Origin of the sequence: Desulfobulbus sp., assembly GCF_030824455.1 — a bacterium.
GTDB lineage: Bacteria > Desulfobacterota > Desulfobulbia > Desulfobulbales > Desulfobulbaceae > Desulfobulbus.
Genome location: NZ_JAVBXR010000027.1, coordinates 1 through 54,362, shown reverse-complemented (window position 1 = coordinate 54,362; position 54,362 = coordinate 1). Strand labels below are relative to the sequence as shown.

Annotated in this window: 47 protein-coding genes and 1 tRNA gene; 27 read left to right on the top strand and 21 right to left on the bottom strand. The window is 53.8% G+C overall.

Annotated elements, in window-relative coordinates:
- The 5 genes from RCH93_RS04670 to RCH93_RS04650 all read left to right on the top strand — a co-directional run.
- On the top strand, positions 1-772 hold a 772-nt coding region (locus RCH93_RS04670; protein WP_306547158.1), incomplete at its 5' end, for a type VI secretion system domain-containing protein.
- Between the two features lie 183 nt (positions 773-955).
- Entirely contained in the window at positions 956-1,582 is a 627-nt protein-coding gene (locus tag RCH93_RS04665; RefSeq protein WP_306547157.1) for an SGNH/GDSL hydrolase family protein, read from the top strand.
- A gap of 57 nt (positions 1,583-1,639) precedes the next feature.
- Positions 1,640-2,851, top strand: a complete 1,212-nt coding sequence (locus RCH93_RS04660; protein WP_306547156.1) for a Xaa-Pro peptidase family protein — start codon at positions 1,640-1,642, stop codon at positions 2,849-2,851.
- A gap of 212 nt (positions 2,852-3,063) precedes the next feature.
- Positions 3,064-3,138, top strand: a tRNA-Val gene (locus RCH93_RS04655).
- 44 nt (positions 3,139-3,182) lie between these two features.
- Positions 3,183-3,737, top strand: coding sequence for an SRPBCC family protein (locus RCH93_RS04650; protein ID WP_306547155.1), 555 nt, complete (start codon positions 3,183-3,185; stop codon positions 3,735-3,737).
- Positions 3,738-3,792: 55 nt separating this feature from the next.
- On the opposite strand, the gene RCH93_RS04645 is transcribed toward RCH93_RS04650, so the two are convergent.
- Positions 3,793-4,638 carry a (Fe-S)-binding protein gene (locus RCH93_RS04645; RefSeq protein ID WP_306547154.1) on the bottom strand — a complete coding sequence of 282 codons (846 nt, stop codon included), beginning with the start codon at positions 4,636-4,638 and terminating at the stop codon, positions 3,793-3,795.
- A gap of 43 nt (positions 4,639-4,681) precedes the next feature.
- Positions 4,682-4,993: an antibiotic biosynthesis monooxygenase gene (locus RCH93_RS04640; RefSeq protein ID WP_306547153.1), complete on the bottom strand. Its 312-nt coding sequence runs from the start codon at positions 4,991-4,993 to the stop codon at positions 4,682-4,684.
- Positions 4,994-6,268: 1,275 nt separating this feature from the next.
- Between RCH93_RS04640 and RCH93_RS04635 the strand changes: the two genes are divergently transcribed.
- From RCH93_RS04635 to RCH93_RS04625, 3 genes are all read left to right on the top strand, one after another.
- Positions 6,269-6,898, top strand: coding sequence for a DUF2272 domain-containing protein (locus tag RCH93_RS04635; RefSeq protein ID WP_306547152.1), 630 nt, complete (start codon positions 6,269-6,271; stop codon positions 6,896-6,898).
- A gap of 124 nt (positions 6,899-7,022) precedes the next feature.
- Positions 7,023-7,862 carry a hypothetical protein gene (locus tag RCH93_RS04630; RefSeq protein WP_306547151.1) on the top strand — a complete coding sequence of 280 codons (840 nt, stop codon included), beginning with the start codon at positions 7,023-7,025 and terminating at the stop codon, positions 7,860-7,862.
- A 192-nt stretch (positions 7,863-8,054) separates the two neighbouring features.
- Entirely contained in the window at positions 8,055-10,037 is a 1,983-nt protein-coding gene (locus tag RCH93_RS04625) for a tyrosine-protein phosphatase (protein WP_306547150.1), read from the top strand.
- On the opposite strand, the gene RCH93_RS04620 is transcribed toward RCH93_RS04625, so the two are convergent.
- Positions 10,034-10,174, bottom strand: coding sequence for a hypothetical protein (locus RCH93_RS04620; protein ID WP_306547149.1), 141 nt, complete (start codon positions 10,172-10,174; stop codon positions 10,034-10,036). The genes RCH93_RS04625 and RCH93_RS04620 overlap by 4 nt on opposite strands.
- Before the next feature lie 58 nt (positions 10,175-10,232).
- Positions 10,233-10,475 carry a hypothetical protein gene (locus RCH93_RS04615; protein WP_306547148.1) on the bottom strand — a complete coding sequence of 81 codons (243 nt, stop codon included), beginning with the start codon at positions 10,473-10,475 and terminating at the stop codon, positions 10,233-10,235.
- Between the two features lie 309 nt (positions 10,476-10,784).
- Between RCH93_RS04615 and RCH93_RS04610 the strand changes: the two genes are divergently transcribed.
- The 8 genes from RCH93_RS04610 (at position 10,785) to RCH93_RS04575 (ending at position 21,200) form a co-directional block, all read left to right on the top strand.
- Positions 10,785-12,617, top strand: a complete 1,833-nt coding sequence (locus RCH93_RS04610; RefSeq protein ID WP_306547147.1) for a tetratricopeptide repeat-containing glycosyltransferase family protein — start codon at positions 10,785-10,787, stop codon at positions 12,615-12,617.
- Between the two features lie 100 nt (positions 12,618-12,717).
- Positions 12,718-16,005 (top strand): PAS domain S-box protein, encoded by a 3,288-nt coding sequence (locus RCH93_RS04605; RefSeq protein WP_306547146.1) that lies wholly within the window; start codon positions 12,718-12,720, stop codon positions 16,003-16,005.
- A 268-nt stretch (positions 16,006-16,273) separates the two neighbouring features.
- Entirely contained in the window at positions 16,274-16,861 is a 588-nt protein-coding gene (locus RCH93_RS04600; RefSeq protein ID WP_306547145.1) for a hypothetical protein, read from the top strand.
- Positions 16,862-16,988: 127 nt separating this feature from the next.
- Complete coding sequence (locus RCH93_RS04595; protein WP_306547144.1) at positions 16,989-17,360, top strand: hypothetical protein; 372 nt, start codon at positions 16,989-16,991, stop codon at positions 17,358-17,360.
- 44 nt (positions 17,361-17,404) lie between these two features.
- Positions 17,405-18,790: a TolC family protein gene (locus tag RCH93_RS04590; protein WP_373693255.1), complete on the top strand. Its 1,386-nt coding sequence runs from the start codon at positions 17,405-17,407 to the stop codon at positions 18,788-18,790.
- Positions 18,791-18,814: 24 nt separating this feature from the next.
- Entirely contained in the window at positions 18,815-20,227 is a 1,413-nt protein-coding gene (locus RCH93_RS04585) for a multicopper oxidase family protein (RefSeq protein WP_306547142.1), read from the top strand.
- Between the two features lie 91 nt (positions 20,228-20,318).
- On the top strand, positions 20,319-20,684 hold the full coding sequence (locus tag RCH93_RS04580; protein WP_306547141.1) for a copper-binding protein: 366 nt from the start codon (positions 20,319-20,321) through the stop codon (positions 20,682-20,684).
- A gap of 333 nt (positions 20,685-21,017) precedes the next feature.
- The gene (locus RCH93_RS04575) at positions 21,018-21,200 is read left to right on the top strand and encodes an ATP-binding protein (RefSeq protein WP_306547140.1); all 183 of its coding nucleotides are present in this window, start codon (positions 21,018-21,020) and stop codon (positions 21,198-21,200) included.
- Positions 21,201-21,343: 143 nt separating this feature from the next.
- Here the strand turns inward: RCH93_RS04575 and RCH93_RS04570 are convergent, their stop codons facing one another.
- The 11 genes from RCH93_RS04570 to RCH93_RS04520 all read right to left on the bottom strand — a co-directional run bounded on the left by RCH93_RS04570 (position 21,344) and on the right by RCH93_RS04520 (position 32,519).
- Positions 21,344-21,619, bottom strand: a complete 276-nt coding sequence (locus RCH93_RS04570) for a hypothetical protein (RefSeq protein WP_306547139.1) — start codon at positions 21,617-21,619, stop codon at positions 21,344-21,346.
- A 432-nt stretch (positions 21,620-22,051) separates the two neighbouring features.
- On the bottom strand, positions 22,052-22,387 hold the full coding sequence (locus RCH93_RS04565) for a carboxymuconolactone decarboxylase family protein (protein WP_306547138.1): 336 nt from the start codon (positions 22,385-22,387) through the stop codon (positions 22,052-22,054).
- A 188-nt stretch (positions 22,388-22,575) separates the two neighbouring features.
- A complete protein-coding gene (locus tag RCH93_RS04560) occupies positions 22,576-23,613 on the bottom strand; it encodes an FAD:protein FMN transferase (protein ID WP_306547137.1) in 1,038 nt (345 codons plus the stop codon).
- Between the two features lie 24 nt (positions 23,614-23,637).
- A complete protein-coding gene (gene rnfB / locus RCH93_RS04555; protein WP_306547136.1) occupies positions 23,638-24,513 on the bottom strand; it encodes an RnfABCDGE type electron transport complex subunit B in 876 nt (291 codons plus the stop codon).
- A 47-nt stretch (positions 24,514-24,560) separates the two neighbouring features.
- Entirely contained in the window at positions 24,561-25,499 is a 939-nt protein-coding gene (locus RCH93_RS04550) for an electron transport complex protein RnfA (protein ID WP_306547135.1), read from the bottom strand.
- On the bottom strand, positions 25,496-26,125 hold the full coding sequence (rsxE, locus tag RCH93_RS04545; RefSeq protein ID WP_306547134.1) for an electron transport complex subunit RsxE: 630 nt from the start codon (positions 26,123-26,125) through the stop codon (positions 25,496-25,498). Before rsxE ends, RCH93_RS04550 begins: the two co-directional genes overlap by 4 nt.
- 20 nt (positions 26,126-26,145) lie before the next feature.
- The gene (locus RCH93_RS04540) at positions 26,146-27,042 is read right to left on the bottom strand and encodes an FMN-binding protein (RefSeq protein WP_306547133.1); all 897 of its coding nucleotides are present in this window, start codon (positions 27,040-27,042) and stop codon (positions 26,146-26,148) included.
- On the bottom strand, positions 27,039-28,061 hold the full coding sequence (locus tag RCH93_RS04535; RefSeq protein ID WP_306547132.1) for an RnfABCDGE type electron transport complex subunit D: 1,023 nt from the start codon (positions 28,059-28,061) through the stop codon (positions 27,039-27,041). Before RCH93_RS04535 ends, RCH93_RS04540 begins: the two co-directional genes overlap by 4 nt.
- 178 nt (positions 28,062-28,239) lie before the next feature.
- On the bottom strand, positions 28,240-29,559 hold the full coding sequence (rsxC, locus tag RCH93_RS04530; protein ID WP_306547131.1) for an electron transport complex subunit RsxC: 1,320 nt from the start codon (positions 29,557-29,559) through the stop codon (positions 28,240-28,242).
- 531 nt (positions 29,560-30,090) lie between these two features.
- Complete coding sequence (locus RCH93_RS04525) at positions 30,091-30,810, bottom strand: cytochrome c3 family protein (protein WP_306547130.1); 720 nt, start codon at positions 30,808-30,810, stop codon at positions 30,091-30,093.
- A 125-nt stretch (positions 30,811-30,935) separates the two neighbouring features.
- Positions 30,936-32,519, bottom strand: a complete 1,584-nt coding sequence (locus RCH93_RS04520) for a flavocytochrome c (protein ID WP_306547129.1) — start codon at positions 32,517-32,519, stop codon at positions 30,936-30,938.
- A gap of 358 nt (positions 32,520-32,877) precedes the next feature.
- On the opposite strand from RCH93_RS04520, the gene RCH93_RS04515 reads away from it, so the two are divergent.
- The 3 genes from RCH93_RS04515 to RCH93_RS04505 all read left to right on the top strand — a co-directional run bounded on the left by RCH93_RS04515 (position 32,878) and on the right by RCH93_RS04505 (position 35,035).
- Positions 32,878-33,510 carry an IS1634 family transposase gene (locus tag RCH93_RS04515; protein WP_306547128.1) on the top strand — a complete coding sequence of 211 codons (633 nt, stop codon included), beginning with the start codon at positions 32,878-32,880 and terminating at the stop codon, positions 33,508-33,510.
- Between the two features lie 84 nt (positions 33,511-33,594).
- Positions 33,595-33,882, top strand: a complete 288-nt coding sequence (locus RCH93_RS04510) for a hypothetical protein (RefSeq protein ID WP_306547127.1) — start codon at positions 33,595-33,597, stop codon at positions 33,880-33,882.
- A gap of 784 nt (positions 33,883-34,666) precedes the next feature.
- Positions 34,667-35,035 carry a putative quinol monooxygenase gene (locus tag RCH93_RS04505; RefSeq protein WP_306547126.1) on the top strand — a complete coding sequence of 123 codons (369 nt, stop codon included), beginning with the start codon at positions 34,667-34,669 and terminating at the stop codon, positions 35,033-35,035.
- A gap of 348 nt (positions 35,036-35,383) precedes the next feature.
- On the opposite strand, the gene RCH93_RS04500 is transcribed toward RCH93_RS04505, so the two are convergent.
- Both RCH93_RS04500 and RCH93_RS04495 read right to left on the bottom strand, forming a co-directional pair.
- The gene (locus RCH93_RS04500; protein ID WP_373693254.1) at positions 35,384-35,785 is read right to left on the bottom strand and encodes a cache domain-containing protein; all 402 of its coding nucleotides are present in this window, start codon (positions 35,783-35,785) and stop codon (positions 35,384-35,386) included.
- A 174-nt stretch (positions 35,786-35,959) separates the two neighbouring features.
- A complete protein-coding gene (locus RCH93_RS04495) occupies positions 35,960-37,468 on the bottom strand; it encodes a sigma 54-interacting transcriptional regulator (RefSeq protein ID WP_306547124.1) in 1,509 nt (502 codons plus the stop codon).
- Positions 37,469-38,753: 1,285 nt separating this feature from the next.
- On the opposite strand from RCH93_RS04495, the gene RCH93_RS04490 reads away from it, so the two are divergent.
- From RCH93_RS04490 to treY, 5 genes are all read left to right on the top strand, one after another.
- Positions 38,754-39,164, top strand: a complete 411-nt coding sequence (locus RCH93_RS04490) for a hypothetical protein (RefSeq protein WP_306547123.1) — start codon at positions 38,754-38,756, stop codon at positions 39,162-39,164.
- 111 nt (positions 39,165-39,275) lie between these two features.
- Positions 39,276-40,097: a hypothetical protein gene (locus tag RCH93_RS04485; RefSeq protein WP_306547122.1), complete on the top strand. Its 822-nt coding sequence runs from the start codon at positions 39,276-39,278 to the stop codon at positions 40,095-40,097.
- Between the two features lie 159 nt (positions 40,098-40,256).
- Positions 40,257-40,448, top strand: a complete 192-nt coding sequence (locus tag RCH93_RS04480) for a Thivi_2564 family membrane protein (protein WP_306547121.1) — start codon at positions 40,257-40,259, stop codon at positions 40,446-40,448.
- 270 nt (positions 40,449-40,718) lie between these two features.
- The gene (locus RCH93_RS04475; RefSeq protein ID WP_306547120.1) at positions 40,719-43,160 is read left to right on the top strand and encodes a DUF3536 domain-containing protein; all 2,442 of its coding nucleotides are present in this window, start codon (positions 40,719-40,721) and stop codon (positions 43,158-43,160) included.
- Positions 43,094-46,006: a malto-oligosyltrehalose synthase gene (gene treY, locus RCH93_RS04470; RefSeq protein WP_306547119.1), complete on the top strand. Its 2,913-nt coding sequence runs from the start codon at positions 43,094-43,096 to the stop codon at positions 46,004-46,006. Before RCH93_RS04475 ends, treY begins: the two co-directional genes overlap by 67 nt.
- A gap of 178 nt (positions 46,007-46,184) precedes the next feature.
- On the opposite strand, the gene RCH93_RS04465 is transcribed toward treY, so the two are convergent.
- The 4 genes from RCH93_RS04465 to RCH93_RS04450 form a co-directional block, all read right to left on the bottom strand.
- Positions 46,185-48,221: an amylo-alpha-1,6-glucosidase gene (locus RCH93_RS04465; protein ID WP_306547118.1), complete on the bottom strand. Its 2,037-nt coding sequence runs from the start codon at positions 48,219-48,221 to the stop codon at positions 46,185-46,187.
- The gene (gene treZ, locus RCH93_RS04460) at positions 48,214-50,106 is read right to left on the bottom strand and encodes a malto-oligosyltrehalose trehalohydrolase (protein ID WP_306547117.1); all 1,893 of its coding nucleotides are present in this window, start codon (positions 50,104-50,106) and stop codon (positions 48,214-48,216) included. The genes RCH93_RS04465 and treZ overlap by 8 nt, the downstream gene beginning before the upstream one ends.
- An 87-nt stretch (positions 50,107-50,193) precedes the next feature.
- Positions 50,194-51,432: a glycosyltransferase gene (locus RCH93_RS04455; protein ID WP_306547116.1), complete on the bottom strand. Its 1,239-nt coding sequence runs from the start codon at positions 51,430-51,432 to the stop codon at positions 50,194-50,196.
- Entirely contained in the window at positions 51,429-52,076 is a 648-nt protein-coding gene (locus tag RCH93_RS04450) for a DUF5752 family protein (protein ID WP_306547115.1), read from the bottom strand. Before RCH93_RS04450 ends, RCH93_RS04455 begins: the two co-directional genes overlap by 4 nt.
- Positions 52,077-52,872: 796 nt before the next feature.
- On the opposite strand from RCH93_RS04450, the gene RCH93_RS04445 reads away from it, so the two are divergent.
- The 3 genes from RCH93_RS04445 to RCH93_RS04435 form a co-directional block, all read left to right on the top strand.
- A complete protein-coding gene (locus RCH93_RS04445; RefSeq protein ID WP_306547114.1) occupies positions 52,873-53,052 on the top strand; it encodes a CsbD family protein in 180 nt (59 codons plus the stop codon).
- Between the two features lie 88 nt (positions 53,053-53,140).
- Entirely contained in the window at positions 53,141-53,452 is a 312-nt protein-coding gene (locus RCH93_RS04440) for a BON domain-containing protein (protein ID WP_306547113.1), read from the top strand.
- Positions 53,453-53,913: 461 nt separating this feature from the next.
- The coding region (locus tag RCH93_RS04435) for a superoxide dismutase (RefSeq protein WP_306547112.1) at positions 53,914-54,362 on the top strand (449 nt) is incomplete at its 3' end.

The window sequence follows — 54,362 nt, the reverse complement described above, 5'->3', positions numbered from 1 at the left end:
CCCCCCCGCAACCGACAAAAAAACGCTCATCCCACCGCCGGATCGTCAGATAACCAATTCGCTTGCCGCCATGCAAGGCGCCGACAACTGGGGAGGGGTGATAAAGAGTGGTTGCTATACCATACGCCGCTACCCCTTTTGGCTCGACATGAATCGCTTTGTGGCCGAAGCGCTGGGTATGATGGGAGAAATGTTCAAAGACGGCAAGCAGGCGATAGAGGAAGAGACCGCCCGGTTTGCGCGCCGTTTTGGCGACATCGAGAACTATACCTTTAGTGACGGCACGCCTTTTGCGGATAGTCAAACCAAGAACTGGCTGCACTCTCTGGACAGGAGTGGCGGCGCGATAAATCAGCCGGCGACGCCCACCTCTGGCGATGATCTTGTGGTACACGTTGCGGAAGAATTTTCCCGCTGCCGTGAGTTAATGAACAGCGGCAAACAAGGGGAAGGGCTCTCCCAGATGCAGACATTATTGCAGACCAGCAGGTCGGGGCGTGAACGCTACCTTTGGCGGCTGTCGATGGTTCAGTTGTTGACGCTTTCCGGCATGGAGAAGCTCGCCATTCCACACATCTGCGAACTGATGAAGGATTATGACGCGTATCGCCTGGAAGAGTGGGATCCAGACATGGCGCTTCATGCCTTAAGGACAGTCTGGAGCGTTTTACGGACACAGAATGATCCAGAATCGAAACGGAAAGCGGACGATGCCCTGTCGCGCATCTCCATGCTCTCCCCTTCCGACGCCTTTAATCTTATCACACCTTAAAACGGCAGTTGAACAGCCCTGGCGGATGCAATGCTGAAGTGCAACAGCGAGCAGCGGCTTGGCGCAACCCACTGTTGTCGCGAAAAACACCCCATGCAGCGAACAATATCCCCATACTTTTGGCGCAAAAAAAAATAACGCCAGGACAACGCTGTTCTTCCGCGCAAAAAACGACGCTCAACCATGAAACGCATCCTCTGCTACGGCGACTCGAACACCTGGGGGTACGACCCTGTGCAACACGACCGTTTCGATGAAACCGCCCGCTGGCCTCGGGTGCTGGGGCAGATCCTGGCCACTGGTTACGAGGTGATCGAAGAAGGGTTGGGCGACCGCACAACCGTGTGGGACGATCCCATCGAAGGCTACCGAAACGGGCGCGAATACCTGATCCCCTGCCTCGAATCGCATCGGCCGCTGGATCTGGTGGTCCTCCTGCTGGGAACCAACGATCTCAAGAAGCGATTCAACCTTTCCGCCTCTGATATTGCCCAAGGCGCAGGCGTGCTGGTTCGCGTGATCCAGACCAGCCAGGCCGGCCGAGACGGCGCCGGGCCGCAGGTTCTGTTGCTGGCGCCGCCGCCCATCGCCGCCCTCGGCGAATATGCGGAGATGTTCGAAGACGCCGCCGGCAAATCGCAGAAGTTGTCCGGCCACTACGAACAGGTGGCCAAGGACTTGGGCTGCGCCTTTCTCGACACGTCAAAGGTGATCGTCTCCAGCCCCCTGGACGGCATCCATTTTGAAAATGACGAGCACCGCAAACTGGCTGAGGCTGTGGCGGCGAAGGTCAAGGAACTGATCGGCTGACCGATAACGCGGTTCATCGGTAGCCATACATAATAGACAAAAAAACGAGGATTTACCGTGAGCACCGAAGCCCCATTGGACTACCAGCTTGTTCCTGCCGACGAAATCAGCCAACGCGTTGCCCGGCTGCAGCGCCACATGCAGCAAGGGCCGATGGATGGCGCGCTCATCCTCGATCCCGTGAACATGTATTACTACACCGGGACCATGCAACAGGGAGCGGTTTTTGTCCCAACCGAGGGCGAGCCGGTTTTCCTGGTGCGGCGCAGTTATGAGCGGGCGCAGATGGAATCGCCGCTGCAACGAATTCTGCCCTTAAAAGGTTTGAGCCAGCTCAGGACAACCCTTGCCGATCTGGGCCTGCGCGCCAACACCCTGGGGGTGGCGGAAACCACCCTGTCTGTGGCTGTATTCAAAACCTTGACCAAGGCGTTTCCAGGGGCAACATTCACCGACGTCAGCGGCCTGCTGGCCATGGTTCGGGCGGTGAAATCGGACTACGAAGTGCAACGCCTCCGCAAAGCCGGCGCTCTGCACAAATTGGTCTACGACGCCATTCCCGCCATGATTCGCGAAGGCATGACGGAATGGGAGCTTGGCAGCGCAATCCAACAGAAAATGATGGCCCTGGGCTACACCGGCATCACTCGGTTTACCGGCTTTGGCATGGAGCTGATCATCGGGATTGTCAGTTGCGGCGAATCGGGCAATTATCCCACCGCTTCGGTTGGGCCGGGGGGCTTGACCGGGCTGTCGCCGGCCTTTCCGCTGGTTGGGGGCAACAGGAAATTGGGCCGGGGCGAGCCCATATTCATTGACACCGGGTTTGGATACGAGGGGTATTTTACCGACAAAACGAGAATCTTCTCGCTTGGCGCCCTGCCCGCCGCTGTGCTGGACGCCCACAAGGCGTGCCTGGACATTCAGGAAGCCGTGCGATGTCGCCTCAAGCCCGGCGCTGTCCCGTCGCAAATCTATACCGAGGTCTGCAACCAATTCGTGCATTCCCGTAATTTTGAGAAGCACTTCATGGGGTTTGGCAGCAATCAGGTCCCGTTCCTTGGTCACGGCATCGGCCTGGCTATTGACGAATTGCCGGTTATTGCAGGCAAAATGCACACGCCGCTTGAGGCCAACATGGTTATTGCCCTGGAGCCCAAAAAGGGACTGGAAGGCATTGGCCTGGTTGGGGTTGAGAACACCTTTCTGGTCACCGATGCAGGAGGCGAGAAGCTGACCGCCGGATCGGACGAGGTGACCATCGTCTAACAACGCCCCCTCGACGCCCCTTTGATGCGCCAACATGCACGACCAACGGGGCGCAAACCCGTTGAAAATGCGGCACTTGCGCCAGCAAAACTCCGCCCGGATCTACAGAAAGCTGATTGACGAATCCGTCCCTGCGCACTTTCGCAAGGAACCGGTCAAGAAATCGCTTGCGCTGTCTTGCCACTTACCGATATATTCCCATCTCTTCTTGAGGGCGATTAACTCAGCGGGAGAGTGCCACCTTCACACGGTGGAAGTCACAGGTTCAAATCCTGTATCGCCCACCAAATGACCGCACCAGGGTTCTTGATTATTCAAGAACCCTTTTTTTATGTCGAAAAACGGCGACGTTGCACGCCTGCCGCACCGGTTGCAAACCTTCTGTTTTTTTGAAGCCCACTCATCACAACTGTTTTCCAGGAAAATCATGCCAACCATTCCATTACAATTTTCCGACGAAATCCTTGTTTCCCATCCGCCGGCAACGGTCTGGTCCGTTCTGGCCGACATGGCCAAATATCCGGCATGGTGGCCGCAATTTTTATTTGTTCATCTTCTGCATGCCGAACCCAATCTCATCGGAACCGAATTTACGATCCGCCCCTACGGCTGGCGTTCGTTTCTTTGTCGAGTTACATCCTGCGAACAACCGGCCTGCCTCTGCCTGCAATACGACAGCAGTTACATGAGGGGAACCGCACAATGGCGTTTGGAGCCTGCACAACACGGCACAAGGGTGACCTATGCAATGGATGCAACCACGCATGACGTCATGGTCTATCTCACCAGCTTCATCATCAGTTTGCAAAGCATCCATTCTTCTTCCATGCACGCAATCTTTCGCAATCTCGCCAAGCAACTGCGCCGGATTGATCCTCCGGCTTAACGGGCGATCGCCTGAATAACCGGCCGGCGCAACAGCAAACAATTGGAGATGCGTTCTATGCAAGAATCTCCAGCAACAATTCCGGCAGACTCATCATGGTGATCTTTCCCTGACCAGCGAGCCCAATCGAAGAAGCGCAACTGTTGCAGGGACAGACAACCGTTGCCGCATCCATCTCCAAAGCCCGCCCCACAATTTCATCAGCGGAATTCTTGCAGCACCGATCCTTTTGCAAATCGATGATCGTCAGCCCGTCAACAGCCTGCAGTTGTTTGCGATATCGGCTCCAATCAAACGATCCCGCCGGATACGCGCTCCGCGCAAACGAATGGCACCCTTCAAAATAGCCGACGCGCATGGGTTTGACGGCAAGTTGCCGTTGCCCGAGTTGATCAAAAATCAGGTCGGGCAGGTACACATGGCGGTCCTGGGCGTCTGGAGCAGCGTTTCGCGCCGCGTAGGCGCAGCCCATACAGCAATAGGCCAGCTTTTTGGCGCCTTTGCGGGTTGCTTGCTCGTCGTTCTGCTTGTTGAAGGCAACGCTTTCAGCGAGTGCTGCATCGCGGTCGGCGGAGCGCGGCATCATGGCAAAGGGCATTCCGCAACATTGTTCCTGGTCCAGGTAGGTGTAATCGACCTTGAGCAGCTCCAGCACCCGGATGTAGTCGCGAACCAGATACGGGTCGGCAAATGGCCGATAACAACCAAAGACAACGCAATGTTCCGCCTGCTCCTTGGGCCTCGGCACGCCAAGCCCGGCAAGCAGGCGGGTGCGCAGAACAGGCGTAACGGCGTGATTGCCGCATTTCCTGACCGCATCGAGTTGTTCTTCCGTGCTGCGGCCGTAGGCCAAGGCGGCCGCGCCGGCCTGCCAGATTGAAAGCGAACTTGGTTTTTTCATACGTTAATCCGTGGGTTTATTGGAGCATCGGCGCGAACGACCATTACGAATCGTCACGTTCAACCTTGCAAACGCGGATTCGGGAATCTGCATACCAGTCGTCATAGGCTTGCTGCGCTTCCCTGTGCACCGGGTTTTCCTTCCAGGCCCGAATGGCCGCCAAAGACTCCCAATAGGAAACCGTAACGCCGATATCCTGCCGAGCGCCCTCGTAACCCAGAAATCCCGGCTGGCCCTGGAGTTCCTTCAAAACCCGTCTGGACATTTCCGCGTAGCCATGGTCGCCCTCCTTTCTCAACGAGGTGAAAATGACCGCGTAGTACGGCGGCCGCGGCGTCTGGACAATCTTGCTCATGCGATTTTCCTCTGTCGGCTCTCTGTTGATGGGCGTGAAACAACAGACCGATTGTTTGATTATTCACCCCGAAGCCGCCCGGTGCGCGAGAAAAGCCGACCTTTGGCGACTTCCGGCTGCGCTTGCATCCCTGGGGCTCTTTCCAACGCAAATGACGGCGCGGGTTTGGGCGCCATCTCCACGAGCACACCGAGGAGAACGCTCGCCAAAGCCCAAAATTGCACGCTTCACCGGAAACGACGCCCTGCCCCGCCCGCGCTCCCGTGCTGTGCGCAGCATGCCTCGTTTGCCTGAGAAATGGAATAAAATTTCGGAGTTCACAGTTGCCGGCCTGCGCAAAGAACGCAGCTGTGCATTCCATTGCAATGCGCCGGCCAAAGAATGGCGCATCAAAGGCGTTTGTTGTGGAGCGACAAGGCCTCCAGGGTTGCAAGTTGCCCCCGAGCGCGGCGACTGAAAATGAAAATTGCATAGAATACCAAGATGATAGAAAAAAGTATTCCCTTTGGCGTTGATTGGGTGTTAACGATAGGGGCGCAGGTTAGACGAGGGGTGACATGGAACACAGCGGTCCGTAGTGCCGAGGCGGTTAGGTCAAGATTTATTGGAACAATCTTGACTTTCACGGGTAGGGAAAATCAGGAGAGAATCTCAAATTATACCAATGCAAAACAGGTTGAGACTGGCAGCAGTACCTACTTTAACCATGCCTTGACTCTGTCTACAAAAAAAACGAGCCTACCTCTATCAGTGAGCGGGTGACCATCGTAGGCAATAGCTAGTTACTTGCTGCCTCAAGTCGGAAATTGGGGAATTTAGTGACAGCCACTTTGGGGTCAAAAAATCGATAAACCGGAAAAGTTATTTTTTTTTAAAAAAAAATTAGTTGTTTTTTTGCAAGTTGTTCTTTGTGGTAAAGTGCTGTTCCCTTCTAGCAAACAGAGAGGGATGGCCTGGCTTCAATCATCAATGTTTCACGAGGATGGAGGGGGGATGTGATAGTTTTTGTTCACGGGTGGAGTATAACAGACAGCAGTGCCTGTGGAAGATAACAATCTCGGCTGAGGCCAAGAAACGATCAACGGTTTTATTTCCACAATTTGAAGAAGCCGCTGACCCTTGATGCGCAATGAAAGCTAACAATTCCGTCGAGAGGGACCGCCAACAAGCTGCGTTTATGGGTGCCCTTCGCGGCTTCGCCGCTGCGGCGGCCCTCATGTCAAACGTTAGGCTTTTTTCACACATGTCATTTTTTACACAGAAAAGGAGGGTGCTATGCCTGCGTCAAAGAAACAGCTTGTCGATTCCGCCACCGCTGAGTGGGTTTTCTGGGGGAAATCTGTCTGGAACGTCGCCAAGAAAACTGCGACGATCGGGCATAAGGACGATGAGGAAAGTTTTGCTCAATACGTAGTAGACAATTACTGCTCTGTTGGTGGAGGAAATCCATCATTATTCGATATACAGAATGACGAATATGCTTGGTCTGCTGTAGGGATGTCCGCAATTATGAAAAATGCTGGCTTCACAGTAGCAGAATTTCCGTTTTCCCAGAGTCATTCCACTTATATCAGAGCATTCATAAAGGCCCGACTGAATGAAGATCAGTCCGCAGCATATTGGGGTTACAGACTTGGAGAGCCCGGTGGGGAGCCTGACGTTGGAGATCTTGTGGGCTATGCTCGGGGAGAGGGCTTGACTCACGAGAAAGCTCAGAAATATTTTGATAAAAAGACTTCATATAAAAGTCACATCGACATTGTTGTTGCTAGGCGTGCAACTGAAATTGATGTTATTGGGGCAAATGTTCTAGACTCAGTGACAAAGAAGACCCTCACCATAAGCACCGCCGGCCACATCAGCGACACTCAACATTTTTGGTTTGTCACACTCAAAAAGCGGTAAGCCTAACATCCAGTTCAACCCGATAGCTTTGCCTCCGTTTCACTACGGCAAAGCTGCGGGTTAACTGGGGCGTTAGAGATCACACCAGCACTTCCTTCAACCGTTCAGTAAGGAGGCAAGCAATATGGATAGCATTTTGCTCAAAGCATCAAGACTCAGTCTCATTTGTGCCCTCGCATTTCTCGCGGGCTGTGCTACTCAAGGGGTGACTGTCCCAGGCAGTTCAGTCGCAGGGAAGTCGGCCGCTACTGCGTTCAATGGATACGAGCCGATCGACCCAGTAGCGACACCTCAGGTGTTTCTCTTCGACTCACCGGACAAAGGCAGCAACAAGCTGTGGTCGGCAATGGATGCGGACACAAGGAGAAAGAATCTCCCGAACCAGACTTCCACAACAACAATTAAAAAGGTCTCGGGTGAAGGAAAGATTACCTACTTGTCGGCCACTGCCAATGCTGCCGCCGGAACGTATGAAGTCGTCATGGACTTCGCTAAGTACCGGTCTGAGCCTGTGTACGACTCCGGTAGTGGCACCGTGTCTGGAGGCACCTCAGTTCCCAATGACACCCTCCTTGGATATGGAAAGATTGGAGTGGGCGTACGAATTAAGGCGAATGTTGAGACGTTACAGTCTGGTGTCGACCTGAACGGACTATTTGCACTCGGTCTGGCCGCAAAGCAATCGCTACTACGCGGAACTATCTCTGTTGACGTCATTGGAATTGACTCAAAGGGAGTAAATGCGTTGCTGCCGGTGGGTGTCCAACTCGACGAATCTTCTATTCAGGCATCGCTTCAGTCGCTCGCGTCAATTCAGACGAAGATTTACGACGGAGACGTTACGCTCACGCCGCACTTGATAGCAATTAGGCGAGGGAAACCCATTGTTGGAGCCGTTGATGAGAAAAGTGACCCGGAAAAAGCAAGGTTTATTCAGCAGTTTCAAAGCATTCGCAAACAGTGATCTCTACCCTGCGGTCAACCGGACCTGCGCGAAAAGCCGCGCAGGCCGGTTACCTGAACGTTACGAGTTACGATATCTCTGAAATATGATGACCACCAGTTCAGGTAATTGTTCCTCTTATGGCCCCTATTAACGAACTCAATCGACAGAGTATTGGAAAGATGGTGGAATGCGCCATAAAAAGAGGCATACATGTTTGATTTTATGGTGGTCTTCACAAGAAACATTTTGCTCGGCGCCATTGCCATGGCGCCCTGTTTATCCAGCACACCTGCATCGGCGCAGGAGGCGATTTTAACGCCCATCCTGTCAACAGCTCCCAATTTCAGAGACCTTGCGGGAATATCGGCAAGCAATGGGGGCACCGGCTTCGTCAACTCGACCAGCAACGGCGGGGTGATGCGGACGGGAGTTTTTTATCGCACCAATGCACTGAATAATCTCAATAACGCGGATTGGACCACTCTTTCGGCGCTTCATATTTACCGCGACATCGACCTGCGAACGCCTGACGAAATCTATGGCCCCCCAGCGGCGCAGGATGTGACGCCGGAAGGGGCCATCTGGACCAATATCAATATTTACGGCACGCAAGGGCCGATACCCTCACCGCTTTGGGGCACTCCCGCGAATGCGGTTTCCTTCATGCAGTCAGGATACCAGGCGTTCGTCACCGATTCGGTTCAGCGGAACGGGTTTCGCACGGTATTACTGACCTTGGCCAACGACACCGGGCCTGACCTATGGCACTGTGCAGGCGGCAAAGACCGCACCGGCTGGACGGCGGCTCTCCTGCAGAGCATCGCCGGTGTGCCGGATGCGACAATCATGCAGGACTATCTGGCCACCAACAGTTATTTATCGGCCTTAATAAACACCACCAAAGAGTATATTTCGGTGGTGCATCCCACATGGGACCCCGCGACCATTGACGCCCTCCTGGGCGTTCAGTCCAGCTATCTTCAGACTGGTCTTGACCAGGTGATCGCCTCCTACGGGTCGATGTCTGCTTATTTGACGCAAGGATTGGGCCTCACACAGGCAGATACCTACGTCTTACGCGCCAAAATGGTCTTCTACTCGGAGTTGCCCGGTCAGAGTGGGCTGGTCGGCAACGCCGCCTCCGGCGCCGAGCTTTTGAACGCGTTGCAGAACTCACCCCTATCGGGCCACTATACCGACTACAATTACTATCTCCAGTCAGCGATCGACCAAGGAACGCTTGGGGGCGTCGAAACGCGGGTTGGCGGCCAAGTGCATGCCGACGCCGCCTCGTTTCTTCTGCGCCAGGCGCAGCGGCTCGATGAGGTAATCACGCCCTATACAAGCGGTTGTGAGCTGCCCCAAGGTCAGACGCGGATCTGGATGGCCGGCAATGGGGATACTTTTTCCACCTCTGGCCACGACGGCATTGACGGCAGCACGGAAAACAGTGGCGGCTCAACCATAGGCGCCACCCACCGGATAAGCAGCCAGGCTACGACCAATATGAGCCTCGGCTACGACTGGGGTTCGGTAGAAAGCGCCGATGCCACCGCCACGGTCAACACCGCTCTGGCCACCCTTGGCGGACGGTACGGGTTTTCGGCTCTTGATGTCGGGCCTTTCATCGAGGGCCGTGCTAATGCCGGCTGGGTGGACTATGAAAGCGAGCGCGGCTTGGGCGGGGGCCTGGGAACCGCAACCGGTTCCACCACCGGTGTCGTGTATAGCGGTCAGGTTCGGGTTGGCAACGCTATTCGCCTGATACCGTTGACGATTACTCCCCAGGTGGGGGCTCGGGTGACCGGGGTGTCCCTCGACGACTTCAATGAAGGCGGCAGTGACCTTGCGCTGAATGTCCATGGTGTTGACGAAACGTTTTTCAGCCTTCTGGCCGATCTGGATTTCAGCTTCACTCCAAAACCATTAGGGGAATGGACCCTAACGCCTGTCCTTACCCTCGGTTACGAGCGGATACTAGACGACCCCCAGGTTGAAGGCGTTGCGACGCTGTACGGTTTCACCGTGCGTCAACAATCAGCCTATGAGAGCCATGATCTGATGAAGGCCAGTGTGGGACTCTCGGCCAAACAGGGCGCTTTTACCGTAAATGGCAGGGTGAGCGGGGTGATTTCCGAGGAGACGAACAGTACCGGCGTGAGCGGACTTCTGTCGCTTGCCTACAGTTTCTAGTGGCTCTTCCTCGCAACGGAGAAGAAACTGTCAATGTCTTCTTCCATTTCCAAATCAAACGAAGCATGCTGCACAGCGCAAAACATCGCCGACAAAGGTCTGGCATTTTCAACGAAGTGAGAAATATCGGCCTTCATGAGGTTTTCCTTCGCGAGGTTTCTCTCGCTGTGCTCGTCGAAGACGAAGCGGCGTGCTTCACTGGTGAAATAGCAAGGGCATTACCTCTCGGCGCCGCCATGACTGCGGGCAGGCGTAAAAGCCGGATGGAAGGCATTTGACGTTGCCGGCGGCAAGGTCATCGGCCTGGACTGGAACATGGTGGTTGGCGTTGCCGAGGGCGGCGCCGGGTTCAACCAAGAGGAACACCTTGAAAACCTGAAGTACAGCCTTGATCAACGGCTGGGCGGCAACCGCGCGCCGCTGTTGATCGGCGCCCATTCGCAGTTTTACGCCGCTCAACCCGTGGGCAGGGACTTCTTATCCGCCCAATATCACCTCCCAGGCAATGAGCCTGGTTATTGCGCAGTTTCTCGCCTACGCGCTGTCACAACCCGAAGTTCGCATCGTCCCCTACCGGAATATCCTGGCCTGGCGTCAACATCCCTCGCCGCTTAACAATCCTGTGAGCGTAACGCATTCAGGCCCTCCGCAGCGCAGAAATAATTCCATTTCCAAAGCAAATGAGGCATGCTGCACGTAGCCGATTTCGTCGACGAAGGCGGGATATTTCGAACCAAGTGAGCAATCTTGCGCCATGACGAAATTTCCCCTCGCGGCGCCCGTCGGGGCAATCCACAACACGCGCCGATTTTGCAGGAGCAATGGAGCAACTACAACAATTTTGCCGTAAATGAACCTGAGAAAATGAATCAGCAGCGCAACCCATGCCAAATAATTGACATTAACGACATATTAAAAGAAGGGCTCTCTTTTCACCGCAAAGGTTTCATTGCTCGGGCAAAATCAACCTATGAAGGAATTATAAAGATTAACCCCAATCACGCCAATGCGCTCTTCCTGCTGGGAGTTATCCATGCGCAAAAAAACAACCATCAGCAAGCGGTCGATCACATCAGCAAAGCCATTGCCTGTCAGCCGAACAACGCCTATTTCCATTTTGTTCTAGGCAATTCTCTCAAAGAACTGGGACGATTCGATGAATCGATATCCAGCTACGACCAAGCCATTGCCCTGAAGCCTGACTATGCCGAGGCCTATCTTCACCGTGGGGCGGCTCTTCACGAAGTGAATCAGTTTGAACGTGAGATATGGAATTATGACCAGGCCATTGCACTGAACCTGCCTAATCTGTCTGATACGGCCAGACGCACAGAAGCGCATTTCAAACGCGGCAGCGCAATGAAAGAGCTGAAGCGTTGGCGGGAAGCTCTGGTCAGCTATGATCAGGCCATCACTCTCAACCCACATCATGCAGAAGCGTTATGCAATCGCGGCAATATTCTGAACGAGTTGAAACAACTTGAAGAAGCGGTGGCGAGCTACAACAAAACCATTGAGCTTGAGCCGAGCTACGCCGAACCCTATTACAATCGGGGAGTTGCCTTAGCTGGACTCAATCGAATGGACGAAGCGATTGCGAGTTACGATCAGGCGATTGCGCTCAAACCCGATTACATGGGGGCGCATTACAACAAATCGCTGGCGCTGCTGGTGAAAGGAGAGTTGGCGGCTGGCTGGGAGCTCTATGAATGGCGATGGAAAAACGAAAATGACGGCCCCAAGCAGCGCGACTTTAGCCAACCTTTGTGGCTTGGCAAAGAGCCGCTCCAGGGCAAAACGATCCTGCTCCATAACGACCAGGGCCTGGGAGACGCCATACATTTCTGCCGGTACACCCGCCATGTTGCCGCGCTCGGGGGGACTGTGGTTTTAGAGGTCCAGCAGCCGTTGACGTCTCTTCTCAAGCATCTGCAAGGCGTCGACACAGTTATAGCCAGGGGCCAGGCCTTGCCCGATTTTGATTGCCACTGTCCTTTGCTCAGCCTGCCGCTTGCCTTTGGCACAACCCTCGACAATATGCCCAATGAGCGGCGATACCTCTCCAGCGACCCGGAAAAGATCCGGTTGTGGGACAAGAGACTTGGCAGGAAAACGGCCAAACGGATTGGGCTGGTGTGGAGCGGCAACGAACAACATTCCAACGATCACAATCGCAGCGTAACCCTGGCTCAATTGCTGCCGTATCTCCCCTCTTCTTTCCATTACGTCAGCCTGCAAAAAGAACTCCGTGCCGTCGACCGGGCAACCCTGAACCAGCAAAGCATGGTTGAACATTACGGCGAGGAGCTGCGCGATTTTTCCGATACTGCAGCGTTATGCGAGTTGATGGACCTGGTTGTCAGCGTTGACACCAGCGTTGCCCATTTGTCTGCGGCTTTAGGCAAGCCCACCTGGATACTTCTCCCTTTTAAGCCGGATTGGCGATGGCTGCTCGACAGGCCGGAGAGTGTTTGGTATCCGACCGCACGCCTCTACAGACAAAACAAACGCGGCGAATGGGGAAATGTGTTTGAATCCATCCGCGATGATCTCTTACAATGGCACGGGCAAACGGCGTAACCTCAAGCCGGAACCCTTTCAACCTTATCCAGCGAAATCTTGCGGTTAAACAACGTTTATGCCAGCTTGCCTTATTGCCGCATTCACACGAAAACAGCGTATGATTTTACCTCTCAAGACAATGCCGACAGCCTTCCGTGTCGCCGCCTTCTGCATCCTGCTGGGCATCCTGCTGATCTTCGGCCATCTCGGCCATTTCAGCCACTTGGGCCATAGCGGCCGCGTCTCGGAGTTTCAGGCGCACGCCGCCGAACCTGACGGCAAGCCGCCCCGCACCCTGCGGGTGGTCATGGACAACAACTACCCGCCCTATGTGTTTGTTAACAGCGAAGGACAGGTTCAGGGCATCCTGGTCGACCAGTGGCGGCTGTGGCAGGAAAAGACCGGCATTCAGGTGGAAATAACCGCCACCAGCTGGACAGAGGCCCTCCGTGATATGAAGGCCGGCAAGTATGACGTGGTGGACACCGCCTTCGAAACCGAGGAGCGCAAAACCTGGCTCGATTTCGGCAAGCCCCATGCCCGCATTGAGGTGGCCGCCTATTTCGACACGGCCATCAGCGCCATCACCACCGCCGATTCCTTGCGGGGATTCGTCGTCGCGGTCAAGGAAGGCGACGCCGCTATCGACCTGCTGCGAAGCCGTGGGGTCGACAATCTCGTTTTTTTCAAAGGCTACGAGGCGATCATCCAGGCCGCCAGGGAACACAAGGTCAACGTCTTTGTCGTCGACACCCCGCCGGCACTCTATTTTCTCCATAAATACGGCTTGCAACACGATTTCAAGGCGTCGCCGCCGCTCAACGTGGGCGAATTCCACCGCGCAGTGAGCAAGGGCAACACCGCGCTGCTGCGAGAAATTGAAGCGGGCTTTGCCCTGATTACTCCCGGCGAACTGGCGAACATCGAAAAGAAATGGTACGGCGCGCCCCTTCTCAGCGGGGTTTCAGGCACGCATCTGTTGGCGGGCGGCGGCGGTTTGGGGCTGGTTGTGCTGCTGCTCTTTCTCTGGAACTATTCGCTGCGCTCGGCGGTGCGAAGACGAACCGCCGAGCTGGAAAGCAGCCGTGAGGCCCTGCGGGAAAGCGAGGCGCGATACCGTGAACTGGTCGAGCAGGCCAGCGCCATCATTTTGCGCATGGATCGCGAAGGGCGGATCTGTTTTCTCAACGACTACGCCCTGCGCTTTTTCGGCTACCAGCTCGACGAGGTCATCGGCCAAAGCCTTATCGGCGTCATTGTCCCTGAAACCGATTCCGCCGGAAAAAACCTGCGCGAGATGATCGCCGACATCGGCCGCCATCCCGAACGGTACGCAGCCAACGAAAACGAGAACATCTGCCGCGATGGTCGGCATGTCTGGATCGCCTGGGCGAACAATCCGTTGTTCGACGCCGAGGGGCAGTTCAGCGAGATTCTGTGCGTGGGCAATGAGATCACTGATCGCTGGATGGCTGAAGACGCCCTGCGACGCGAACGGCAGCGCCTGGAATTCGTGATTGACGGTTCGCGTCTCGGGGTATGGGAATGGAACATCCAGACCAATGAGCTGGTGCTCAATGAGACCTGGGCGGAGTTGATCGGCTATGCCCTCGATGAATTGCTGCCCTACAACTATGTCACCTGGGAAAGGTTGCTCCACCCCGACGACCTGGAACGGGCCAGAGATACGCTGTCCTCCTGTGTGGAGGGAAAAACTTCCCATTATGCCTGCGAAATCCGGATGCGGCACAAGGACGGCCATTGGGTCTGGATTCTCGACCGCGGCCGGGTCTTCACCCGCGACGCCGCCGGCAACCCGCTGTCGATGTTCGGCACCCATACCGACATCACCACCATCAAGCGGGCCGAGGAAGAGGTACAGGCCACCAGCGAATTGCTCTCGCAGTTCATTAAGAATTCGCCGATTTACGCCTATATCAAAGAGGTGAATCCCACCGAGAGCCGGACGCTCAAGGCCAGCGACAATTTCCAGGACGTGATCGGCATACCGTCTGCCGAAATGCTCGGCAAAACCATGGCCGAGCTGTTTCCACCCGAATTTGCAGCCCAGATCACTGCCGACGATTGGCAGGTGGTTTCCCAGGGAAAGATCCTGCAACGTGAAGAAGTTCTGGAGGGACGGGCCTACACCACCATAAAATTCCCCATTCGGTTGGGAGAAAGGAACCTTCTTGCCGGCTACACCATTGACCTCACTGATCGCGTCCGAGCCGAGGAAGAGCGAGAAAAGCTGCGGGGACAGCTGATCCAGGCACAAAAGATGGAATCCGTGGGCCGGCTGGCCGGAGGAGTCGCTCATGATTTCAACAACATGCTGGGCGTCATTATTGGCCATTGCGAACTGGCGCTCCGGGGGGTGGACGACAAACATCCACTGTATGCCGGCCTGCGGAATATTCTTAAAGCGGCCGAGCATTCCGCCGATCTGACCCGGCAGCTCCTGGCTTTCGCCCGCAAACAGATCGTGACCCCTCAAATGCTCGATATCAACACGACCGTAACAGAGATGCTGGAGATGTTGCGGCGTCTCATTGGCGAGGATATCGATCTGGTCTGGCAGCCGGGAAGCAACCTGGGCCAGGTATATATTGATCCTTCGCAACTCGACCAGATCCTGGTGAATCTGTCTGTCAACGCCCGCGACGCCATCGGCGAGACCGGCAAGGTCACCATTGAGACCGATCTGGTCACCATTGATGCACGCTATTGTGCCGATCATGTCGAGGTTGAGCCAGGCGCCTATGTGTTGTTGGCGGTGAGCGATGACGGATGCGGCATTGACGCGGCCCTCTTGCCCCTCTTGTTCGAACCTTTTTTTACCACCAAGGAGATGGGCAAGGGCACTGGTCTGGGGTTGGCGACAGTCTATGGCATTGTCAAACAGAACAAAGGGTTCATCAATGTCTACAGTGAACCAAACCAGGGGACGACCTTCAAGATTTACCTGCCTCACCATGGGACCGGTCCCGAGCCTGCGATTGAATCGGCATCGAATCAGGCGGCTACAGGCAACGAAATCGTCCTGGTGGTGGAAGATGAACCGATGATCCTTGAAGTCGTCACGACCATGCTGGAGAGTCTGGAGTACACAGTCCTGGGCGCTTCCGACCCGACCGAGGCCATGCGCCTTGCCCGAGAGCACGGCAGCACGATTCACCTACTGGTGACCGACGTGGTCATGCCCGAAATGAACGGCCGCCTCCTCGCCAACCAACTACGCGCCCTGCTTCCCGGACTGCGCTGTCTGTTCATGTCCGGCTACACCGCCAATGTCATTGCCCACCATGGCGTGCTTGACGAGGGGGTGCATTTTATCGAAAAACCGTTCACCTTGCACGCCCTTGCCGCCAAGATCAGAGAAGTTTTGGCGACGGATCGGGATTGATCTGCTCCGCAAGAGGCAACGATCGCTTATCATGAGGGATTCGGGGATGTGTATACCGAATGCAGAGTTCTCATGCTCGCCTTGATGAACCCTGTTCATGTCCGGCTACACGGCCAATGTCACTTTGGCGTTCGATGGGCCTGCCAAGTTTTATAAATTATTCAAACGGCATCCACCTTGACCTGACAATTATGGAGGTTATTTTAATTACAAATAACAACTGTAAACTTGGCGGCATGTACTCAAAACATCACATAAAGGTGAACCAATGGAAAAGTCAAAAATGTTAGCTACTGTTATTGCGTTGTTTCTGTTTGTTTTCGGCTCCAGCATCGCCCTGGGGCAAGATGACTTGCCCAAACCTGCAGAACCCCAGGCCATGGCAGCTGAGCATGCAGATCATTCAAGCCATGGGGGCGCCCAACCAACCGATCAGCCGGCTGTTCATACTGGTCACGACATGAGTCAAATGGGCGGCATGGACGACATGAAACCGCAGGAGGAAGCAATGGCTGCGAACATGAAAAACATGCAAACTCTGATGAAAAAAATTAAGGCCACTAAAAATACCGCCGAGCGTAAACAATTGATGGCGGAACATATGGCGGGGATGGCCAGCGGTATGAAAATGATGCGCGATATGGATGGAAAAATGATGATGGGGATGATGAAATCCGGGCAATGCCCCATGATGGAAATGATGTCGTCTCCCCAGGGGGGACATGCCGAGATGAAAGGAATGATGGGCGACATGTCCAAGTGTCACACGATGATGCAGAAAAAAAAGGAAATGAATCACGCGATGATGGAACAACTTGTTGAATCACAACAACAGCTTCTTAAGTTAGCTCCGTGAATGCTCTGTGAAAGAGAGGTGAGGTCGAACCAATCCACCTCACCTCTCTTTTCACATAACCCATTGCTGAAAAATTTTTGCAGAAGGGAGAAAACGACAAAATAATTTTTCACCACAGGAGATTTTCATGAAAGACGCCCTGCCGCGAAGTTGCTTGAAGGTTGTTGTTTTATATTCTCTGCTCCTGTGTGCCCTACCCCCATTGCTCAATACACCTGCTTGGCCGCAAGCCGTTGCAGAGGCACAAGACGCTAAATCGTCGGCCAAATTTGTGCCGCCTGCGCTCTCTTACGCCTCTGTTTTCAAGAACTACCACCGCTACCGGGAAGAAGAGGTCGCTTCCTGGCGGGAAGCCAACGACACCGTTGGCCGCATTGGTGGTTGGCGTTATTATATCGAGGAGGCTGCCCAATCTGAGTCGTCGGCTCCGCCAGCACCACTCCCCATCTCCCATTCCGATGAGTCCGGCAACCATTCCGGGCATGGAGGCAAGCCGTGAAGCTTGATTGCTTGCCCAAGCAGCCTTTCGTTGTTTTTTTGTTGATGTTGCTATGCCTCTCCGGTTGCGCCCGAGTGAATTTCGAAGAGTCGCTGGCTACGACCAATCAGACAGCGGTTGATTTTACTGACGGCAAATTGTCTCTGGCGCAAACAGCGGAACAACGCGCTCTCATGGCACAGACAGCGGCCACGCTGCTCGCCCAACCCCTCAGCCAAAATGATGCTGTCCATCTTGCCCTGATCAACAGCCCTGCCATGCAGGCCATGCTTGCCCAACATTGGTCGGATGCGGCCCGCGCGGCGCAATCGGGGCGCATCGCCAATCCACTCTTTGTTTTTGAACGCAAGACGTTGGCCGCCGAGGTCGAGTACGAGCGTTTGCTTGCATTCGGCTTGCTTGACGTGTTGACCTTTCCGCTCCGATATGCCGCTGCCCAACGTCGTCTTGAGCAGTCCCTGGTACGTCTCGCCATGGACGTGGTGGAAAATGTCACTAAGGTTCGGCAGGCTTGGGTGAAAGCAGTCGCTGCGCAACAAAATCTCACCTACGCAAAACAGGTAAATGAGGTTGGGGTGATCAGTGCCGAACTTGCACGCCGGATGCAGAAGGTCGGGAATTTTAGCCGGCTGCAAAGAGCACGGCAGCAAGCGTTCTATGCCGATGCCGCAACCCAATGGGCTATGGCGCAACAGACCGCCACTGCAACCCGTGAAGAGTTGATTCGCGCGCTCGGACTCTCGGATGATCAGGAACAGAAGCTCAAACTTCCAGAACGGCTGCCCGCTTTGCCAGAGGCTCCGCGAAGCCCGGAAGAGGTCAGTAAAGCGGCTCAGTCGGGACGACTGGATATCCAATTGACCAAGGCCGCATATGATGCAGCGGCAAAAGAGCAAGGGCTAACCCTGATCACCAGCCTGACGGATATCGAACTCGGTGTTCGCTACGACACCGTCTTTGATGATGCCGCCGGCGCCCATGATAATCGTGAGGGGTATGAAATTACTGTGCGGCTGCCTGTATTTGACTGGGGGGATATGCAACGAGACGCCATGAACGCCCAGACCTTGGCTGCCGCCAATCGGCTGGAAGCGACGGTCCGGGCGGCGGGCTCCAGTCTCCGGGAAACCTACGCCGCTTACCGCACAGCTTACGATGTTTCCAAACATTATCGCGACGAGGTTCTGCCATTACGCAAGGTGATTTCCGAAGAAAACGTGCTGCGGTACAACGGCATGTTGATTGGCGTGTTTGAGTTGCTGGCCGATACACGGGATCAAGTGAACACGGTGATTGCGGCCATCAATGCGCAACAGGATTTCTGGTTGGCCAATGCTGCCTTGCAGGCAGCCGTCATAGGCAACCCCATTATGGTGGAAAATGGTCAGCAATCGGCAAAGACCAGCCAGCGTGTTGAGATGCCGCATTGACTCAGGAGTGTTGAAGGAGAGCGGATGACAACAAGAAGGGCGTTTTTAAAAGCGGCAGGTCTCGCTGGCGGTGTGGTGGCTGCAGCGATGGTGAACCGTGTCGCCTTGGCGGCTCTGCCCGAGCCTGTGATGCAAACGGAGACCGCAACCATGCCTCCGCTGATCCCTGATACGGGGAGGCCCTATAATCCTGTGGTGACGCTTAATGGCTGGACGTTGCCGTGGCGCATGAACAACGGCGTCAAGGAGTTTCATCTGGTGGCCGAACCGGTGGTGCGGGAGATGGCCCCAGGATTCAAGGCCCATCTCTGGGGGTATAACGGCCAAAGTCCAGGCCCGACCATCGAGGTCGTGGAGGGGGACCACGTTCGCGTCTTTGTCACCAATCGGCTTCCGGAACACACCTCCATTCATTGGCACGGCCAGCGCCTTCCCAACGGCATGGACGGCGTCTCCGGCCTAACGCAACCAGCCATTAAGCCAGGCCAAACCTATGTCTATGAATTTGCAGCACGCCGCCCCGGCACCTTCATGTATCATCCCCACGCCGATGAAATGACGCAGATGGCCATGGGCATGATGGGGTCCTGGGTGACCCACCCAAAGGAGAAGCATCCACTCATCGAAGAGGTTGATCGGGATTATATATTCCTCCTCAATGCCTACGACATTGAACCGGGCAGCTACACGCCAAAAATCATGACCATGCTCGATTTCAACCTCTGGAGCTGGAACAGTCGTATTTTTCCCGGGATCGATTCGCTCAATGTCCGGCTCAACGACAAGGTGCGGGTGCGTATTGGCAACTTGACCATGACCAATCATCCGATCCATCTTCATGGCCACGAGTTTCAGGTGACGGGCACCGACGGTGGGCCGGTGCCGTTGTCGGCCCGCTGGCCTGAAGTGACCACGGACATTGCCGTTGGCCAAATGCGGCAGATCGAATTTGTTGCCGGTGAAGAGGGGGATTGGGCGTTTCACTGCCACAAAAGCCATCATACGATGAACGCTATGGGGCATGATGTGCCGACCATGATCGGCGTCGACCATCAAGGGTTGAGTAAAAAAATCTCACAGCTCATCCCAGACTACATGGTGATGGGGGAAAGAGGCATGGCCGATATGACCGAGATGGAGATGCCGCTTCCGGACAATACGGTTCCCATGATGACGGGAGAGGGGCCGTTTGGTTCTGTCGAAATGGGCGGGATGTTCAGTGTCGTGAAAGTTCGGTCCGGTCAGCAACCTAACGATTATTCGAATCCCGGATGGTTCAGGCATCCCAAGGGAACAAGAGCCTCTCAGTATAAGCAGAAAGTGAAAGAACCAACCCGTTCCCGGTCTGCAGGTCGGCAATCCATGCCCCGTAAACAGAAACCTGTTGAGAATGTCGAGGTGCAAATCCGCAAGCCGATTCGACGCGTGGATCATTGAGGTGTTGCAGGTGAGTTCCAGATTATCGAAACAATGTATTTTCCTGTGGTTATAACGTTTAAAAAATCGTTGTTTGAAAAGGAGGCCGCCTATGAAGAAAAATGCATTTATCCTGATCGTTGCTCTTTTTGCTGGCGTATGTGGTGGGGTTATCGATAGTGCAGCGCAAACAGCCAAGGAAAATCAAGAGCAGAGCGAGACAGTGGACAAAACCGCAGACATGACCCAAGGGGAAGTCCGCAAAATTGACAAAGAGGCAGGGAAATTGACTCTAAAGCACGAGAGGATCGCCAACCTGAACATGCCGCCGATGACCATGGTGTTCAGGCTGAAGAATATAAGCATGTTAAACAACATTCAGGTGGGCGACAAAATCCTGTTCAAAGCTACAGAAAATAATGGCTATCTCACGATAACAGAAATCAAATCACGAGTGTCCGATTACGAAAAAAAATAAGCAAACATGCCTGTGATCGACTTTCGCCACTTTCGAAAACGGAACGAAGCCACCCTTGGGTGGCTTTTTTGTTTCGATAAGAACCTCGCTTGAGGGACAATGCCGGCAGAAAAATTTCTCCAAAAATTATAGAGACTCGGCATGTTGCTTATTGACTTTTCCTTACATCAATGTATAAATTTCATTTTCGAACATGACGGATTCGCAAAAAAATACGTTTTTTGGCCTTTGCTGGACTTGTAACCATCTGAATTTACAACGGTCGAATTTACAAGCTTTGACTTTTTGCGAGATCGTCAGCATCAATTTTTATCGTCGTTTAAAGGAGAAAAAATGCATAAGATCGACCCTGATGAATGTCAATTTTGTGGCGCATGTGTAAGCGCCTGTTCTGCTGATGCAATCATCCATCCTCCTGGAAAAAATTACTATGAGATAACTGAGGACTGTCTTGATTGCGGCTCGTGCGAAGCCGAATGTGGTTTTAATGCAATTATTACGGGCGCTACCGAGTAAATCGAATTTACGTATCCGGCTATTTTGAAACGGCCAGCCAAATTCACAACGCACCTGAATCTTCTCAGGTGCGTTGTGAATTCAACTTTAGGTTTATTATAGACTCCTCGTCATTTGGTGTGGATGCCGTACAAATCTGCTTCCTATTTGAGTTCATACCCCTTGGCGTACATGCATTTTTTCACGATATTCTCTTGCATGAAAGATCGTTCAAGCCCGGTGTCGCCATCGAAATGCAGTGTTTGGGTAGACAACGAAGCTTCTCGCTGACATTTTGCGAAATCCTGATCGAACCGTTCTTGATTCATCCCAGATTTTGTCCAAACATTCGGCTTGGCACATCCAGCGAAGGCGACTGCAACAACAACCGCCCATGCAAACAAAGGCAATCCCATATATCTATTCAATAAATTAGTCATTTAAGCCACCATCACCCTTCAGTGTTTTTCGCACGTTTCCTTTCCATCCATCCCCAAGAAGATCCGCAACCAATTAGGCGGCACGAACATTGACAGCACGTCATGACATTCCTACATTGATCCTAGACTAGAACACGTTGCGCCTGCCACGCCTAGCGGGAAAGGAGCAATTTTTAATGGACCGACTGAAGCACCCTCGAGCAAAAGGTGAATATCATGAAATATACATGCATGAACTGTGGATCGAGTTCACACAAACCTCACGAACTGTGCAACCCTACCAGCGACAACTTTGACATGAAATTTTGCGCCGCCTCCACCGATCAGCCGTGTGAGGAGAAAATGCCGTCAATGCATTTCAGATGCGATTCCTGCGGCGGTTTGTCGCCGGATGTCGAACACTTATGCAGCCCAAGAGCGATTTGATTCAATTCATTTTTCCATAATCTCCTCAACCCAGGACAAGGCCGCCATAACCTGGGGAAATCCTATGGTGGACACCAAAAGCAGCAGGGTGTGACGGATTTCCTCAGGGCTTGCTCCGGCCTGCAAGGCTCTACGCGTATGGGAACTGACAGCTCCTTCCGATTTTGAGGCGGCAGCCGCCGCCAACTGGATCAAATGAGCCGTCTTTTCATCGATGGGACCAGCCTTGCGCAATGTTGTCCCAAGTTGTTCCACCGCATTGAAAATCTCTGGATATTTTTTGTTCGCCTTCTTGTAGAAACTCGGCTTGCCGTTGTCAGGTTCAGACACTTGAGTGCTCATCAATTCTCATCTCCTTGTTTTATTTTAAATTCATGTAAACCCATTCCCAGTCATTTGCTCTGTCGCATTCAGTCGTCTGTGTGCCAAACAATTTCATAGCGAAACACAGGAAAGACTCAACCCAGCTATCCAGAGCATCTGCGGTCAAACTGTCCGTTCGGGCTTCTTTTTTTCCCAACACACTTTTCTCAAGCCGGCCAACCGTTTGATTTTATTGCGCGGCCCTGACAATCAACAACGAAGCACTCATACCCTGGCCGAGCATTGACGTACCGTATTCCAACCTCCGGCTCCATGACAAAGACAGCGGTCGAGAGAATATCGGCATCCATGGCGGTGGGCGCCATAACCGTGACGCTGGTCGACAGGTGCGGCGATTGCCCTGTCTTACCGTTGACGATATGGTGAAACACCTTTTCCCTGTCATAATACACTTCGTAATTGCCGGATGTTGAGACCGCGCCCTCGCACAGACTGAGGACATCGGGATATTGCTTATTTTTCGCCGGATCCTGAATGGCAACGGTCCACGGCGCGCCCTTTGCGGCTGATCCACTGACTCGAATCTCCCCCCCGCCGTCAACCAGGTGATTGACAACCCCGTTTGCAGCAAGCATCTGCGCGGCTCGGTCGGCAATATACCCCGGCGCCACGCCGTCCAGGGTGATCCCCATCCCTTTTTGGGGCAGGAGAATGGAACCATTGGCCCAACGCAACCGTTCCGACCCTATCAAATCGAGAACCGCGTCAATGTCGGCTTCTGTTGGTCGATTGCCGGCAGCGAATCGCTCCTGGAGCAGATTGACAAGCGGCGCGACGGTAATATCGAAAGCCCCATTGGTGTCGCGATGAAAGTGGAGGGACCGATTGACAACCTCGCTAATTTCAGGCGCCGGCCGCTCCAGACAATTCTCGGCGTTTAACTCGCAAATCTCCGATTGGTTGCCATAACGGGTCATGAGAGCGCACAACCGGTCAACCTCGGCAAAGGCAAGTCCCATGGCGTTTTCCGCCTCATCCCTGGAGGAATGAATGACCGTCATGTTGACCAAGGTCCCCATTGCCGTGCGCGTCTGGGACACCTTGTACATGTTTTTGTGAAACAATACGCTTTCCACCTTCTCGAACGGCAACAGGGTCGCAGTGGCGACGCCCAACCCCAGGAGTCCGGAAAGCTTGAGAAACGTTCTTCTCTTATAATCATGCAGCGCAGGGGAATTTTTCATGACAGTTTTACTCGTTTGATTTTCTTAACCGGCCATTTTCAGGCCATCAGCGACATTTCGGGCTATAGCCGGCCGTCCTTTATAGTAGCGAAAAATCTCGCGGGGACATTTGGCGACACACACGTTCTCGCAAGAAGGTCCATACGCGATGCAACGCTTATGATCGATAGCAATCCTGTTGTCGACATACGCAACGGCCTTTGCCGGACAGACCTTGACGCACAGCTTGCAGCCGATGCACCCGACTTCGCAGACGGCCTTGACATCCTTGCCAAAATCTTGCGAGGAGCAAGCCACCTGCACCCGGGCCTTCAAGGTTTGCAACTCAATGATTTTTTTCGGGCAGGTGCGCACACAGACGCCGCAACTCACACACTTGTCGGGATTGACAACAGGAAAACTCTCCACCATTTCTATGGCGTTGAAAGGACAGGCTTCGGCGCATTCACCCAGGCCGATGCAGGCGTACAGGCAGCTTGACGGTCCGCCGAACCCGAGGTTGGCGGCCGTACAGGAATGGAAGCCGATATAATGGTGTTTATGACTGACCCGTCCCTCAACCCTTGAGCAGCGAACCACCGCAATCTGGTCCTCCACTGCAACCATCTTCTTGCCGGTCAGTTCCGCGACCACTCTGGCGACCGCCTCTTTTCCGGGAAAACAGAGGTTCGGCGGAACATCGGGGTTGTTGACCACTGCGATTGCATACCCTTCGCAGCCGGGATATCCGCAGCCGCCGCATTGAGCCAAAGGCAAGGCATGCAGGACCTTGTCGATCAACGGGTTGGTCTCGACCGCAAACTTATGGGCGGCAAGAGCCAGGCCGATGCCGAAGAACAGGCCTATACAGCCAAGAAGAATCAGTCCGCTGAGGGCTATTTTCAGTAATTGCGGATCCATTGCACTCTGCCCTTATCCATCCTTGTTGTCGATTTCGATTTGCCGAATCAAAACAGCTGCAAACCGGAAAAACCGAGAAAGGCCAAGGCGAATTGCCCGGCAACGATAAAGGCAATGGGCAAGCCTTTAAATGTCGGCGGAATTTTTGCCAGTTCCAACCGCTCCCGCACCGAACTCATGAGATAGAGGGCAAGCAAAAAGCCGCCGCCGGCGCCGAGGGCAAGCATGAAGGTCTCAAGAAAATTATAATTGAGGCTCGACATGATCAGCGGCACGGCAATAATGACGCAGTTGGCAATGACAAGCACCAGGTACACGCCGAACGAGTTAAACAGGACAGGATTGACCTTGCGCAGAATCGTGTCGACCGCCTGCACGGTGAGGGAAACCAGACCGATGAAGACAACGATCTGGAGGAAATCGAGGTGGAACGGTATCAGGGTGAACCGGTAAAACAGCCAACTCATGCTGGCAGACGCCACCATAACAATGGTGAACACCACACCCATGCCCTTCGCTGTTTTCTTCCTTTTTGATGTTCCAAAAAATACGCACAAACCTAAGTATTTAGTAAAAACGAAGTTGTTGATCACCAATGCGGCAACAAGAATTGAAAACAGATGCCCGAAGTAGGGCTTTGCGACCTTGAAATTGAGATCAACACCACCCTCCAACCCCTGAACCCGTACCACATGGGTTTTCGTGCTGTTGAGCGGTTCGGCAAACAACAGCTGGAGACTGCGTCCGTCGCTGCCTAGCGCTGCGGAGGTCACGCTGAGTTTGATGTCGGGATCGTTCTCTTCAAAGACCGTATACCGGGACGCTTCGGCGGCCGCCGCTTTGTCGACCGGCACGGCAAAGGCGACCGCAATGCCGTTCTTGCCGGAAAAGGCGGCGGATTCGATAAATTCAGTGGCCTGCAGCCACGCGGGCAGGAACAACAGGGCCAGAAGAACGGCTGACAAAAGAATTTTTAGGATTTTCATAACTGTATCCCTTTTCTGCGCTTATAGACCAGTTCGACCCAGTTGAAGAAGGCCATCATCAAACCGACGACAAAAAATCCGGCGCTCGGGAGAATGAAGAAGAGCAAGGGTTTGAACCCCAACACGTCATAGCCCAAGATCGCGCCCGAGCCCAAAAGTTCACGGACAAAACCGATCACCACCATGCCCACCATGAAGCCGAGCCCCATGCCCACCCCGTCCCAGAAGGAGTCGGTCGCATTTTCTTTGCAGGCGAACATCTCCAGTCGCATGGTAATGATCGCAAAGGCAACGATCAGCTTGATGAAAATGCCCATTTTAGCATAGGCTCCCGGCAAGTAGGCCGCCATGACCAGATCGATGACCGTCACCCAGGTGGCGATGGTCAGGGTGTAGGTTGGTATGCGAATACGGGGATGAATCTGATTTTTAAAAAGCGAGATGGTCACGCTGGAGAAGACCTGGACCAAAAGCACGGCGACGCCCAGCATCAGACCGTTCATGACCGTAGTGGAGATGCCGACTGCCGGGCACATCGACAGCGCCAGCCGGAAAATCGGATTCTCGCTCAGGATGCCCCGACTGAGGAGCTCCCAGGGGGGTTTGGTGTTTGATGATGTGGTCACCTCACTGCCTCCGACAAGGGTTAAAACGAAACCGCGATTTTCTGCTCTTTGAGGACACGGTCAAGGATGTCCAGGCGGTAGACAAATTTCCCCACCATCCCTTTTAGACCGTCGGTGAGCATCCGTGACGAAATGGTTGCTCCGGTCAGGGCATAGATGTTTTTATCCTTGAATTGTTCCATGATCCGAAAGACGTCGGCGTCTGCCAGACGCCCTTCAAGGGCTTGCCGGTATTGGTCCGGCAAAGGTTCCTTCACGACCTGCAGCCCCTTGAGCACATCAACAGTCCGCCCCTTGAATTGATTCTTGAAATAATCTTTTTCGATCTCAGCGCCAAGGCCGGGGTCCTCTTCGTTTTCCAGAACTTCCAGGCCAAGCGTCGTGTACTGCTGATCGAGCGCCAGCATCACGTTGATAAAGGTCTTGAATCCCGGAAACTTGCCGCCCAGCAGATACGCAACCCGTTTGCCGTTGTCGGTGACGACTATCGTATGGTCAGCAAAACGGATTTCCTTTCCAGGTCCGATCACAGCGAGAATCGCCTTGTCGCGTGCTTCTTTTTCCCGGCTCTGCTCGACGTCCAGGGCCACGGTTTTCCGGTCGGCCATTTTGCCTTCAAGGTCCAGTGAAACCAGGGTGTAGCCGATTTTTCCCGCATTTGTCGTCGGCACAAGGTAGCCGATCAGTTGCCTGCCGGGTTCGGTGATCACGTAGCGATAAATCTGGTGCAATGCCAGGGTCGAGGGGACCGGTTTGCCTTCCCCGTACCCGAGCAGGCGGTACATGGTCCGTTCTTCACGGGCATGTTCATTGTGTTTTTTGGCTTTGTCGGTGAAGATAAAGGTCGCCCCCATCACCACCGCCGCCATCAGGCAGGACGCCGTGAGACGAAAGACGATGTTCAGGATGTCTTTCATTGGTCACCTTCCATCGGCAATGCGAACCGCTTGGGCTTGAACCAACCGTCCAACACCGAACTGAGCGGGTTCATCAGCAGGATGGCGTAACAAATGCCTTCAGGGTAACCGCCCTTCAACCGGATCAGCACGGTCAGCGCGCCGATCCCAACCCCATAGAGCAATTGCGAGATTTTATTGGTTGGCGAAGTGACATAATCGTTGGCCATATAAACAGCGCCCAGGATTGCGCCGCCGGACAGCACAGCCAGCAGCGGATCGCCGGCACATAATGCCTTGCCGCCGAAAATCCAGGACAACGCCGCAATCGTGCCGAGAACCGAAACCGGGATATGCCAGCTGATATACCCCCTGTACATCAAATAGAGACCGCCGAGCAGCAAGAGGAGACCGGAGGTTTCGCCAATGCAGCCGGGCCGCCAGCCTACGAAGAAAGTGGCGTACAGGCTGCTGCCGGAACCGAAGGTCTCGAGGAATCCGGCCATGCCCTGCGCCTTCAATACCGCCAGCGGAGTGGCTGCGGTAATGGCGTCCGCAGCAGGGCCGAGGCGACTGAAAATCGCCAGGTTTTTCAGCGGGGGCAACCAGGCCGACGTCATCGCCACCGGAAAGGTGGCCAGTAGAAAGGCCCGCCCCAGCAAGGCAGGGTTGAAAATGTTGTAGCCCAGTCCTCCCAGCAGGTGTTTGCCGATGTATATCGCCATGACCGCACCGAGGACCGGCAGCAGCCAGGAAACACCCGGCGGAATAACGAAGGCGAGCAACACGCCGGTCAGGGCGGCGCTGCCGTCCTTGATGGTGATCGGTTTGCCGAGCAATTTCTGGCTGATTGCTTCTACCGCCACGCAACTGACGACCGACACGGCGGTGATGATCAAGGTTTGAACACCGAAGACAAAGACCGACAAGATCAGCGGCGGCATCAGGCAGGCCGCCACGGTCCACATGATTTTTTCAACCGATTCAGCACTCTTCACATGCGGCGAAATGGAAACGATCCAGTTCGAAGATGGGGGCAAGGCTTGGTTGTCAGGCGCTTGCGTTTCGATGGCGTTACTCCTTCTAAACGATGGTCTACGATCAATGTGAGGCTATCGGCCCCACTCGCCCCAAAACTCGAGGATCGGGCTCGTTTCCTTGTGAGGGCGCGGCTGCCGGCGTGCGGCGCCGTCTTCCCGGAAGCTCATGACGCGGGGTTTATCTTTTTGCCTTCATCTTGGCCAGCCGGACAAACTGCACCAGAGGCCGCTTGGCCGGGCAGACATAGGCGCAACTGCCGCATTCAAAACAATCGAACACCCCGAATTGAGCCGTGTCCCCTGCCCGGTTGGCCTCCACATACAGCCCGATTTCCTTCGGTTCCAGCCCCATCGGACAGGCGTCAAGACACCAGCCGCAACGGATGCATTGCGAATGAGGGCGGCTATCGATTTCTTCGGCGGTTAAAAACAGCACGGAGGAGGTGGTTTTGGTCACTGGAACATCCAGGCTCGAAACGGCAAAACCCATCATCGGGCCGCCCATGACAATTTTCGCCAGTTCCGGTTTGACCCCGCCCAGGCGCCGGACGATGTCGCCGATTCTGGTTCCGACCTTCACCAGGAGATTGGCGGGCCTGGCAACGCCTCCGCCGCTGATGGTGATCACTTTTCCGCAGAGCGGCTTATTGAGCGCCACCGCTTCATAAATCGCCAGCGCGGTTGAGACGTTCTGCACCACAACCCCCACCGCCGACGGGAGCGCCATCGACGGGACTTTCCGGCCAACCAGAGCCTGAATCAGCTGTTTTTCCGAACCTTGCGGATATTTGACCTGCAATCCCCGCACAGACAACGAATCGTCTGCCGTGCTCCCCGCCTGGGCGGCGTCGGTCATGGCCAGAATGGCGTCCGGTTTGTTGTTTTCAATGCCGATCCGGCACGTATGAATGCCCAGAATCTTGAGAATGATCTTGGCCCCTTCGATTATTTCCCCCGGGTGCTCAAGCATTTGCCTGTGATCAGCCGTGATGTACGGTTCGCACTCAGCCCCATTGAGCAACAAGGTGTCGATTTTGGCGTCGACCGGCGGCTTGAGTTTCACATGCGTGGGGAAACCGGCCCCGCCGATGCCGACGACGCCGGCGTCGCGCACCTTGGCCAGGAGATCCGCGGCGCTCAAGCCCTGCCACGGATGCGGCTGATAGGAAGCAGGCGCTGCGGCGTGATCGACCGTAATGGTGATCGACGGCGCCTTGCCCCGCAACGGATGTGCGGACAGCCCAATATCCTTGACAGTTCCGGCGACAGGCGAATGCAGCGGCGCCCCCAACCCTTTTGCCACGTCGCCGATCACCGCGCCTTCCGTAACGACGTCGCGCTTTTTCACCATTGGCGAACAGGGGGAGCCAATGTGTTGCCCCAAGATGATCTCCAGTTCGTCCGGCGCCGGCATCCGCTCAATGGCAAGGGAAGCGGTATGGGCTTTTGACTCCGGCGGATGGACGCCGCCTTTGGGGAATGTCAGTAAAGAATGCATAAATTCGAGCACACGTTGCACTGAAATAATTGAGACAAACTTGCCTTGAGCGTCGACGCCGGCAGTTGAAGACGAAGATTATCCCGACCTTTTGAATCCGCCACTCTTACGCGATCCCGCCAAATTGTTTCATAAACTGAATCCGTTCAAGAAAACATCTGGTACCGGTTGGCGATGGCTGATTGCGCCGCCAGACGGTGGAAGTGGTTCTTTGGGTAGATCAGAGCGTCATGAGCCGCAGGCTGTAACTGGCAACTTATGGGGATTGATGAGCAAAGAAAAATGACGGTTAAGACGCTTTGAATCGCCAACCGATCATTTTTGAAAGCAAAACACGGTCCAGGACAATTCTCGAAATACAAACGAGATAACAAATGACAGTTTTCATGCAGAGAAACTCGTTTGAGGCCCGAGACTGCAAAATCACGTCAAAAAATTTTGCGACAGTCTTCGTTCTGATTCAGGGGGAAATGCATCCGTTGGCAAAGTGAAGCATAAACATTTGATGGTTTCACTATTGCTACACTGCCCTCATTTGAAGTGTAAATCAAATTTTGGATGGCATTCTAAACAGTATATTTTCTGTGGACCATGCTGCATGTGACAGACTGTACAGTCGATCTCACCAAGATGTGATTTATGGGGATTTCTGTCCGGATGCTGTTGCGGGGCGGTTTTTTCAACTAGTGTTTCCATTGGGCCGTGGCATGACAGACAGGTCGAATTGCGCACCTGGCCAATGACGCCGTTGGCATGACATGCCGAACAGGAAACGCCCTGAGTAAGATGCCGGTTGTCCAAAAAGCGCGAATCAACGGCTGATAAATAAATTTGCCTTAGAGCATTGAACTCTTCCTGAGTGAACGCGCCATATTTTCCCGGAACTCCAAGCAGCGTCAATCCTGCCCCTGGTTTCCACTGGTGACAGTTAAAACAATTTTCGCTTGTCTTGTTGGATAAATGAGTCAGGTGCAGATGGGCGTCAAATTTGTTCAGAGGAGCCATGCCCCATCCTTGAGGGGCATGGCATTGCATACAGGCCTCGAACCTGGCATTCTGCACAAGCTGATGCGTATTAGGGAGAATGTCTGACCATTGATCATGGCATTTTATGCATGAAGCTCGTTTCGCAGGCTTGATCTGCTGCCGCTGCTTGCTGTTTGCCGCTTGCAGTTGATTCTCACCGCCAAGGACAACCAGGCTGAGTACAAAAATGCACCATACTAGGCATTGCCATGCGTTCTTCATCATTCATTCTCCTCACGGCGTATAGAAAAACCGCCTCACACCCCGAAACGTGACCAGATCAATGAAGCAACCTGCTGACGACGCCATTGACCTGGCCTGTCCTGCCGACAAAATGCCCTTCCTGATCATCAGCCGGCTTTATTTGCATTAACACCGGCGATTCTGCCAAAGACGATGCAGTCTGGAATCGCATTGCCCCCCAGACGGTTCGCTCCGTGAATTCCTCCGGTGACTTCACCGGCGGCAAATAGTTTTTGTATTGGATTACCCCATATATCGATCACTTGTGCATCTTTGTCTATGCGCAGTCCACCCATCGTATGATGTACCGCCGGCCATTGGGCAATGGCATAAAAAGGACCATTCGTCAAAGGGATCATGGCCTTGGTGAACTGGCGCCCGAATTCAGGATCTTTGCCTTCAGCTAAATATTTATTGTGATTGCTGATGGTCTCCTGAAAAACATCCGCAGGAATTTGCAATTGCGCCGCCAAATCCGCCAAGGTTTCTGCTCGAATAAACCGCCCCTTCTGTATGCCCTTCTCAACTTCTTCTTTGGTTCCCATTTTCGGAATCATCTCTTCGTTGAAAATGGAATAGGTCGGTTTCGCCCCGGTTTTAATTTGCGCCATTGACACGACATCACGGCGCTCCATTTCGTTTACAAACCTCTTTCCCATCTTGTTCACATAAACAATGCCGTACCCAGGGCCCCTGAACGGATAGACCGCAGGCGTATCTAAAATACCTGTTTCAGGTTCCGCATACGGATAAAGTTGGATAAACGCCATCTGCAACGCATCTGCGCCAACGGCCTGCGCATAGCGGATAACCTCTCCCGTGGCGCCGGGCTGATTGGTGCAGTTGAATTCCGGCACGATGCTGGGATTGAACGATTGTCGCATCTTGATGTCGCGACTAAACCCTCCGGAAGTCAGAATCAACGCTTTCCGAACCTTGATGTTTTTCGTTTTATTTCCTGTCTGAATCTCGATGCCTTCGATCGGCGTCTGGGCGTCGCTGTCCTTTCGCCATATCCAGGTCAGCGCAGTGTTCAGTCGGATTTCCGCCCCTTTGCCTTCGGCAATTTTCTTGATTGCTTCTGTGTAGCCACGCCCTACACCTTCCACGCAAGTATGGGTGCGGTAAGCGGAATGCCCGCCGGTACGGTTCAATATTTCGCGCAACTTTAGGCCGCCGTTATCGATCATCCAGTTCAACGCCTCCGGAGCCTTGGAGGTCAGAATTTCAACCAGTTCCGGAAATCCATAATTATCGCCGCCTTTGAGCGTGTCGTTCTTGTGCTGGTCCGGGCTGTCCTCTCCTAGATTCAATTGTTTTCGGAGATGCAATTCATCGTCCCAGGCATTGAACTCTCCACCGTTGATGATCGAGTTTCCACCATATGTCGGTCGTTTTTCCAGAATGACAACTTTACTGCCCTTGACGCAGGCCTCCGCAGCAGCGGACAGTCCAGCAAAACCTGAGCCAACGATGACGACATCAATAGTCTCATCCCATTTCTTTGGCATAACTCGATTTGCGGCCTCTGCTTCTGCCGGGTTCGCCAAATTTAAGGCCATCCCGCTGATGGTGGCAACTCCCAAAGCCGCCGCCCCTTGCAGGACCGCCCTTCTCGAAATTTCAAAGTTTGGATGACTAATTGATTCGATTGCTTCGCCTGATTGCTTGTTCTCTTCTTTTTCTTTCATTACCGCCTCCATGTTATTAGCTGTAATTACCCGAAGGTGTTTACTCTGCGGGCCACCGGCACCGCACAAGTCAACACGCCAGAAAGCAATGCTTCAGAATTCCATCCCTTTTGAACCGACGTACACCAATACATTTCGCATCTGCTGCCTCTCAAATTTAGCTGTATTTTAAATCGATTATTTTATTTTAAAAGTTTTATTTATTATAAAAATCAATTATATTTATATATTTTACATATCACACCTTGATAATCATTCCTGATTTTACAAATAAATGATCCGCCAAAAGCCAGTGATGTCCGGTTTAAGGGCTTGCATGCATGATGTCTTGATTTGACGTGTCAGCGACAGTGAGCGGTTGGGCATCGGCAAAGTACTCCGGACACTACTCGGCAAGGGGAAGTATGCCGTTGCCCATGATCAGGCCTTGCTGGCCATGACCGCCAACCGCCTCTGTGAACCGGAGTCCAAGCTCGGCGTCTGGGATCGCTGGTTGGAACGGGTCAACCTGCCCAAATGCCATGGCCTGAAATTGCGGCAGATGTACGAGGCCATGGACTTCCTCCACAAGCATATTGACGCGGTTGAGGAGGCGGTCTTTTTCCAGACAGCCAACCTGTTCAACCTCTCGGTTGACCTGATTTTCTACGATACAACCACCGCATCCTTTGCCATTGACTACGAAGACGACTCCGACGAAAACAACGCCGGCCTTCGCCAGTACGGTCATTCCAAGGAGGGCACATGGACGCCGCCGCAGATCGTTGTCGCCCTGGCTGTCACCCTAGACGGGCTGCCGGTGAAAAGCTGGGTCTTTCCCGGCAGCACAGCGGATGTCTCCACGGTTGAACGCATCAGACGGGACCTCCGGGGCTGGCAACTCGGCCGTGCCCTGTTTGTGGCCGACTCGGGCATGACTCCGCCAGCAACCGGGAGGAGCTTGCCCGAGCCTGCGGCAAGTATCTGCTGGCCACCCGTATGGCGTCGGTGACCGAGAGAAAGGATGAAGTGCTCTCGCAACCCGGCCGCTACACCGAAATCTCCGACAATCTGCACGCCAAGGAGGTCATCGGCGATGGCGAGCGGCGCCGCCGCTACATCCTTTGCTTCAACCCCAAGGGGGGCCGAGCGGCAACGTGCCCACCGCGACGAGATCGTTCGCCTGTTTGAAGAGGAGTTGGCCAGTCATCTCGATCGGGATGCTTCCGCCCAATGGGCGATCGAACTGCTGGCTTCCAAGCGCTACAAACGCTACCTGACCACGACCAAGGCCGGAAAACTCAGCTTGGACCGCGCCTCCGTCACCGAGGCCAAACGCTACGACGGCAAATGGGTGCTTGAAACCAATGACGACACCATCTGAAAAATTTCGGCAATGATTCCGCGAATGGCTCAGTCTGGCTGAAAACCCGGCGGCTAGTTTGCCGAGTTACTGCTTGCAATCGGTTATCTGACGGAAATGCACTTCAAATTGCTGCGCTAATTCGCCAGCATCTTGCCTCCCCCAGTGATGCTAACGCCACTTCTCTTTCCCTCAACCCTTTTCACCGAGCAACCTGGAAACCAGGTTATATTTAACCGCTGGTTAAATATAACCGCTTTAAATGGAGAGCGAGGGCGAGGGCAACGCCTGTGTTGATGGTAATTATTTGCCATAAAACAGCATGATGAATAGTTGTTCGCGGCCGATTTAATTCTGGATCAACGTTTGCTATCCTTATGTCGGGCCAAGGGAAACCGCAGGCGTTGGGTTGTATCCGGGCTTCTAGAAAAGATGCGTGTCAGGAGATCAGAATAATCAGGAAATTTTACCGAATAAATTCGATCTCTATTTGACTGTGGAGTTCATCAGAATACAACTAATGCTTCAACCTCGCAAAGACGATTTGACACCTGGTGTTTTCCTGTTCACTCTTATCTTCTTTGTTTTACTGCATACTTATTCCTCACACTTGGGTTGAATTAATTCATTACAGTCCGCGTTGGAAGAGTCATGTCAAAGAAAATGTAGTCAGCATAACCTTTGACAATTAAAAAATTACCGTAATACTCTTTACTGAAAACAAAACAGAGTTGATAACTTATGTAACAATAATCGAATATTGCAAATAAATTTAAAATTACAATACAACAAAAGGGCTATAGTAATGATCATAGTCAGAACTATCATGACCGCTCTTCCGGAAAAACAGAAAGAGGTGTTGCAAACCCTTCTTTCAATGATTGATCCGCTAGAAAAAGAAAAAGGTTGCTTGAGCTATGCCATCTTAAGCGACATCGAAGATACAAACGTTTTCAACCTGTTTTCGGAATGGGAAACCCGCCGACATCTCGACCAACACATGAAGTCCGACAGATTCGGTATTTTGCTTGGAACAAAGTGTCTCTTAAGCGAACCCTTGCAAATTAAAATTGCCACGGTTGCAGAGTTTGAAGGCATGGAGGCTGTTTGTTCGATCAGGAAAAAAGAGTTGCTTGACCCCGCTGTTCTTACGACCAAAAACGCTTCTCTCTGAACGTTTCAACCGTTTCCCCAGACCCAAACCTTTCCCAAACGGCAAGAAGAGTCGAATCAACTCATCAACGAACAGAGGCTGCGTTCGCGACATTTTTCCTAAAACCTAGCCACGCTCCTTTCGCTGTTCGGCAAGGGCGCAAGGATAGAGAATATAACCATGCCGCACACCTCTATTGGCATTGAAATCTGATCCAACACTCCCAGCAGGGCTGGGATACGGTTGAAAACGAATTCCGCAACAGGCTCGGAGCTGTTTTATCCAGCGGCGGCGGCTCTATAGGCCGTAAATAAATAATGGGGATTCCAAGAGGAATCCCCAAGACAAAGCAACTCGATTTTTTACCTTTTAATATCCGCTACCTACAATAAGGTTATTATTTGTTCTCTTAATGTAGGTATTTTTTTCTTTTTCTTTCCATACGTATTTAACCCATCCTCCTTGAGGAGTCGCAGCCTTTATTGCCTCATAGATTGGCATACCTTCGACTTTCAGGTCCTTCCCGGCCAATGTTGGATGCACGATGAGTTTCCCCTCTGCTTCCATGATAAAAGCATAGGGCGTGTACGCATCGGGGGCAAAGCTTGCAGCCCCCTTGCCGCCATTGATGGCGGCAACAACTTCATCCACATTTTTAGTGATCGCCTCTTTGTCCGCAGAAAAGGCCTGCGTTGCAAAGAGAACAACCGCAACCATGTACAGCATAGCCATTAATCGTTTCATTTTTGCTCCTCCACGTTGGTTGAATATCGATATCTTGCCCTATGCAAGTCTCGAAATCCCAATAGGCTGATAGAAAGAAAAGTTACCGTTCATGTTCTGCAAGACAATCCTGACGCCACCCGCTTTGCCTCCCCGAGCTTAATATGCGGTCAACCCAAGGAAGCCGATAAGAATCCCATTCACCGCCTATAGCGAGATTTGTTAAGATTTCTGCATGTTGATATTGAGCTTGTTCATTCGGGCCCGCAGAGTGCTGCGATCAAGGCCAAGGATATCAGCGGCACTATTTTTCCCGCTGATTTTCCATTTGGTTTGCTCAAGCACTTGAAAAATGTAGTCTCGCTCAACTGCTGCCAAGGTTTTGGGAATTGAACATAAATCCCTGGATGGCTTTTTAAGTTCATCAGCCAGGCGCAGTTTGGGACCCGACGAGTTAATCACCGCGCGTTCGAGGACGTTTTCGAGTTCCCGAATATTGCCGGGCCAATGATATTGCTGCAAAGCATTCATGACCCCTGCAGGAATGACTTCAATTCTTTTGCCCATTCTCTTGGCAATCTTTTCCACGTAAAACTCCACCAAGAGCGGTATGTCGTCCTGGCGGTCCCGAAGCGGCGGCATGGTGATCGGAAAAATATTCAATCGGTACCAGAGATCTTCCCGGAAACGCCCCTTACGCACTTCCTCTTCCAGGTTGCGGTTTGTCGCGGCAACAATTCGTGTATCGACTTTGATTGTACGGGTGCTGCCCAATCGTTCAAATTCGCCATCCTGGAGCACTCTGAGCAGTTTCCCCTGGAGTTCGAGGGGCAACTCTCCGATTTCATCCAGAAAAAAAGTGCCGCCGTTTGCCACCTCGAAACGGCCGATATGTTTGGCATGGGAACCGGTGAAGGCGCCTTTCTCATGGCCGAACAATTCGCTCTCGATCAGGTTTGCCGGCAGTGCGGCGCAGTTCACCTTGACCAGCGCCCTGTTTTTGCGCAGACTCAAGTCGTGAATGGCCCGGGCAACCAACTCCTTGCCGGTTCCCGTTTCACCTAAAATGAGGACCGTGGTGTCGCTGCTGGCGATTTGCTCGACCTTATACAGTACGTATTTAAGGCCATCGCTCTGGCCGACAATTCGCTCGTGGTTGTTTTCGAGCTTTATCTCTTCTTGGAGATACGCCCTTTCCGCTTCTAACTGTTCCTTGAGGGATTGTATCTCTGCAAGGGCGCCTTCAGCTGCCTCTCTCCTTTTCTCCGCCTCGTCCTGGGCGGCAACACACTCAACTGTTCGTTTATCAACGAGTTCCTCAAGATTTCTTTTGCGCAATTCGCTGTCTGTGACATCCTCAACAGACAAGAGAATAAGTTGAGACACAGCCGATTTTCTATATAAAATTCGGCTGGCATTGAGGCGCATGACCCTCCGACCAATAAACTCGAAGTCCTGCTCGACTTCAAAGTCATTAATCACCGCATTTTCGAGAAGGACAGCTGCAAGCAATTCTTTCAACCTCGGCATGTCCCATGAGCGGTTTCCAAGATCAAAAAGCGATTGCCCCTCGGTCTGAGCGGGTTGACTGACAAACTTCATGTAATAATGACGATTGGCTTTGACGACATTCAGATCGTAATCAAGCACCAGGAGAGGCTGACGAATCGAACCAAGGATATTGAAAAAGACTTCAACAAAGACCGGCCGCCTTGGCTTGTCAACGATCAACTGATCCTCATTCTTCTCATAAAAATTTAATATATTCACAACTCGCCTGTGTGGTTGAGGTGGCGGATGTCATTCATGCATCAGGAGAGCGCCGCCTTGGACGATCAGTTACGAACAGGACAATTTCATCCAAGAGGCCACTCAGTTAGTCTTCAGCAAACTTTGCGCCTGATTGACCTGTGATCTTTAAATTGAATTATTTTTGTATTGTTTAATAATATTATAACGTTACCAAGTTGCTCCAAATGAGCCGCCGACGGACAAAACTGTAGCGGCGCAACGAAACCGTTGCGTCGACACGCCTCCATCACGACTGTTTTCCTTCGATCACAGCTTTGTTTTTGTGGATGTCCATTAGATGAGAATTTCATCGCAAAAAGGTGAACTGGAAAGCGTCACAAACAGGGTGCATGAGGCGGGGGGTTGCAGAAATCCAGTGAACCGGACGAAAAATATGCAAGAGGCGAGAGTTGACCACGGAACCTGTTTATTCAAAAACTCGTGGATCAACCCCAAGAGTCAGATGGGCAATCCTGCGCCATGACGGACAACTTGCTTAAAAATTTAAAAATCATCCTGCTTCAGACCAGAGTGTTTTTCGCCGTTGCACTCAACTGGGTGTTGATGGTCAAGGAATTAGACCGCAACAAATTCAATAAACGGTCACATATGACCACAGGTTATATATGACCCTTTCCTGCAGCTATCGACACCAGTCACGGAAGATTTCTCCATCTCATTATTCCTATAAAAACCGGAGTGATGCATTCCTGATTCTGAGCATTCTCATCTTGGCGTAAAAATTGAAGTGCAAAAGATATTGAACAAGAAGGATCTCGCCAGGAGAGTTGGCCTTCACCACAATCATCTAAAGAGGATATTCGTCATGAACAAAAAAAATTTCTCCACCCCGTTGTATCTCGTCATTTTTGTCCTATTCGCCTCACTGGCCGGTTGTTCATCCAAGGACGAAGGGTCAGAACAAGTAATTGAAAGAAGGTCGAGCACAAGTACAAGCACGACCGTTGAAAGCCCAGTGATGCAAGAGAAGAAAACCACCACTACGACCACTGAAAGTCGATAAACTGTCGAGGGGCAGGACTCAGAGGTATGCAGAGAGGGTGGCCCCGCAGGCTATTTATCGAGAATGAAAGAGGAACATGCCTTACGCACACAGCACAAGCTGAGGCTTGCCTCCGTTCCGACCCCAGGAATGAAGAACTGCACGGAGCGTCAAAGCGTTGCATCGGCATCGAAGCCAACACCTTTTTTAACGGAGAATATCATGAACACCTTGAAATCGTGCCTCCTTGCCTTGACCGTCCTGGTCATGCCCTGTGGGGCATTTGCCCAACAGCAATCCATGACGACTGTCGACACGAGAACCTCGACCGAAACCGCAGGCACAATCAGTGAGATGAGTCCCGACACCATCGTGGTTCGGACGGAAACCAGCTCGTCCCCGATGAACTACAGCTCCACCAAAAGCACAACCTATGTGGACGAAACCGGTGCGCCCGTCTCCGTGGAGACGGTTAAATCCGGCCTGCCGGTAACGGTGTACTACACCCGCGAAGGTGATCGCATGATCGCTGAAAAGGTAGTTGTTCGGAAAACCACCACAACGACGACCGAACGGCCTGGTCTGCAAGAAAAACGAACCCGCACCTCAACGACCACTGAAACGAAATATTAATCCGGCCAGCATTAACGTGAGAATCCTGCGGGGAATGCCCTGCAGGATGTCGCCTTTGGGGAGGAGGGAATCGCTCAAAAAATCCGCAATGTTCTTGGAGGCCGAGGAATTATGATCAGGGCTGTAACACTGAACAATAACGATGGACAAGGGGGCGCAACCCCTGACCTGCATGAACGTGTCGCGCAATTAGGTCTGGGGCAAATTGACATCCTATGCTGCCAAGGCGTCTGGCGCGCGAGGGACGACAGCGAGGACGAGACCCGAACAATGGCGAAATCGTTGCGGATGAACTCCAGCTTTTTCGCTGCAAGCCCTGCCTGGAAAAGAAAAACAGAACGAAATGAAAATGGCGTCAGAGGACTTGCCATTCTGACCGGCGCCGGGATTTGGCCGCTCAACAGCGGTAGCCTTCAGGGAATCGATGAGTCGGATGGATCGAAGGGGATTGTCCAGTTCGCACTTGTCCGTACGAACGGGGCGTCGATATTAGTCCTTAATCTGCACCTCTGCGGATCAAGGCAATTGCAACTGCTGCAATTGGGCGCTCTTTTCTCACACCCGATGCTCAAAGAACGATATGGGGCCGTGGTATTGTGCGGTGATCGCCGAACCAGACTCTCAGTCAAAGAGTTGCAGACCATCACGAAAAGGTCTCACTATACCTCTCACAGCCTGCCGCCTTCTGCCTCCTCTGAAGGCGATGGACTGCTCTGGATTCTGGTTGCCGGCAAGCAGCCGGTAGCCTCTGTGACCATCCACAACCAGCAGTCGAGCGCATCCCTCGAATTCGAGATTGATCGAATTGCACAGGATAAAACCTACAAACCCTATTATTTGCCTCTGTCCTTCAAGGAACAGTGGGCCGGATACAAGACAATTGCCAAGCCTTCGCCACCTGTATCAATCGCCGGCGCAATCCTCCAGGAATGACGAATAAAAAGGAAGCACCCAACAAAGAAAAACACCATTATACTCTACATTTTTTTCAACTGTTCCCGCACCTAAAGTTGACGGTTTGAGAGGTCCGATTTGAATTACTGCCTCTTGCCGCCTGCAGGTGCGCAAAACAAAAGAACAAGGAGACATGCTATGCCATTGCTACAATTAGTCATTGTTTTGGTTGTCGTTGGAGTGGTCCTCTGGGTGATTAACAGCTACATCCCGATGCAGTCCACCATCAAAAAAATTCTCAACGCCGTCGTTATTATTGCCGTGATCATTTGGCTCTTGAATGTCTTCGGGCTCATGGGAGACATTTCCTCGATTCGTATTGGCAAGTGATAGGCATAAGCAACTCTTCAATGGAGGATGAAGGCGCAACTGCTTCTGAACAGGGATAGACGTCAACGATCCGAACATTCACCTCCTCAGCCCAGCCTGCCAGTTCGCAAGGATCGGGGTTTCGGCCGAGTCAGCTGCATCCGGAGCACCTTTCTTCAATTCCGAGAGGTTTTGTTTCGTGCTTAACGCAACAGCCTGCTTTTGCAACATATATCCATCGTCTTTGTATACAGAGAGTCACACGGCGTGAAATCGCACAATGGAGTCAACATGAAAAACAGATTTATCTGTATTCACGGGCATTTTTATCAACCTCCCAGGGAAAGCCCCTGGTTGGAAGCCATTGAGATCCAGGATTCGGCGTTCCCGTACCACGACTGGAACGAGCGGATTACAGCCGAATGCTACGCAGCCAACGCCGTGTCGAGGATCTGGGACACGAAAGGACGAATAGCCCAACTGGTCAACAATTACGCCAGCATAAGCTTCAACTTCGGCCCGACGGTTTTGCTCTGGATGGAGAAGTTTGCCATCGATGTCTACGAGGCCATCCGTGAGGCCGACAGGCAGAGCCTGGAAAAATTTTCCGGGCACGGATCGGCATTAGCCCAAGCCTACAATCACATGATCCTGCCGCTGGCAAACAGTCGCGACAAGCAAACCCAGATTATCTGGGGAATACAGGATTTCGAATATCGCTTTGGACGCAAGCCCGAAGGAATGTGGCTTCCGGAGACAGCGGTTGATCTCGCCTCTCTGGACGTCCTGGCCCAGCACGAAATCGCCTTTGCGATCCTTTCTCCCAGCCAGGCGCAGCAGGTTCGTCCGCTTGGCGAGAAAGAATGGAACGATGTGCGTGGTGGAAAAATCGACCCCGGCATGGCCTACAGGATCTCGCTCCCCTCAGGCCGAACAATGAGCCTGTTCTTTTACGATGGTCCCATTTCGCAGGCTCTGGCCTTTGAAGGGTTGCTCGACAACGGCGAGGCCTTTGCCGACAGGCTGCTCTCCGCGTTCCCTGACGACCAATCTTCCCCTCGCCTGGTCCACATCGCAACGGATGGCGAAAGTTATGGGCATCACCATCACGGCGGCGACATGGCCCTGGCGCACGCGCTCAATCACATCGAATCCAATGAGCTTGCGCAGCTGACCAATTACGGCCAGTATTTGGAAAATCATCCACCAACGCACGAAGTGGAGATCTTTGAAAACAGCTCGTGGAGTTGCATGCACGGGATCGAACGCTGGCGGTCGGATTGCGGCTGTAACAGCGGCGGCAATCCGGGCTGGAATCAAGCCTGGCGAGCCCCCTTGCGCGAAGCCTTGGATTGGCTCAGAGATGCCGTAAGCCCGGCTTATGAACAATTGGCCGGAAAGCTTCTGAACGATCCATGGGCGGCTCGGGACGCCTACATCGACATCATAATGGACCGTTCACCCGAACGGATTGATGCGTTTCTGAACTGCCACGCAACCCGCCCCTTGAGCTATGAGGACGAAATCACCGTCCTGAAGCTGATGGAGCTCCAACGCCACGCCATGCTCATGTACACCAGCTGCGGATGGTTTTTTGACGAACTTTCCGGAATTGAGACGGTTCAGGTTATCCAATATGCCGGCAGAGTGCTGCAGTTGGCCGACCAACTTTTTACCGAAGCCTTTGAACCAGGTTTTCTCGAACGTCTTGAACGTGCCAAGAGCAACCTTCCTGAACATGGAGACGGCCGGACAATTTACGAGAAATTTGTCAGGCCGGCCATGCTCGGCTTGACCGCCGTGGGCGCGCACTATGCCATATGCTCGCTGTTCCAGGGCGACGTTGAACGAAAATCGATCTATGCCTATTCCGCCGCCATGGAGGACAGCCGGAGTTTTCAGGCGGGCGGAACCAAACTTATGATTGGGCGGGCCAAGGTCACTTCGCAGATTACGCGGATATCCACCAGTTTGTGTTTTGGCGTCCTGCACCTCGGGGACCATAGTATCGCTTGCGGTACCGGGATATATCAGGGAGCCAAGAAATATGAAGCCTTTGTCAAAGAGATTTCAGATGCTTTCGCCGGCGCCGACTTTCCCAAGACCATACTCCTGTTGGGGAAGTACTTCGGCACGTCCACCTACTCGCTGAACTCGCTCTTCGCCGATGAACGCCGAAAGGTGTTGAACATGATCATGGAGCCAACCCTGAGGGAGGCGGAAGCTGCCTATAGCGCGATCTACGAGCACCATGCACCGTTGATTCGTTTTTTGAACGGGTCCGGAACGCCGCGGCCAAAAGTCCTGTCCGTCGCAGCGACTTTCTGCCTGAATGCCAAGCTTCGCAGGGCGCTTGAGGGAGAGGGGCTTGAGCCTCAAATCGTGCAACCTCTTCTCGAAGAAGCTCGTTTGGCCGATGCAACGCTTGATGCGACGGCTCTGGGTTTATTGCTCACCGCCAATATCGAACGCTTGGCCGAACAACTGCTCGCCCAACCCGATGACGTTTCACTCATGGAGCGATTGAACAAGGCGGCCAGCCTCGTCCAGGCACTCCCCTTCGAGGTGAATCTCTGGAAAACCCAAAACATCTGCTACAAGATCCTGCACACCTGTTGCTCCGATTTCAAGGAAAAGGCCAGCTCAGGTGAGGAGGATGCAAGCAGTTGGATACACAATGCCACAGTGTTGGCGGAGAACTTTCGCATTCAGCTGCCCTCTTGGCTGCTTTAGGTTTCCGCTTTGACAGGGAAGTCGCCATGAATCTCCCAACAGCAACCTATCGAATACAGTTCAGCCCGTCGTTTGGTTTTCAAGACGCGCAACCTGTCATAGCCTACCTCGCGGATCTGGGCATTTCCGATCTGTACGCTTCGCCCATATTCAAAGCCGTCAAGGGCAGCAGCCATGGCTATGACGTGGTGGACCCCAATCGCATGAATCCTGAATTGGGCGATCTCGCCGACCTTGAGGCGCTGGCTGCGGAACTGAAAAAATACGCTATGGGCTGGCTGCAGGACATTGTCCCGAATCATATGGCCATAGATTCTGACAACCAGATGCTGATGGACGTCCTGGCGAATGGTTCCAACTCCCGGTATGTTCATTTTTTTGATGTGGATTGGGACCATCCGGCTGCCAGCCTCAACAAGAGAGTGCTCGCGCCGTTTCTCGGCAGGTTTTACGGGGAATGCCTCGAAGAGGGAGAGATTGCCCTTCAGTACGGGCCGAACGGCTTTACGTTCATGTACTACAACTACGCCTTCCCGCTGCGAATAGAATCCTATTCCGGTCTTTTCAACAATCTTACCCCGTTGAAAAAAAAGCTGTCCGACGACAACCCCGACTTCATCACCTTTCTCGGCATCCTGTATGCCTTGAAGATGCTCTCTTCGAACCCTGAGCCTGAAGAGCGCTCCATCCAGATAAAAATGATCCACCGGATCGTGTGGGAGCTCTACACCAGCAACGCTGCCATCCGAGCCTTCATTGACGGCACCCTGCGCTCCTTCAATGGTTCAAGGGGGAAGCCTGAAAGTTTTAATGCTCTCGACAACCTGCTTGGCCAACAGATCTTTCGGTTTTCATTTTGGAAAGTGGCGGCTGAAGAAATAAATTATCGCCGCTTCTTTTGCATCAATGGGCTGATATCACTGAAAATAGAAGATGAGCATGTTTTAAACCACACTCACAACCTTATTTTCGATCTGCTCGGCAGAGGTCTTGTCACCGGCCTGCGAATCGATCATGTTGATGGGCTGTACGATCCGGCGAGCTACCTGCAAAGAATACGAAAAAGAGCGCCCCACACCTACATCATCGTCGAAAAAATTCTCGACCCCGCCGAAGACCTCCCCCGATCCTGGCCGCTGCAGGGCACAACGGGCTATGATTGTATCAACTCCGTGAATGGGCTGTTTTGCGAGCAGAAAAACGAGCAAGCATTCAGCAAGATCTATTCCAGCATATCGGGTTTGAAAGACACGTATGAACAGGTGGTGCGCACCAACAAAAAGATCATCATCCAGGAGGATATGGCGAGCGATGTCCACAACCTCGCCCTGCTTTTAAAAAAGATCTCCAGCCGGGACCGTCATGGCAGCGACATCACCTTAAACGCACTCCAAAGAGCGTTGACCGAGGTCCTTGCCGTGTTTCCGGTCTACAGGACCTACATCAGCGACGTTGTGGTCTCGGAGACCGACCGGAAAACCATTTCAGATGCATTGAACAAGGCCAGGGCTAACTTTCCCGCCCTGCTGCATGGGTTTACTTTCGTCCGCAGATTCCTGCTCCTCGACTTTCCTGATTATGTGCATGAAGAAGAGAAGCGGGAGTGGCTGCACTTCGCCATGCGCTTCCAGCAATTTTCCGGTCCGGTTATGGCCAAGGGTGTCGAAGATACCACCCATTATGTCTACAACCGGCTCTTGTCACTCAACGAGGTAGGGGGCCGGCCGGATCGATTCGGCTGCTCGCTCGCGGAATTTCACGCCTTCAACGCCAAGAGGAAAGAGTTCTGGCCGGATACCCTCAGCGCCACCGCGACGCACGATACCAAAAGGGGAGAGGACGCCCGCGCCAGAATCAATGTCCTTTCCGAGATGCCGGCTGAGTGGCAAAAAAAGCTCCGGACCTGGATCAGGGGCAACCGGGGGAATAAAATGCGGATCGCCGGCTTGGCTGTTCCGGATAGAAACGACGAGTATTTCCTCTACCAGACCTTGATCGGCGCGTTTCCCTTCGCCAATGCGGAGTATCCCGAATTCATTGAAAGGATGAAGAGCTACATTGTCAAAGCTGTACGGGAAGCAAAAATTCATACTGCCTGGTTGCAACCCGATACTGCCTACGAAGATGCGTACCTCTCTTTTGTGGAAAAAATCCTCATCCCCTCGGAGAACAACGAATTTCTCAAGGAATTCATCCCATTTTGCCGGCGAGTCGCTCACTTCGGCATATTTAATTCCCTCTCGCAGACCCTGATCAAGATCACCTCGCCCGGTGTGCCTGATTTCTATCAGGGGTCGGAACTCTGGGACCTCAGCCTGGTGGACCCTGACAATCGCCGGCCGGTGGATTTTGCCCGCAGGCGTTCCCTGCTGGCCGGCATCCGCACACAGGAGGCCGCTGATATTGACCGGCTCGTCCAATCGCTGCTGTCCACAAGGGAAGATGGCGCCATCAAGCTTTTTCTCATCTATCGGGCGCTCAAGGCTAAAAGCGCGCATCGGGCGCTTTTCCGTTCCGGCGCCTATCTTCCCCTTGAGTCGACGGGAAAATTCAGCAACCATGTCATCGCCTTTGCCTGGAGGCATCAGCGGCAATGGGCCTTGGTCATTGCGCCGAGATTTATCAGTCACTTGATTTCAGAAGGCGATTTTCCCCTGGGAAAAGAAGTGTGGCAGAATACACAGGTAATACTCCCTCACGGGGCGCCAGCTGCCTGGCGCAATGTGCTTACGGACGAGGAAATACTTACTGGGGAGAATGCGCTGCCTGTCGGGGATATTTTGCTTCGTTTTCCGGTGGCGTTGCTGATAGGTGAAGGAAAAGAGGAGGATGTACCTCCTGTTTGAGTGAATTCACGCAAACGCTATCTCAGAAGTTCATGCCTACAGTTAACAGTTCAGGCTGATCAAAAACATGGCTCCATTACAAATCCGCTGCCCCTGGCTGCCATCGCCACGCCCACGAGGATTGCCCCCAGCACATCGGCGCCCGTCCTTGTTTATCCGTTGATCCCCTCCCCTCCTCTCATGCCGTATTCACCCAGCAGCGCAGCACCTCGGCCACACTCCACGCCTGCGCCACGCAACCCCGCGGCGTATAGGGCGCTTCGGCATCGAAAACCTCGCTGATCGAGCCGACGCAGGCTTCGTCAAGATGGGCCACAAAGCCAGCTAAAAATTTCCTCCCCTCCGCCTCGTTGCCCGGATTGAGCTTGAGCCACGCATCCACATAAGGACCGATAAGCCATGCCCACACTGTGCCCTGATGGTAGGCGGCATCGCGGGCGCGCAGGTCGCCATAGTATTTCGCCTTGTACTCCGGATGGCCAGGCGCAAGAGAACGCAAGCCAACAGGGGTGAGCAGGCGATCCGTCACCACCTTCATCACCGGTTCCCATCTGGCCTCGTCGAGCACTGGGTGATCGAGCGAAATCGCAAAAACCTGGTTCGGGCGGCAGGCATCGTCGTTGCCGCCGTTTTCCGCGTCGACCACATCAAAGAGATAGCCACCCTGTTCATACCAGAATCGCCGATTGAAAGATTCCCGCACCTGGTCGGCCGTTGCGTTCATGCGGTTCATGTCGGCCTCCTGGCCCTCTTCCTGCAGCCACCCCGCCATCAACCGCAGCGCGTTGTACCAGAGCGCGTTGATCTCCACTGCTTTGCCCCGCCGGGGCGTCACTACCCAATCTCCCACCTTGGCATCCATCCAGGTGAGCTGATACCCCTCTTGCCCCTGCCGCAGCAACCCGTCCCTCGGGTCCATGCCGATGCCAAACCGCGTGCCGTTCCGATGCTGTTCGATACTATCCAGCAATTTGGGCAGCAGCAGTTGCAAGGTCATGCGGTCGTTGGTTATCCGCAGATAACGGTGGATGGCGTGGAAAAACCACAAGGTGGCGTCGGCGGTATGATACAGGCCGTCCCTCTCGCCCTCGGGGAACATATTGGGGATCAAGCCATCGCGCACGTAATGGCCAAACGTCCGCAGTATCCAGCCCGCCTCTTTATGACGGCCGGTCATCAGCGTGAGTCCTTCCAGGCTGATCATGGTGTCGCGACCCCAGTCCGTGAACCAGTGGTACCCCGCGATAATGGTCCGGATTTCATCGCCTGAGGCGCGCATGCGGGCGACGTCCTCCACCCGGCCAACGGGCGTGATGAGAAACTGATCGGCGGCGAGCACCAGTTCTGCGGCCGGGCCCCTCTGTGCTTGCGGCGGAGCGGTAACCAAAAGCCGCTTGCGGCGATCCAGCTCTGCCCGATACGCCGCATCCGGTGACAGCGCCCGGATCGTGTCCCATTCCTCGGTTGACGCCACGAACGTCGTCCGGTCGCCCTCGACCAGATCAGCGCGGAAATACCCAGGACTCCACAATGCCCCCTGCCACTCGTAGCCGCGGTTGCGCTCAGTATGGTAGGGGATCAAGGAGGTTTCCTTGCGGTCGAAGGTAAAGGCCATCGATGGCCCGTGCACGATGAGCCGCAACACGGGCAAACCGTCAGCGCCGGTGATCTCAAACTGGTCCTCGGACACGGTCAATTTGTAGTGTGCCGGGCGCACCTGGCTGACCGTCGCATCGTGCGAACGAAACTGCATCGCCGGCCGAAGCCCCAACCGCAGTTTGCCCTTGCCGGCGAGCAGAAGATAGGTCACGTGGACAGTGTTCTGCCGGTAGGGAAGAATAAGACGTTTTTCAAGGACAAACCCGTCCACCTCATAGCGCCACACCGGCAGCCCGGCTTCCAGCCGAAATTCACTGATGGGCAAGGTCGACTCCGGCGAGATGCCCGCCAACTCCTCCGCGCCCGTGAACAGGACGCGGCGGTCCGGCAGGCGCAGACGCTCAGAAAGCCCGCTCAACATCATCATCCGGCCCAGCGGATTGGGCAAAGCGGCAACCAATAATCCGTGATAGCGGCGGGTGATGGCGCCGGTCACGGTTCCCGACGCGTATCCGCCGATTCCATTGGTGACCAGCCACTCTTCCATCATGTGCGGGTCTGCTTCCAGCTTGCTGCATAAATCGCCGGTGCACAGCACTCGAAACAGGTCAGCCATGCCGTTCTTGCTCCGTTAAAATTGGCCGCAAAGCGATCGCGGCATGGCCTGGGATACGCCAGTTGTCTCCGGAATCGAGCTCGGGCGTCCCGGAGCCGCCGTAGCGGGGATCTTCGCTTGACCATAGTGTCTGCCAGATCATTGCTTCCGGAGGCGCCAGCAACGGCTCCGGGGCGGGGTCCAGATGCAGGTCCATGCCGAGATTCACCAGCAACAGGCGGTCGTCGTCCCCGGTCTCGCTGAAAAAACGCAGCAGCAAGCACTCTTGCGCGAGCACAGCTCCATCCACACCGTGCGGAATTTGCGCACTGAAGACAGAATCTTCGCGGCGCAAACGCAGCAGGTCTTTATGTAGATCATAGGTGGGCCGGTTGCGTTGGCGTTCATTGAAATCAAGCTTACACCGCTCGAAAGTTGAAGGATTCGCCGGATCAATCAGGCAGGACAGCATCTCGCTCGTCGCCAGGCTCGGGAACTGGGCCAGAAACTCCGCTCGACCCTGGCTCACCAGAAGGGCAAGTTCAGGCTTGTGGTCCGCAAAAAAATAAAACGGGCTTGATGAGCCGAACTCCTGCCCTTGAAAGAGCATGGGTGTTCCCGGCGCGAGCAAGAGAAGCGCGGTCATTGCCCGCAACCGCCCAGGGCTGGTCAGTAACTGCACCCGTTCGCCACAACCGGAATTGGCGATCTGATCATGATTCTGAATATAGGTGACGAATGTCGCCGGCGCCAGCTTGAGGCCGGGCGTGCCGCGACGTTGCTTCTGCCATTTGTAGTGCTGCCCCTGGTAGAGGTAGCCGTACTTCACCATCGAGATAAACTCCTGCGGCCTGCCCAGGTAGTCGGTGTAATAGGCTTCGTTGCGCCCGGTCATTGCGACCATGGCACTGTGATGAAAGTCGTCATTCCACAGAGCGTCCAACCCGTATCCGCCGCTCTCGATGGGACGCACCAGCTTGGTGAGCTGCGGCTCGTTCTCCGCCACGATGATCGTCCGCCTCCCGCGCGCCGCTTCCCGCACGCGTTTTCCGATGGCCGTTATGATGTTTTCCGGCGAGGCGTCGAACATCTGCTGGGTGGCGTCCAGCCGGAGTCCGTCGAGGTGGAATTCCTCGATCCAGTACGCCGCATTGGTGAGGAAAAATTCTCGCACCGGGCCGGCGTGCGCACCATCAAAGTTGATGGGTTCACCCCACTCGCACTCGTACCTGTCGGTAAAATAGTCAGGTGAAAACTCGGCCAGATAATTGCCGTCCGGGCCAAAATGGTTATAGACCACATCGAGAATCACCCCCAGGCCGAGACGATGGGCCTCGTTGACGAAACAACGAAAATCATCCGGCTCGCCATAGAGCCGAACCGGAGCGAACTGGCCAACCCCGTCGTACCCCCAGCCAAAACGCCCGGAGAAATCGGCCACGGGCATCACTTCAACGACGGTGACGCCGCAGTCAGCCAGTTCCGCGAGTTCCCGCTGGGCAGCCGTCCATGTCCCTTCCTGGGTGAAGGTCCCGATGTGCATTTCATACAGGACCTGACCCTCCAGGCCAACCCCTTGCCACTCGCTGTCGGTCCACCCGAAACCGGAAGGGTCCACCACCTGCGACGCGCCGTGCGGCCCCTCCGGCTGGTAGCGCGACACCGGGTCCGGAAAGCAACTGGCCTCATCCAGCCGAAAGCGATAGCGAGTGCCTTCTGCCGCCTGTGGAACCAAAGCCGCAAAGTATCCGCCGGCCTGCTGTTCCAGTTGGACGGTCGCCGGAGCACCTGGACCAGCCTCCAACACCACCTCTACTTTCTTCGGGCGAGGGGCCCAGACGCGAAAATGGGCGCCGCCGTTTGGCTGCACTTCGGCGCCGATGGGATATCGTCGTTGAGGATGCATAGTATTCCTGGTTGAAGTTCTTGATCGCCGCATTTCTCGGCACGTCCACGCGTCGTCTTGGTGGCGTCGCTCGAGTAAAAAAGTTGATCAAATGTAGATGATGGATGCATCCTCCCGTGAACCCAAAATATGAAACAACGTGAGATACTCCCTGAGGTGCCGGGTAAGGAGAAAATGTTCCCGTACATATTCCCGCGCCCTGCCCCCCATCTTGGCCCGCAGGGCTTCGTGGTGGAGCAGAAAGCGGATACGGTGCGCCGCCCCTTCGGGCGAGTTGACGAGGAAGCCGGTATGATAGTTGACCACCTGCAGTCGAATACCGCCGGTGTCGCCGCCGATAACCGGCTTCCCCTTCCAAAGCCCTTCGGTGACCGTGAGACCGAACCCTTCCCGGGTGGATTTCTGAATGACGATGTCGGCTAGCCGTTGCAGCGCATTGATCGTCCGATGCGCATCAGACGGCAGCAACAGGACGTGAATATCGGGATCCCCCGCAGCCGCCTCCAGAACTTCATCGAGCACCTCTTGCCCTTCGGGGTCGTCAGTGGCCCCGCCCCCGGCTAGAACCAGTTGCACCGGCTGGACCTTGCGGACAAGCCGATAGGCCTCAAGAACACCCAGCGGATCCTTGAACCGATCGAATCGGGAGACCTGAACCAGCAGCGGTTTGTCCGGGTCAAGGTTGTACTGATGGCGCACCCTGGTCAATTCTTCCGGATCGAGATCCATATTTTTCGGGCTCAGGGGGTCGATGCTCGGCGGAATGAGAAACTGCGGATGCGGCAAGGGCTGGGCAAACTGGCACATGGAAAAAATGCTCGCGTCATAGCCGGCCACAAAGGGGCGCAGGCCCCGCCAGACCGAACGCGTCGGCCGGCTTATGTCGATATGGCCCCGCCAGATCCATTTACCCTTCCGGTCCGGGCAGAGTCCCAGCAACGCCGCCGGTTGAGGATCATGGATGACCACAAAATCGGCTTCTTCAAGAATTGGCCGCAGCCGGACGGCATTCTCCTCGTTCACCTCCCGGTAGGTCTGCCACTCCCGTTTGCTGATGGTGACCGGGAACCCCTGGAGACCATTATGGAACTTTTTGGTCACGGCATAAAAATCACTGTTTCCCGTTATTACCTCCCATTGGGCCTTAAGCCCGACATCCTGCATGAGCGGGATCATCCAGTCGAGGATTTCAGCCACCCCGCCGCCTTCCCGGGTTGAGTTGACATGCACAACCCTCTTGCCGGCCAGCCGATTGCCCAACTGACGGAGTTCGCCAAGGACGGTTGCACTCACCAGACCTTCGTACGACGAGAGAAATTTCGTCATGCCACACCTCCTTTTCCGAGAACTCGCACCAGCTCGCCCCGGAGTTCAGGCAGGCTAAAGAAAACAAAATCCACCGTCTGCAAGGCTAGGCGCCAGGCTTCCTGGCCAGGAAAACCACCAAGCCAGGCGGAGAAATCGTCGACACCCACGGGTTCACGCCGCCGGGCTTCAAAAAAATGATAGTAGATGCTGCCATTGGTCATTGTGCCGATTGCCTCGGGTAATGCCTTCGGCGACGCAATCCGCTTGCCCGTGTCAAAAACCACGGTCACCGCCTCGGTAAAGAAAAATTCCCCGCCGGGCTGGCAGGAGGGAACAAAAATCACTTCGCTCAGTCGCTCGTCAAGAATCTCGAGAACCTGTTCCCGCAACTTTTCCAGATCAGGAAAGATATAGGGATTGATGATGCCGAGCTGCTCGGCAAGCACCCGGTCGCCCAATTGCAAGAGGGCCCATGCCGCGAAATCGTTCCGATAGTCGGGGTTGTCGAACGAGGGAACGAGCAGGGTTTCGCAGAAGTGATGGTACAAAACATCCTGACTGCAGAGAGCAATCCGGTCGCGCAGTTCCCGAAGATTGATGGCGGCGGGCAGGCCGCTGGTTTTGGCGAGCAGGCTACAATCCTGAATAATGAAATCTCCCATACTCTCTCCTTGTTGCTGGATATGACTGTTCACAGGTGAAAATCTGACGAGCCATCAGGGTAATGGCTACGGGGCAAACGCAGTGTTGACGGGCCAGAGGCCACACTTGCTCGCCCTGGAAGGGCAACAGTTGCAGGGGACGATCTGCCTGTCAAACAAGAGACCCTTGGTTGAGCAAGGCTTCTGAAAGGAAATGCACGCCCCATGCCTGATACTTGAAGCAGTGCAGTCTTTCACCCGAGGGATTGATTTAATCAGGGCAATCCATTGGAAACTCTATGGCTTAGCAGAATGTTTGGCCGAATAAACGGGTTGCCCAGTCTTTTTCCAGTTCTTTTACCGAACATTGCAGCAAGTCTGCTGCCTTCATCCACACTTGCTTGTTAACGATCAGGAATGAAACAAGAAGCATCTGATCGAGCAGACTGATCGCCCTTAAAAAGAAAGCGGCCCTCCTTTGCACTTGTCGCCGTCAGGCAGCTTTTAAAAAGGTCATATTTCACCGTTGGTTAAATATGACCTTTTTAAAAGGGCGTCCCATAACCACCCACCAAATACTCTCCTGGACAATACCTTGGAAATTCAGAGCGATAGACGAAGCAACGCTGAGCGGTGCAAACCGGCGCATTGCTTGCTCTATGAGTCAGTACAGCAGACGGCATCTCCTCTTTGCCTTTCTTTTCTCGGAACGATATCAAGCTGCGGCTGGGAAACACACGATGCTTCTTGAGCAAGGCTTTTCATTTTCAAGTACCCGTCCGCAAGCAGCTCAACCACCTTCAAACAGGAGAACGACATGAAACAAAGCACGAAAGACAACGCTGAAGGCAAGATGCACCAAGTTAAGGGTAAGGCCAAAGAGATTGCCGGGAAGGTAATGGATGATCACGAGTTGGAAGCCGAAGGCAAAATTGAAAAATTAGGCGGAAAGGCACAAGAAAAGCTCGGTGAAGTAGAGAAGGTTGTCGGCAAATAACAACGGATGTTGAGAATGGTCTCACCATCCCCCCGCTGTATTAAGCGTCGGGGAAAGCAGTTTCATTCATCATTTGGAGGAACACATCATGACGCGAACAAATTTTTTCACTGCATTTCTTTTAATTGCCCTGACGGCACTTTTCCTGGGATGCGCATCGACAGCAAAGCAAGAGGGAACAGGTGAGTATGTTGACGACACGGTCATCACCACCAAGGTCAAGGCGGCAATCCTCGGAGAGGACTCCCTGAAATCAGCCGAGATCAACGTCGAAACCTTCAAGGGCGTGGTGCAACTGAGCGGCTTTGTCAACTCCCAGGCCGACATCAACAAAGCGGTTCAGGTTGCACGCAGCATCAAGGGGGTCCAGTCGGTTAAAAACAGCATGCGGCTCAAATGACGATCCGGCAATAGGCCGGACTGCTCAAGGGCGATCCTGTCCACACCCCGTCTGAAGAAGTTGGCATGGAACACTGTGACGGATGCACGTCCTCACCCTTCCGGGCTTGAAGGAGCCGCTCCCCCACAGGAGAGCGGCTCGCAATTTTTGACGACGGGGAATGCCCGAGGCCAGAGAGTAACTTCGATGCAAACGAGCCAAAGGATGAGCGCGATTTCACCAAAGACCTCGAAAAATTGACGCCGCCAGCACTGATCCCTCATGGCGATGACGATCAAATCGTCTCGATCAGCGCATCTGCCCTGTTGTCGTCCATGCTCAACAAGTAAACGAATTCAGCCAGAACGACAGCTATCAATTCAGGCAGCTTGAAATGTCAGGCGACATGCCAACACTTTGCGCGCCGCGACCTCGCACAAATCACCCTTTCGCTTTTGCGTCGCCATACAGGAGGAGAAACGATGAGCAAAGATACAATTGAAAGCGCCTTTCCGCATGGGCTGCCGCCCCTCCCCTACGCCGACAACGCGTTAGACCCAATAATATCGGCAAAGACGGTGAGTTTCCACTACGGCAAGCACCACCAGGGCTATGTCGACAACCTGAACAAGCAGGTGTTGGGAACGGAGTTTGCGGACATGTCGCTGGAGAAAATAATCACCGGGTCAGCCGGCAAGGCCGAGTACACCGCGATTTTCAACAATGCCGCGCAAACGTGGAACCACACGTTTTACTGGCGCAGCTTGAGGCCGAAGGGCGGCGGTGCGCCGCCAGAAGCGTTGCAACACAAAATTGAGACATCCTTCGGTTCGTTGGATGTCTGCAAGAAGGAGTTGGCGACAGCGGCGATGGCCCAGTTCGGCAGCGGCTGGGCATGGCTTGTGCTCAATGGCGACAAACTCCAGGTGAT

Bases quoted from the DNA above. Each gene is read 5' to 3' on its own strand.
- treZ (WP_306547117.1), bottom strand. From the start codon at position 50,106: ATGCATCCTCAACGACGATATCCCATCGGCGCCGAAGTGCAGCCAAAC.
- RCH93_RS04450 (WP_306547115.1), bottom strand. From the start codon at position 52,076: ATGGGAGATTTCATTATTCAGGATTGTAGCCTGCTCGCCAAAACCAGC.
- RCH93_RS04630 (WP_306547151.1), top strand. From the start codon at position 7,023: ATGGATAGCATTTTGCTCAAAGCATCAAGACTCAGTCTCATTTGTGCC.
- RCH93_RS04665 (WP_306547157.1), top strand. From the start codon at position 956: ATGAAACGCATCCTCTGCTACGGCGACTCGAACACCTGGGGGTACGAC.
- RCH93_RS04635 (WP_306547152.1), top strand. From the start codon at position 6,269: ATGCCTGCGTCAAAGAAACAGCTTGTCGATTCCGCCACCGCTGAGTGG.
- RCH93_RS04575 (WP_306547140.1), top strand. From the start codon at position 21,018: ATGCATAAGATCGACCCTGATGAATGTCAATTTTGTGGCGCATGTGTA.
- RCH93_RS04640 (WP_306547153.1), bottom strand. From the start codon at position 4,993: ATGAGCAAGATTGTCCAGACGCCGCGGCCGCCGTACTACGCGGTCATT.
- RCH93_RS04540 (WP_306547133.1), bottom strand. From the start codon at position 27,042: ATGAAAGACATCCTGAACATCGTCTTTCGTCTCACGGCGTCCTGCCTG.
- RCH93_RS04490 (WP_306547123.1), top strand. From the start codon at position 38,754: ATGAACACCTTGAAATCGTGCCTCCTTGCCTTGACCGTCCTGGTCATG.
- RCH93_RS04445 (WP_306547114.1), top strand. From the start codon at position 52,873: ATGAAACAAAGCACGAAAGACAACGCTGAAGGCAAGATGCACCAAGTT.
- RCH93_RS04510 (WP_306547127.1), top strand. From the start codon at position 33,595: ATGGCGAGCGGCGCCGCCGCTACATCCTTTGCTTCAACCCCAAGGGGG.
- RCH93_RS04590 (WP_373693255.1), top strand. From the start codon at position 17,405: ATGTTGCTATGCCTCTCCGGTTGCGCCCGAGTGAATTTCGAAGAGTCG.
- RCH93_RS04485 (WP_306547122.1), top strand. From the start codon at position 39,276: ATGATCAGGGCTGTAACACTGAACAATAACGATGGACAAGGGGGCGCA.
- RCH93_RS04520 (WP_306547129.1), bottom strand. From the start codon at position 32,519: ATGAAAGAAAAAGAAGAGAACAAGCAATCAGGCGAAGCAATCGAATCA.
- RCH93_RS04455 (WP_306547116.1), bottom strand. From the start codon at position 51,432: ATGACGAAATTTCTCTCGTCGTACGAAGGTCTGGTGAGTGCAACCGTC.
- RCH93_RS04650 (WP_306547155.1), top strand. From the start codon at position 3,183: ATGTCGAAAAACGGCGACGTTGCACGCCTGCCGCACCGGTTGCAAACC.
- rnfB (WP_306547136.1), bottom strand. From the start codon at position 24,513: ATGGATCCGCAATTACTGAAAATAGCCCTCAGCGGACTGATTCTTCTT.
- RCH93_RS04595 (WP_306547144.1), top strand. From the start codon at position 16,989: ATGAAAGACGCCCTGCCGCGAAGTTGCTTGAAGGTTGTTGTTTTATAT.
- RCH93_RS04480 (WP_306547121.1), top strand. From the start codon at position 40,257: ATGCCATTGCTACAATTAGTCATTGTTTTGGTTGTCGTTGGAGTGGTC.
- RCH93_RS04465 (WP_306547118.1), bottom strand. From the start codon at position 48,221: ATGGCTGACCTGTTTCGAGTGCTGTGCACCGGCGATTTATGCAGCAAG.
- RCH93_RS04440 (WP_306547113.1), top strand. From the start codon at position 53,141: ATGACGCGAACAAATTTTTTCACTGCATTTCTTTTAATTGCCCTGACG.
- RCH93_RS04620 (WP_306547149.1), bottom strand. From the start codon at position 10,174: ATGAAGGCCGATATTTCTCACTTCGTTGAAAATGCCAGACCTTTGTCG.
- RCH93_RS04570 (WP_306547139.1), bottom strand. From the start codon at position 21,619: ATGACTAATTTATTGAATAGATATATGGGATTGCCTTTGTTTGCATGG.
- RCH93_RS04605 (WP_306547146.1), top strand. From the start codon at position 12,718: ATGATTTTACCTCTCAAGACAATGCCGACAGCCTTCCGTGTCGCCGCC.
- RCH93_RS04580 (WP_306547141.1), top strand. From the start codon at position 20,319: ATGAAGAAAAATGCATTTATCCTGATCGTTGCTCTTTTTGCTGGCGTA.
- rsxC (WP_306547131.1), bottom strand. From the start codon at position 29,559: ATGCATTCTTTACTGACATTCCCCAAAGGCGGCGTCCATCCGCCGGAG.
- RCH93_RS04505 (WP_306547126.1), top strand. From the start codon at position 34,667: ATGATCATAGTCAGAACTATCATGACCGCTCTTCCGGAAAAACAGAAA.
- RCH93_RS04565 (WP_306547138.1), bottom strand. From the start codon at position 22,387: ATGAGCACTCAAGTGTCTGAACCTGACAACGGCAAGCCGAGTTTCTAC.
- RCH93_RS04615 (WP_306547148.1), bottom strand. From the start codon at position 10,475: ATGGGCGCCGATCAACAGCGGCGCGCGGTTGCCGCCCAGCCGTTGATC.
- RCH93_RS04585 (WP_306547142.1), top strand. From the start codon at position 18,815: ATGACAACAAGAAGGGCGTTTTTAAAAGCGGCAGGTCTCGCTGGCGGT.
- RCH93_RS04525 (WP_306547130.1), bottom strand. From the start codon at position 30,810: ATGATGAAGAACGCATGGCAATGCCTAGTATGGTGCATTTTTGTACTC.
- RCH93_RS04560 (WP_306547137.1), bottom strand. From the start codon at position 23,613: ATGAAAAATTCCCCTGCGCTGCATGATTATAAGAGAAGAACGTTTCTC.
- RCH93_RS04600 (WP_306547145.1), top strand. From the start codon at position 16,274: ATGGAAAAGTCAAAAATGTTAGCTACTGTTATTGCGTTGTTTCTGTTT.
- RCH93_RS04550 (WP_306547135.1), bottom strand. From the start codon at position 25,499: ATGAAAATCCTAAAAATTCTTTTGTCAGCCGTTCTTCTGGCCCTGTTG.
- RCH93_RS04475 (WP_306547120.1), top strand. From the start codon at position 40,719: ATGAAAAACAGATTTATCTGTATTCACGGGCATTTTTATCAACCTCCC.
- RCH93_RS04645 (WP_306547154.1), bottom strand. From the start codon at position 4,638: ATGAAAAAACCAAGTTCGCTTTCAATCTGGCAGGCCGGCGCGGCCGCC.
- RCH93_RS04625 (WP_306547150.1), top strand. From the start codon at position 8,055: ATGTTTGATTTTATGGTGGTCTTCACAAGAAACATTTTGCTCGGCGCC.